The organism is Actinoplanes aureus, from assembly GCF_015704865.1.
Taxonomy (GTDB): domain Bacteria; phylum Actinomycetota; class Actinomycetes; order Mycobacteriales; family Micromonosporaceae; genus Actinoplanes; species Actinoplanes aureus.
Map to the genome: position 1 here is coordinate 1 of NZ_JADQTO010000030.1, position 57,671 is coordinate 57,671.

The 57,671-nt window shown below is 71.7% G+C and carries 26 protein-coding genes (1 of these 26 running past the window's edge); 16 read left to right on the top strand and 10 right to left on the bottom strand.

Translation table 11 applies throughout. From position 1 onward, the window contains the following. Positions 1–4,767, top strand: a 4,767-nt coding sequence (locus I4J89_RS40560) for an SDR family NAD(P)-dependent oxidoreductase (protein ID WP_196419534.1), incomplete at its 5' end; no start/stop codon positions are given. Then, positions 4,757–8,437, top strand: a complete 3,681-nt coding sequence (locus I4J89_RS40565) for a beta-ketoacyl synthase N-terminal-like domain-containing protein (RefSeq protein WP_196419535.1) — start codon at positions 4,757–4,759, stop codon at positions 8,435–8,437. The genes I4J89_RS40560 and I4J89_RS40565, both read left to right, overlap by 11 nt. Here the strand turns inward: I4J89_RS40565 and I4J89_RS40570 are convergent. Further along, positions 8,406–9,170: a thioesterase II family protein gene (locus I4J89_RS40570; RefSeq protein ID WP_196419536.1), complete on the bottom strand. Its 765-nt coding sequence runs from the start codon at positions 9,168–9,170 to the stop codon at positions 8,406–8,408. The genes I4J89_RS40565 and I4J89_RS40570 overlap by 32 nt on opposite strands. 125 nt (positions 9,171–9,295) lie before the next feature. On the opposite strand from I4J89_RS40570, the gene I4J89_RS40575 reads away from it, so the two are divergent. The 10 genes from I4J89_RS40575 to I4J89_RS40615 all read left to right on the top strand — a co-directional run bounded on the left by I4J89_RS40575 (position 9,296) and on the right by I4J89_RS40615 (position 20,204). Beyond that, positions 9,296–10,681 carry a phenylacetate--CoA ligase family protein gene (locus I4J89_RS40575; protein WP_230860442.1) on the top strand — a complete coding sequence of 462 codons (1,386 nt, stop codon included), beginning with the start codon at positions 9,296–9,298 and terminating at the stop codon, positions 10,679–10,681. A 126-nt stretch (positions 10,682–10,807) separates the two neighbouring features. After that, positions 10,808–10,930: a keywimysin-related RiPP gene (locus I4J89_RS50390; protein WP_230860443.1), complete on the top strand. Its 123-nt coding sequence runs from the start codon at positions 10,808–10,810 to the stop codon at positions 10,928–10,930. A gap of 14 nt (positions 10,931–10,944) precedes the next feature. Next, on the top strand, positions 10,945–12,783 hold the full coding sequence (locus I4J89_RS40580; protein ID WP_196419537.1) for an asparagine synthase-related protein: 1,839 nt from the start codon (positions 10,945–10,947) through the stop codon (positions 12,781–12,783). Beyond that, positions 12,780–13,034 (top strand): lasso peptide biosynthesis PqqD family chaperone, encoded by a 255-nt coding sequence (locus tag I4J89_RS40585; protein ID WP_196419538.1) that lies wholly within the window; start codon positions 12,780–12,782, stop codon positions 13,032–13,034. Before I4J89_RS40580 ends, I4J89_RS40585 begins: the two co-directional genes overlap by 4 nt. Further along, positions 13,031–13,450, top strand: a complete 420-nt coding sequence (locus I4J89_RS40590; protein WP_196419539.1) for a lasso peptide biosynthesis B2 protein — start codon at positions 13,031–13,033, stop codon at positions 13,448–13,450. Before I4J89_RS40585 ends, I4J89_RS40590 begins: the two co-directional genes overlap by 4 nt. 139 nt (positions 13,451–13,589) lie before the next feature. Beyond that, the gene (locus I4J89_RS40595; protein ID WP_196419540.1) at positions 13,590–15,002 is read left to right on the top strand and encodes an acyl-CoA carboxylase subunit beta; all 1,413 of its coding nucleotides are present in this window, start codon (positions 13,590–13,592) and stop codon (positions 15,000–15,002) included. A gap of 67 nt (positions 15,003–15,069) precedes the next feature. After that, positions 15,070–16,974 (top strand): 2-oxoacid:acceptor oxidoreductase subunit alpha, encoded by a 1,905-nt coding sequence (locus I4J89_RS40600; RefSeq protein ID WP_255521947.1) that lies wholly within the window; start codon positions 15,070–15,072, stop codon positions 16,972–16,974. Next, the gene (locus I4J89_RS40605; RefSeq protein ID WP_196419541.1) at positions 16,967–17,986 is read left to right on the top strand and encodes a 2-oxoacid:ferredoxin oxidoreductase subunit beta; all 1,020 of its coding nucleotides are present in this window, start codon (positions 16,967–16,969) and stop codon (positions 17,984–17,986) included. Before I4J89_RS40600 ends, I4J89_RS40605 begins: the two co-directional genes overlap by 8 nt. Positions 17,987–18,193: 207 nt before the next feature. Continuing rightward, positions 18,194–19,624 carry a class II 3-deoxy-7-phosphoheptulonate synthase gene (locus I4J89_RS40610; RefSeq protein WP_196419542.1) on the top strand — a complete coding sequence of 477 codons (1,431 nt, stop codon included), beginning with the start codon at positions 18,194–18,196 and terminating at the stop codon, positions 19,622–19,624. 73 nt (positions 19,625–19,697) lie between these two features. Continuing rightward, positions 19,698–20,204 carry a YbaK/EbsC family protein gene (locus tag I4J89_RS40615; RefSeq protein WP_230860444.1) on the top strand — a complete coding sequence of 169 codons (507 nt, stop codon included), beginning with the start codon at positions 19,698–19,700 and terminating at the stop codon, positions 20,202–20,204. A 74-nt stretch (positions 20,205–20,278) separates the two neighbouring features. On the opposite strand, the gene I4J89_RS40620 is transcribed toward I4J89_RS40615, so the two are convergent. Continuing rightward, positions 20,279–20,569 carry a LysR family transcriptional regulator gene (locus I4J89_RS40620; RefSeq protein ID WP_196419543.1) on the bottom strand — a complete coding sequence of 97 codons (291 nt, stop codon included), beginning with the start codon at positions 20,567–20,569 and terminating at the stop codon, positions 20,279–20,281. A gap of 325 nt (positions 20,570–20,894) precedes the next feature. On the opposite strand from I4J89_RS40620, the gene I4J89_RS40625 reads away from it, so the two are divergent. Continuing rightward, a complete protein-coding gene (locus tag I4J89_RS40625) occupies positions 20,895–22,112 on the top strand; it encodes a cytochrome P450 (RefSeq protein ID WP_196419544.1) in 1,218 nt (405 codons plus the stop codon). Here I4J89_RS40625 and I4J89_RS40630 read toward each other — a convergent pair. The 8 genes from I4J89_RS40630 to I4J89_RS40665 are packed head-to-tail and all read right to left on the bottom strand — an operon-like array spanning position 22,096 to position 26,567. Further along, the gene (locus tag I4J89_RS40630; RefSeq protein ID WP_196419545.1) at positions 22,096–22,602 is read right to left on the bottom strand and encodes a 3-hydroxyacyl-ACP dehydratase FabZ family protein; all 507 of its coding nucleotides are present in this window, start codon (positions 22,600–22,602) and stop codon (positions 22,096–22,098) included. The genes I4J89_RS40625 and I4J89_RS40630 overlap by 17 nt on opposite strands. Next, the gene (locus I4J89_RS40635) at positions 22,602–23,021 is read right to left on the bottom strand and encodes a hypothetical protein (protein WP_196419546.1); all 420 of its coding nucleotides are present in this window, start codon (positions 23,019–23,021) and stop codon (positions 22,602–22,604) included. The genes I4J89_RS40630 and I4J89_RS40635 overlap by 1 nt, the downstream gene beginning before the upstream one ends. Then, on the bottom strand, positions 23,009–23,392 hold the full coding sequence (locus I4J89_RS40640; protein ID WP_196419547.1) for a hypothetical protein: 384 nt from the start codon (positions 23,390–23,392) through the stop codon (positions 23,009–23,011). The genes I4J89_RS40635 and I4J89_RS40640 overlap by 13 nt, the downstream gene beginning before the upstream one ends. Before the next feature lie 2 nt (positions 23,393–23,394). Then, positions 23,395–23,817: an ADP-ribosylation factor GTPase-activating family protein gene (locus tag I4J89_RS40645; protein WP_196419548.1), complete on the bottom strand. Its 423-nt coding sequence runs from the start codon at positions 23,815–23,817 to the stop codon at positions 23,395–23,397. Further along, positions 23,808–24,149 carry a hypothetical protein gene (locus tag I4J89_RS40650; protein WP_196419549.1) on the bottom strand — a complete coding sequence of 114 codons (342 nt, stop codon included), beginning with the start codon at positions 24,147–24,149 and terminating at the stop codon, positions 23,808–23,810. The genes I4J89_RS40645 and I4J89_RS40650 overlap by 10 nt, the downstream gene beginning before the upstream one ends. Next, the gene (locus I4J89_RS40655) at positions 24,146–24,397 is read right to left on the bottom strand and encodes an acyl carrier protein (protein ID WP_196419550.1); all 252 of its coding nucleotides are present in this window, start codon (positions 24,395–24,397) and stop codon (positions 24,146–24,148) included. The genes I4J89_RS40650 and I4J89_RS40655 overlap by 4 nt, the downstream gene beginning before the upstream one ends. A gap of 41 nt (positions 24,398–24,438) precedes the next feature. Continuing rightward, positions 24,439–25,431, bottom strand: coding sequence for a beta-ketoacyl synthase N-terminal-like domain-containing protein (locus tag I4J89_RS40660; RefSeq protein WP_196419551.1), 993 nt, complete (start codon positions 25,429–25,431; stop codon positions 24,439–24,441). Next, a complete protein-coding gene (locus tag I4J89_RS40665; protein WP_196419552.1) occupies positions 25,428–26,567 on the bottom strand; it encodes a beta-ketoacyl synthase N-terminal-like domain-containing protein in 1,140 nt (379 codons plus the stop codon). Before I4J89_RS40665 ends, I4J89_RS40660 begins: the two co-directional genes overlap by 4 nt. A 254-nt stretch (positions 26,568–26,821) precedes the next feature. On the opposite strand from I4J89_RS40665, the gene I4J89_RS40670 reads away from it, so the two are divergent. From I4J89_RS40670 to I4J89_RS40680, 3 genes are all read left to right on the top strand, one after another. Then, a complete protein-coding gene (locus tag I4J89_RS40670; protein WP_196419553.1) occupies positions 26,822–28,057 on the top strand; it encodes a cytochrome P450 in 1,236 nt (411 codons plus the stop codon). 236 nt (positions 28,058–28,293) lie between these two features. Beyond that, complete coding sequence (locus I4J89_RS40675) at positions 28,294–43,887, top strand: non-ribosomal peptide synthetase (protein WP_196419554.1); 15,594 nt, start codon at positions 28,294–28,296, stop codon at positions 43,885–43,887. 209 nt (positions 43,888–44,096) lie between these two features. After that, positions 44,097–57,671: the 5' portion of a non-ribosomal peptide synthetase gene (locus I4J89_RS40680; RefSeq protein WP_196419555.1), read on the top strand. Its footprint extends 7,575 nt past the window's final position; the window shows 13,575 of its 21,150 coding nt (coding positions 1–13,575); its start codon is at positions 44,097–44,099; its stop codon lies beyond the right edge, outside the window.

A 57,671-nucleotide genomic window follows, 5' to 3' on the forward strand; every position in this document is an offset into this window, starting at 1 on the left:
CGCGACTGGACCCCACTCACCGGACCCGACGGCCGGCCCCTACCCCGCCGCGCCGCCATCTCCGGCTTCGGCTACGGCGGCGTCAACGCCCACCTCATCCTCGAAGAACCCCCACCCACCACACCCCAACCAACCACCAACGGCCCCCACGTCATCACCCTCTCCGCCAAAACCCCGGAAGCGCTCACCGAGCAGGCCACCCGGCTGCTCGCCTTCGTCGGCGGAGCGCCGCGCGAGGACGGCGACCAGCAGGACGTGGCGCCGGTCGTCGAGGAGGTGCGCTCGCTGGCGGCTGAGGTGACCGGCGTGTCCGCCGACGACCTGAACGTCGACGAGAACCTGGCCGAGTACGGCGTCGACCGGGTGACCCTGGCCCGCCTGACCGCTACCGTCAACGAGCGGTACGGAACGGCACTGGACCCGGCCGAGGGCAGCATCGCCGCCCTCGCCGACCGTGTGCTCGGCACCACCGGCGCGCCGGCCGGGCCGCCACCCGCCGCCGCTGACGTGGACCTGCGCCGGCTCGCGTACACCCTGCAGGTGGGCCGCGAACCGATGGCCGAGCGCGTCGCGCTGATCGCCGCGAGCGTGCCGGAGCTGCGCACGAGCCTCGCCGAGTTCCTGGGCGGCGAGGTACGCGCCGGCGCTGTGCAGGACACCGGACGGCTGCTCACCTCCCTGTTGGACGGCCCGGAGGGCGAGCGGTTCGTGCGGGACCTCGTCGCGGCTGGACGCCTGCCGAAGCTGGCTGACTTGTGGGTCGCGGGCGCAGGCATCGACTGGCGGCAGCTGTACGGCTCGGAGCCCCCCACCCGCATGTCCTTGCCCACCTACCCGTTCGAACGTCGCCGCTGCTGGGTGGGCGCACGCTCGGAACCCGAAATCGTGGAGGACGACACCGCGGATCCGGTCGAGCGCGTCCTGGCGTACCTCACCGGGGTTTTCGCCACCGCCCTCGGGTGGCGGCCTGAAGAGCTGGACCCGGATGCGGGCTTCGACGAGTACGGCCTCGACTCCCTGACGGCCCGGGAGCTGACCGCGCGGCTGAGGAACCGGTTCCCGGACCTCTCCGCCACGGCGATGTTCGCCGAGCACAGCTTGCGCGGCCTCGCCCGGCACCTCGCCGACCAATACCCGTCCGAACCGGAACGCCGGGCAACCGTCGCCCCCACCGCGGAGCCGATCGCGGTGATCGGCGTCAGCGGGCGCTACCCCGGCTCCCCCGACCTGGACACCTACTGGCAGAACCTGGCGAGTGGCCGGGACTGCGTCACCGAGATCCCGGCCGGCCGGTGGGACCATGGGCGCTTCGCCGCGCTGGCCGAGCGGATCTCCGGCAAGCCGTACTGCCGGTGGGGCGGCTTCCTGGACGACGTGGACGCGTTCGACCCGCAGTTGTTCTCGATCTCCCCGATCGAGGCGCGTTACCTGGACCCGCAGGAACGGCTCTTCATCCAGGCCGTCTGGGAATGCTTCGAGGACGCCGGCTACCCGCGCCGCCGGCGCGGCGCGAACGGCGGCGCCGGAGCGCCGATCGGCGTGTTCGCCGGGGTGACCTACAACAACTATCAGATGTACGCCGCCGAGGCCGGCGAGTGGACGCCGGTCAACTCGCAGACGTTCGGGATCGCCAACCGGGTGTCCTACCTGTTCGACCTGGGCGGTCCGAGCGCCGTCCTGGACACCGCCTGCTCCTCCTCGCTCTACGCCGTGCACTTGGCGGCGGAGAGCATCCGCCGCGGCGAGTGCGCGGCGGCGATCGCCGGCGGGGTCAACCTGACCCTGCACCCGAGCAAGTACGTGACCCTCACCGAGGGGCAGTTCACCGCCAGCGACGGCCGGTGCCATACGTTCGGCGCGGGCGGCGACGGGTACGTGCCGGCCGAGGGTGTCGGTGCCGTGCTGCTCAAACCGCTGTCGGCGGCGCTGGCCGACGGGGACCGGGTGGAGGCCGTGATCCTCGGCTCGGCGGTCAACCACGACGGGCGTACCTTCGGTTTCAGCGTGCCCAACCCGAAGGCGCAGGCGGCCCTGATCCGCACCGCCCTGGACCGGGCGGGGGTGTCTCCGGACACCATCAGCTACGTCGAGGCGCACGGTACCGGTACGAGCCTGGGCGACCCGATCGAGGTGCAGGGCCTGACCGAGGCGTTCCGGTACGGCACCGACCGGTCCGGGTACTGCGCCATCGGCTCCGCCAAGTCGGTCATCGGGCATGCCGAGGCGGCCGCCGGGATCGCCGCCCTCACCAAGGTGATCCTGCAATTGCGGCACGGCGGTCTCGCCCCCTCACCGACCCATTCTGATCAGCTCAACCCGGAGATCGACTTCGCCGCGACGCCGTTCGTCCCGCAGCGCGAGCCGGCTCCCTGGAGCCGTCCGGTCGTCGACGGCCGGACGGTGCCCCGGCGGGCCGGGATCAGCTCGTTCGGCGTGGGCGGCGTCAACGTCCACCTCGTCGTCGAGGAGCCGCCGGAACCGGCGGAGCGGCCCGCCGAGGAGCCCCGGCCGGAGTTGGTGTGCCTGTCCGCGCGTACCGAGGACAGCCTGCGCGAGTACGCCGCCGCCCTCGCCGCGTATCTGCGGGACGTTCGGCCGCGGTTGTCCGACGTGGCTCTCACGTTGCAGACCGGCCGGGAGGAGCTGGCCTGCCGGGCCGCGTTTGTGGCCGCGGACGTCGGTGCCGCCGTGCGGATGCTGGACGCGCTGCGTACCGGCGCCGGCGCTCCCGGCCTCGTGCGCGGCGAGGTACGCCGGGGCGGCGCCGCGGTGACCGCGCCGGCCGCCGACGGGGATCCGGACCGTCTGGCCGAGGCCTGGGTGGCCGGTGCCGAAGTGGACTGGGAGCGGCACCACGCGGGCCGGCCGGTGCGCCGGATCCCGCTACCCACCTATCGCTTCGCCCGCGAGCGCTACTGGATCGTGGAGCGGTCCGCGCCGGAGGTCCCGGTGTCGCAGGAGTTGCCGCCCGCCCCTCCCGAGCGGCTCCAGGACTACCTGCGCGACCTGGTCGGCGAGCTGCTCGGGTTCGACCGGGCCGCCCCACCCGACGTGCGGACCGGATTCTTCGACCTCGGCATGGACTCGGTGCTGGCGACCCGGATGACGAATCGTCTCGAGGAGGATCTGGCCGTCGAGCTCTATCCGAGCGTGCTGTTCGACCATCCCACGGTGACCGAGATGGCGGCGTACCTGGCCACCGTTCTTCCCGCCGGGACGCCGGCGGCGAGTGACGCGCCGCCTGAGCCGGAGGTCGAGACGGTGCGCTACCGCGTCGGCTGGGAGCCGTCCGAGCCGCTCCCGGAGACCGTGGCCACGGATCGGCTGCTGCTGTTCGACGTGGACGCCACCGTGCACGCCGCAGCGCCGGCCGGATCGGTCCTCGTGCGGCCGGGCGCCGGCTTCGCCCGGCTCGGCGACGGCCGGTACGAGGTGCGACCCGACTCCGTCGCCGATCACGAGCGGCTGGTCGCCGAACTCCGCGGAGCCGTGGGCGGTCTGCCGGAGCGGGTGATTCACCTCTGGTCCCGGTCGGGGGAGACCGGGGTCGACGCCGCGTTGCGTGACGGCCCGCTCGCCGTGCTGACGTTCGCCCGGGCGCTGGTGCGTACCGCCCCGGACGCCGCGCTCGGCCTGCTGCACGTCTACCGGTACGACCCGGAGCGCCCCGACCCGGCGGCCGAGTCCTCCGGCGGCCTGGCCCGCAGCATCCCGCATGAGAGCCCGCGGATCGGCTGCGCCACGGTCGGCGTTCCCGACGAACTGCTCGCGCGGCCCGCCGAACTGCTCGCCCTCTGCGCCGCGGAGTTCGCTGTCACCGACCACGATCAGCGGGAGGCGCGCTACAGCGCGAACCAACGCTGGGTGCGCCGGCTGCGGCAATTGCCGGACGCCACCCTGGCAACACCTGGGGTACGCCGGAACGGCGTCTACCTGATCAGCGGCGGCGGTGGCGGCTTGGGCCTGATCTTCGCCCGGCACCTGACCGAGAAGTACGGCGCGGCAGTCGTACTGATGTCGCGTTCCGCCCTCGGCGAGGCCCGCCGAGCCGAGCTGGGCGACCGGGTCTGCCATCTGCGCGGCGACGTGACGAACGCCGTGGACGTCGACCGGGTCGTCGCCGAGGTGCGCCGCCGCTTCGGCCGTCTCGACGGCGTGATCCACGCCGCGGGTGTGCTCCGGGACGCCCTGCTGGTGAACAAGACCGACCGGGACGTCGCCGAGGTGCTCGACGCGAAGGTGCACGGGGCGCTGCATCTGGACCGGGCGACGGCCGGCGACGACCTGGACTTCTTCGTGATGTTCTCGTCGCTGGCCGCGCTCGCCGGCAACGCCGGGCAGGCCGACTACGCGGTCGCCAACCGGTTCCTCAACGCGTTCGCCGGCTCCCGTGAGCAGCAGCGCCGAGCCGGCCGGCGCAGCGGGCGCTCGGTGGCCGTGGTGTGGCCGTTCTGGCGGGCCGGCGGCATGGGGGTGGACGAGGAGACCGCCCGGCTCGTCCGGCGCCGCCTGGGCCTGGCTCAGCTCGACACCGAGGTGGGTCTCGCCGCCTTCGACGCGGTGCTGGCCGGCGACCACACCGAGGGCGGGGTGCTCCAGGCCGAGCGGAGCCGGTTCGAACGGCTGCTGCCGGTGCTCCCGCCCGGTGACACCGGCGAGGAGATCCCGGCGGGCATCGCGGCGATGCCGCTGTCGGCCGTGGCCGACGAGCTGGAGCAGTTGCTGAGCGAGCTGACGACCGGAGGGGATCCCATCGATGTCTCATGACCTGCTGCTCCGGCGCTCGCTGCACGCCATCCGGGAGCTGCGCCAGGAACTGGACCGGCACCGCGCCGCCGAGCCGGTAGCGATCGTCGGGATGAGCTGCCGGTTCCCTGGCGGAGCGGACAGCCCCGAGGCGTTCTGGCGGCTGCTGGCCGACGGGCGGGACGCGGTCGTGCCGGTGCCGCCGGACCGGTGGGGCGGCCGCAGCTACCTCGATCCGGACCCCGACGTCCCCGGCACCACCTACACCGACCGGGCCGGTTTCCTGCGCGAGGACATCCACGAGTTCGACGCCGAGCTGTTCGGCATCCCGGCCGGCGAGGCGGCCGAGATGGACCCGCAGCAGCGCCTGCTGCTGGAGACCAGCTGGGCGGCCCTGGAGTCGGCCGGAACGCGGGGCGGCGATCGGACCGGGGTGTTCGTGGGCATCTCCGGGTCGGAGTTCGCGATGCTGCCGCGTCCGGCCGAGCGGATCGGGCCGTACACGGCGACCGGCGCCACGGTCAGCATCGCCGCCGGCCGGATCGCGCACGCGCTGAGCCTGCGCGGCCCCGCGCTGGCGGTCGACACGGCGTGCTCGTCGTCGCTGGTGGCCGTCCATCTGGCGGTGCAGAGCCTGCGCCGCGGTGAGTGCGACAGCGCGCTGGCCGGTGGGGTGAACGCGTTGCTGTCACCGGGCAACTTCATCGTGCTCAGCAAGATGCGCGCGCTCGCCCGGGACGGCCGGTGCAAGACGTTCGACGCGGCGGCCGACGGCTACGTCCGCGGCGAGGGATGCGGGATGGTGGTGCTGCGGCGCCTGGCCGACGCGCGGGCCGACGGTGACCCGGTGCTCGCCGTCATCCACGGGAGCGCGGTCAACCAGGACGGGCGCAGCAGCGGGCTGACCGTGCCGAACGGTTCGGCCCAGCGGGCGGTGGTGGAGCAGGCGCTGGGGCAGGCCGGGGTGGCGCCCGGCGAGGTCGGCTATCTGGAGGCGCACGGCACCGGGACCCCGCTCGGCGACCCGATCGAGATGCACGCGCTGACCGAGGTGCTCGGCCGTGGGCGTACGCCGGACCGGCCGTTGTGGATCGGAGCGGTCAAGCCGGCGATCGGGCACCTGGAGGCGGCGGCCGGCATCGCCGGCCTGATCAAGACCGTGCTGGTGCTCCAGCACGGTGAGATCCCGCCCAACCTGCACCTCACCCGGCTCAACCCACGCCTGTCGCCGGAGCGGATCCCGGCGCGTCTCCCGGCTGCGCTGACGCCCTGGGAGAGCGGCGGCGACCGCCGGGTGGCCGGTGTCAGCTCGTTCGGATTCAGCGGCACCAACGCGCACGTGGTCCTCGCCGAGGCGCCGGCGGCGGCCGAGCAGGACACCGGCGTACGGTCGCATCTCGCGGTCCTCTCCGCGCGCACCCCGGACGCACTGCGGCGGTACGCCGCGGACCTGGCCGCGCACCTCGAGAGCCGTCCCGGGCTCGCCCTCGCCGCGGTGTGCCACACCCTCGCGGTCCGGCGCACCCACTTCCCGCACCGCGCCGCGGCCGTCGTGTCCGGGATCGGCGAGCTGGTCGACTGGCTTCGGGACGTCAAGCCCGCCGAGCCGCCGCAGGGGGCAGACGAGCTCAGCGTTCTGGCGCGGCAGTTCCTGGCGGGCGGCGATCCCCGCTCGGACTGGACCGGCCAGGCTGTGACGCTGCCCAGCCGCCCGTTCTCCCGGGTGCGGCATGTCGCCGCGGCCCCGGGCAGGCCGGAGGCGGCGCTGCCCGGCCGCCGGGTGCCGTCGCCGTTGCGCACGGCCCAGTACGAGGCTCTCGTCGGCCCGGACACGCTGCCCGAGCTGCGGGACAACAACGAGGTGCTGCACATCGGCTACTACCACGCCATGGTCGCCGCCGCCGTCCGTGACCTGTCCGGCTCCCGCAGCTACCTGCTCCGCGACCTGGAGTTCGTCGAGGCCCTGCACTTCACCGGCGACGCGGAGCGGATCGTGCAGGTGGTGGTGGAGGAGGCCGACGGCGACGAGGAGCGGCCGTGCTCGGTGCACAGCCGGCCGGCCGCCGGCGACGATTGGAGCGTGCACCTGCGGGCCGCGCTGTATCCCCGGCCCACCACCACCCGCATGCTGACGACGCGGGCCGCCCTGACCGAGCGCTGTTCCCGTCCGATGAGCGCGGACGACTTCCACGCCGATCTGCGGTCCCGGGGATTCCGGATGGGACCGGCGGTGACCTGGGTGGAGCAGCTGTCGGTGGGGGAGGGCGAGGCATTGGCCCGGTTCCGGCCCGCCGAACCCGGCGAGAACCGCTGCGGGCTGGCCGTACATCCCGGTGTCCTGGACGCCGCCGTGCAGCTGTTCGCCGCGGCCGGCCGTGCCGAGCTGGGCGGCGACGCGTTCATCACCCGCCGCATCGCCGAGCTGCTTCTGGTGGACCGGCCGGCCGCCGGGCCGCTGTGGGGTCACGCGACCCTCCGGGAGGGTCTGCGCGGTGACATCGTGGTCTTCGCCGACTCGGGAGAGCTGGTCGCGAGGGCGACGGGCGTGGAGATCGTCCGCATCGACAACCGGCGCCGCGAGGAGTTGGTGCGCCAGGCGGCCGCCCGCCCGCCGGCCGCTCATGCCGGCGGGGACGTCACCGGTTACCTGACCGCGGCGGTCACCGAACTGCTCGCGGGGGAGACACCGCCGCCCGACCGGCCCCTGGCCGAGTACGGGATGGACTCGCTGGCCGTGCTCGAGTTGCGCCGGCGCATCGCGGCGGACCTGGGGATGGACGTCCCGGTCGAGTACCTGCTGCAGGGCCCGTCGATCGGCGACCTGGCCGCTCTGCTCACCTCGCCCGGGGACGGCGACGATGCCGTCGGCGCGTACCGCCGGGACTACGACCTGAACCCGGAGTCGTGGCTGGTCCACGGCAGCAAGCGGGCCGACGCGGACGTCCGGCTCTTCTGCGTGCCCTACGGCGTCAAGGGCGCGTCGCTCTACAGCCGCTGGGCGAAGCGGCTACCCTACTACGTCGACGTGTGCCCGATCCAGTTCCCCGGCAAGGAGCAGCGCATCCGGGAGCGCCCGATCGCGGACCTCACCGAGGCGGTCGACGCGCTCGAGCAGGTGCTCAGCAGCCGTCTCGACCGGCCGGTCGCCCTGTACGGGCACAGTGTGGGAGCGCTTGTCGCGTACCGGGTCGCGCAGCGGCTGAGCGGCACCGGGCGGGTCAGTCACCTGTTCGTCGGCGCGTACACGGCACCCACCGTGCAGCCGAATCCGGTGTACCGGCGGGTGATGGAGACCTTCCGGGTGTTCGGCTTCGACGACGTGCCGGCGCTGGAGGACCTGGCGGGCGCTTCCGCCGAGGACCACCGGCGGTACGAGGCGTTCATCCGGGAGAAGTTCGGCATCGACGTCGACGACGAGGTACGCGCGGCGGTCAAGCCGGTGGGGCTGGCGGACTTCCGGCTGGTGCACACGTACCGGCACGACCCGGACGAGCCGCCGTTGACGATCCCGGTCACGGCCTTCCACGGCGAACGGGACACCTTCGTCACCGAGGAGGAGATGCGGGCATGGGGCAAGCTGACCACCGGCCCCTTCACGTGCGAGGTGGTGCCCGGTGACCACTTCTTCCTGCACGGTGATCAGGCCGAGGACCGGGTCGTCACGACGATCGCGCGGCAGCTGGACCGGTGACCGCCCGGCAGATGGCCGCCGCGACAGCCGCCCGATGCTCGTGCAGGAAGAAGTGGCCGCCGTCGAACAGGTGCGTGCGCAGCGGCCGGGTGGTCACCTCCTGCCAGCCGGCCAGCTCCGGCTCGGTCGCGTCCGGGTCGCGCCGCCCGCCGAACACCTCGACCGGGCAGTCCAGGGGTGCTCCCGGCCGGTGCGTGTACCCGTCCATCGCCGCGATGTCCGAGCGCAGGATCCGCGCGTAGTGCGCCAGCAGCTCGGCGTCGGCCGCCACCTCGGCGGGAATCCCGCCGTACCGGCCGTTGAGGACCAGGGCGAGTTCGAAGTCGGGCAGCTCCAGCAGCGCGTCCGGGCGGCGGCGGAACTGCGGGGCGCGCCGGGCCGCCACGCCGAGCCAGACCGGAGCGGTGCCGTGCTGCCGCCGCCACTCGACAGCGGCCGCATAGGCGGACAGGCCACCCATGCTGTGACCGAACAGGGCGACCGGCGCAGGACCCAGCTCCGCCAGGGCGTTGACCGCGCCGGCGGCGTACTCCGCAAGGTTCGAACAGAGCGGCTCGTCGCTGCGGTTGTCCCGTCCCGGTGGCCGGACCACGCACACGTCGACGCGCGGATCGAACAGCTCCGACCAAGCTCGGAACACCCCGGCGCCGGCGCCGGCGTTGGGGAACATCAGCAGCCGGACCAGCGGATCCGGCTGCGGGCGGAGACGCAGGAGCCATCGATTCGACCGCATCGGAGTCACCCGCCGGAGCGTAGCAGCGGCCGGTCGCCCGCGAGCCGCTCCATTCATGACCTTGTATTCCCGTGGTATGACCACAACCGCCGGTCGGCCGGACCGTCCGGCAGTGAGGAGCAGTGATGGCCGAGAGCCTGATGTCCGTCGCCTGGGACCTGCGCCGCGTCCGTCGCGGCGGTCCGGAGCTCGTCGCCGAACGGCAGCGTGCCCGCCTGGCCGACATGGTGGCGTACGCCCGCGCCGGCTCGCCGTTCTACCAGCAGCTCTACCGCGACCTGCCGAACCGGGTCGCCGACGTGACGACCCTGCCGGTCACCACCAAGGCCGAGCTGATGAACCGCTACGACGAGTGGGCCACCGACCGTTCCGTGTCGCTGGCCGAGGTCCGTGACTTCATCGCCGACGCCGACCGCGCGGGCACCCTGTACCGCGACCGCTACCAGGTGGTCACCACCTCGGGCACCAGCGGCCACCGCGGCGTCTTCGTCCAGGACGAGCGGATGTACGCCGTGCTGTCCGCGATCACCGTGGCCCGGGCCAGCGGCTCCTGGCTGTCCGGGCGGGACTATCTGTCGATGCTGCGGCGGGGCAACAAGGTGGCCGCCATCTGGGCGGTCGGCGGCCACTTCGCCGGATACTCCACCGCCCAGCGGCTCATCCGGGAACGGCCGATCCGCAAGCGCAGCATCCGCATCTTCTCGGTGCACACCCCGCTGGACGAGCTGGTGAAGGGAGTCGGCGGCTTCCGGCCCACGATCCTCAACGGGTACGCGAGCGCGGTCTCGCTGCTGGCCCGTGAGCAGCGCGCCGGTCGGCTGAACATCCGACCGGTCCTGGTGATCACGTCGGCGGAGAGCCTGCCCGCGGAGGAACGCGCCCGCATCCGTGAGACGTGGCAGACGAAGGTCCGCGACCAGTACGCCTGCTCGGAGTTCATGGGGCTGGCGAACGGCTGCGAGCACGACTGGCTGCACGTCAACGCCGACTGGGCGATCCTGGAGCCGGTCGACGAGCAGTTCAAGCCGGTGCCGGCCGGCGAGCAGTCGTACACCGTACTGCTGACCAACCTGGCCAACCGGGTGCAGCCCATCCTCCGCTACGACCTGGGCGACAGCGTCCTGATGCGGCCCGACCCGTGCCCGTGCGGCAACCCGCTGCCGGCGATCCAGGTGCGCGGGCGTACGTCCGAGGTGATCTCCTTCCCCGGCCCGGACGGGCGGACGGTGGAGCTGCCCCCGCTGGCGCTCGGCACCCTGGTCGACCGCACCGCGGGCGTCCGCATGTTCCAGGTCGTCAAGGACGACCCGCGGCGGCTGTCGGTCCGGTTGATGACCGAGGACGGCACCGACGGCGACCGGGTCTGGGAGGAGGTGCACCGGGCACTGCGCGGCCTGCTCGACAGCCACGGCCTCACCGGCGTGACCGTGCAGCGCGACGCGCGTCCGCCCCAGCGCACCCCGGGCGGCAAATTCCGCACCGTCTTCTCCGAGTCTCCTCATTTTAATTGATGTATATGAATGTAAATTTCTGCTTTTGTCAAGCGTGTTTAGCAGTCTGCTATAGATCCTCGCTCCTGTCCTACCGCCTGTGTAGCTTTTTGGACACCGGCCGGCAACTTCGACAGGAGGAATGAAATGGACGCTAACAAGGAAACGTACGTGCGCCCGTCCTTCGTGAGGATGGGCAGCTTCCGTAAGCTGACCGGCTTCCTCAGCGCGCCGTACGTCGTCGAATGGCACATCGCCCGCTTCATCTGACCGAGGAGTGACCGATGTCGGGCTACGACGGACCGCCCTCTTTCCTGGTGCTGCCGGACAACGAGGCGTTGTCCGAAGTGGCCCGGCATCCGCTACTGACGGCGTCGGGAATCCGGACCCTTCGCCATCCGTCCGGCCGTCCGTGGATCATCGGCCGATGGTCCACGGACGAGTTGGTCGCCTCGACCGACGGGCCGGTCCGGGTCGCACTGTTCGGCCAGACCGGCGCGACGACCGACTCGCTGGCGTCGCACGTGACCGGCGCGGCGTCGGTCACCGCGCTCGACCCGGTGCACGACATCCCCGGCTCCTTCCACATCGTCGCCGCCGCCGGTGACACCCTGCGAGTTCAGGGCACCGCCTCGGGATGGCGGCGCGTCCACCACGCCCGGATCAACGGCTGCACGGTCGCCGCCAGCCGGGCGGACCTGCTCGCCGGTCTGGTCACCGCCACTCCCTCGCTGACCGCGCTGGCGGTCCGGCTGCTCGAACCGGTGCTGTATCCCTTCGGGGAGACCTCCATGTGGGACGGGGTCGACACCGTCGCGCCCCAGGATTACCTGCTCGTCACCGAGGCCGGACGGCAGGCCCGGCACCGGCGCTGGTGGTCGGTTCCCGAGCCGTCCCTGAGCCTGACCGAGGGAGCCCAGGCGGTACGAGCCGCGCTGGCCGCCGCGGTCGATGCGCGCCTGCGGCCCGGCGAGCGGTACAGCACGGACCTGTCCGGCGGGTACGACTCGACGGCCATGGCGTTCCTCGCCGCCGGCCACGGTGCCGATCTGACCGCCTGCACCTCCTACAGCGACGATCCGTCCTCGGACGAGCTGGGCTGGGCGCGGCGGGCGGCGGCCAGGCTTCCGCTGCGCGAGCACGTGCTGGTGCCGGCCTCGGAACTGACCCTGCCGTACGCGGACATGGCGGTCGGACAGGACCGGTTGGAGGCACCCTCCATCATCGCGGTCTTCCGCGGTCGCGCTCTGTCCACGATCCGGCGGATGGCCGAGACCGGGTCCACGCTGCATCTCACCGGCTTCGGCGGCGACAACCTCTTCACCGGCAATCCCGCCCATCTGCACGGGCTCATCACCCGGGCACCGGGGCGAGCCATTCACGACCTGCGCGGCTATCGTGCCCTGTTCTCATGGCGACGCCGGGAGCTGGTCCGCCAGGTGCTCGACCGCCGCTCGTGGCGTGCCGCCATGCGCGCGGTGAGCCTTGACGACCGCGATGTTCCGGACATCACCGTCCCCTGGCTGGGCTGGGTGTCGCAGCCGCGAGTGCCGCGATGGCTGACGCCCGCGGCCCGGGAGATCATCATTGAGGCGATCAGGGCCGCCGCCGGATCCGAGGCTCCGCTCGCCGCCGACCGCGGCCTGCACCACGAGCTCAACGGACTGCGTGCCAGCGCCCGTGACGTCAGCAGCCTGGACATGCTGGCGCGAACCACCGGCATCCCGCTGGCGGCACCCTTCTTCGACGACCACGTCGTGGACGCTGCGTTCGCCGTCCGCAGCGAGGAGCGCGTCACCCCGTACGCGTACAAGCCGTTGCTGGCCGAAGCCATGCGCGGCATCGTGCCCGACGAGTGCCTCGAGCGGCAGACCAAGGCGCAGGGCGCCACGGAGCTCGAGGAAGGGCTGCGCCACGAACATGCCGCAGTCGCGGGGCTCTGGGAGGACTCCCGCCTGGCCGAGCTGGGACTGGTCGATGCCGACGCGTTGCGCCGCCTGTGCGCGACACCGTCCGCCCCGGAACTCGTGGACGGCGCGCTGTTCAGCACGCTTGCCTGCGAGTCCTGGCTCCGCGCCTTGCCTTCACCCGTCCACTCGCCCGACAGCATGGGGGTCCGATGACCGTACAACTGCGTGATGACGTCGTCCTCAACGAGACCGAGTACGGCGCCATCCTGCTTGACCAGCGGCGCGGCACGTACTGGCAGCTCAACCCGACCGGCACGATGATCGTCAAGGCGCTGCTCGCGGAGGGCGACGTCGAGACGACCGCGCGGCGTCTGGTCGAGCGGTACGACATCGAGCTCGACTCCGCCCGGGAAGACGTCCGGGCGCTGGTGGCGGAGATGCGCACGGCGGGAGCGTTCCGATGACGTTCCACATGGCGGTCCAGCGTCAGCCCCGGGATCCGTCCCTGCGCCGCCGGCTGGCCACCCGGACCGCGATCATCGTCGCCCACCTGTTGCGCCCGCTGCCACCGGTCGTCCTCACCCGGGTCCTCGGCCGGCTGCGCCGGGGCGCCGGGGCGGCGACCTACGAGCAGGCCGAGTCGGCCCGCAACCGGGTGCTGGGCGCCAGCCTCGGCATGAACGCGCTTCAGGCGTGCCTGCAACGATCGCTGGCGGTGACGGTGCTCTGCCGGATGTCCGGTACCTGGCCGTCCTGGTGCGCCGGCGTCCGTAGAACCGCTCCGTTCACCGCCCACGCCTGGGTGGAGGCTGAAGGGCGCAGCGTGGGCGAGCCGGGGGTGGCCGAGACGCACGTGTGCATGCTCCGCGTAGATCCGTGAGCACCGCCGGACTCTGGCGCGCGTTTCCAATTATTTGTGCCGCCGTTGTCGTGATTCCGTTGGCTGTCTAACGTCGTCGGCAATGTCGGATCGGAGGATTCGTGGATCTGAATCGCCGTCTCGTTCCGGTCGGTGGCCGATGACCGTCACCATGAATCTGCCATCTTCGACCAATGCCGAATCCAGCGATCCGATTCATCGGATCGCGGCACTTCTGGACGCGTGTTCGCTGCGGCCGCTGCTGTTCTCCGGCGAGGGCGGCGTGATGGTCGCGCGCGGCACGGCCCGCGGCGTTCCCGTCATCGTTTTCGCCACCGACCCGCGGGTCATGGGCGGTGCGATCGGTGCTGCCGACTGCGACCGTATCGTGACGGCGATCGGCACGGCGTTGGCCGAACGCCTGCCCGTCGTGGGCATCTGGCAGTCCGGCGGCGCCCGGCTGAACGAGGGCCTTGCCGCGCTGGACGGCGTCAGCCGGGTCTTCGCGGCCAAGGTGCGTGCCTCCGGCCGGATTCCGCAAATCTCCGTGCTGGTGGGTCCGTCGGCCGGCGGCGCCGCTCACGGGCCGGCGCTGGACGACGTGGTGATCATGGCGAAGGCGGGGCGGATCTTGGTGACCGGGCCGGATGCGGTCCGCAGCGTCACCGGCGAGGACGTCAGCATGGAGTCCCTCGGCGGTCCCGACGTGCACGAACGCCGCTCCGGTGTGGCACACGTGGTGGCAGCCGACGCCGGTGCCGCGTTCCGGGAGGCCCGCGACCTGATAAGGCTGCTGGGTGCCCAGGGGATCTTCGAGCCGGAAGCGATCCGCCGGACGAGCGACCCGGGCGCATTCCTGCCGGAGCAGGCCCAGCGAGCCTACGACGTCAAACCGTTGATCAAGGCGATTCTCGACGACTCGGACTGGTCGGAGCTGCAACCACGCTGGGCCGCCAACGTGGTCACCGGCCTGGGCCGGCTCGCCGGCCGGACCATCGGTGTGGTGGCGAACAATCCGATCCGCGAGGGCGGCTGCCTGGACTCGCTCAGCGCGGAGAAGTCCGCCTGGTTCGTGCGGTTGTGCGACGCCATGGGCATCCCGTTGCTGGTCCTGGTCGACGTTCCGGGCTATCTGCCCGGTGCCGATCAGGAGGGGGAGGGCGTGGTGCGCCGTGCCGCGAAGCTGTTGCACGCCTTCGCGGACTGCAGCGTGCCCCGCGTGACGCTGGTGACCCGCAAGGCGTACGGCGATGCCTACGTGGCGATGAACTCGCGGGGCCTCGGCGCGTCGGCGGTCTTCGCCTGGCCGGGCGCGCGGGTGGCGGTCATGGGTGCAGCTCCTGCCGTGGAGCTCCCGCGTCGCGGGCGCGACACGGCGCGGCCCGACCATCCGGACGCATCCTGCGCGGAGCTCGTCGCCGAGCACGAACGGACAGCCGGCGGAGTCGCGCACGCGCTGGAGATCGGCGTGGTCGACGAAGTCATCGAGCCGGCCGGCACACCGGACCGGCTGGTGCGCGCGTTCGCCGAGGCTCCACTGATCCGCGGCGACCACACGAACATCCCGCTCTGACTCTTCCAGGCTGCCCACTACCTTGAGCGCGCCACCGAGGCCGCCGTACCCGCCCGGAGGGGAACTGATGCAGATATCAACGCTCGGACCGGAGCAACACCGTACGACCACGGTCGGCACCGCCGCTCCCGCGAAGCGGGTCGAGCAGCTGGACCGGGTAGTGATCAGATTCGCCGGTGATTCCGGCGATGGTATGCAGCTCACTGGTGACCGGTTCACCTCGGAGACCGCTCAGCTTGGCAACGACATCTCGACTCTGCCCAATTTTCCTGCGGAGATCCGTGCACCAGCCGGGACGCTGCCGGGTGTGTCCAGTTTTCAGGTGCATTTCGCTGACTATGACATTTTGACTCCGGGTGATGCGCCGAACGTGCTGGTGGCGATGAACCCGGCCGCGCTCAAGGCCAATCTGGCCGAGTTGCCGGCGGGTGCGGACATCATCGTGAACACCGACGAGTTCACTAAACGGAATCTGGCGAAGGTCGGATATGCGACCAGTCCGCTGGATGACGACTCGCTCAGTGAGTATGCGGTGCATCCGGTGGCGTTGACCTCGATGACGGTCGGTGCGCTGGCTGATGCCGGGGTTTCGAAGAAGGACGCCGAGCGGGCCAAGAACATGTTCGCGCTCGGCCTGCTGTCGTGGATGTACTCGCGGCCGTTCGAGTCCACGCTGCGGTTCTTGGAGCGTAAGTTCGCCAAACGACCGGAGTTGGTCGCGGCGAACAAGGCGGCGTTCCAGGCCGGCTGGAACTACGGCGAGACCACCGAGGCGTTCACGGTGCGCTACGAGGTGAAGCCGGCGAAGATGCGGCCGGGTACCTACCGCAACATCACCGGTAACCAGGCGCTGTCGCTCGGTCTGGTCGCCGCCGGCGTCCGTTCCCAGCTGCCGGTCTTCCTCGGCGCGTATCCGATCACCCCGGCCTCCGACATCCTGCACGAGCTGTCCAAGCACAAGCGGTTCGGTGTGACCACGATGCAGGCCGAGGACGAGATCGCCGCGATCGGCGCCGCGCTGGGCGCCGCCTACGGTGGTGCGCTGGGTGTGACGACCACGTCGGGTCCGGGGGTGGCGCTCAAAGGCGAGACGATTTCTTTGGCGATCGCGTTGGAGTTGCCGCTGGTGATCGTGGATGTGCAGCGGGCCGGCCCGTCGACCGGGATGCCGACCAAGACCGAGCAGGCCGATCTGAACATGGCCCTGTTCGGCCGCCACGGCGAGGCACCGTTGGCGGTGATCGCCCCGAAGTCGCCGTCGGACTGTTTCCACGCCGCGATCGAGGCGGCCCGGATCGCGGTCACCTACCGCACCCCGGTGATCCTGCTGTCGGACAACTATGTGGCCAACGGCTCCGAGCCGTGGCTGCTGCCCTCCGTCGACGAACTCCCCGACCTGCAGGTGCCGTTCGCCACCGAGCCGAACACGGCGGACGGCCGGTTCCTGCCGTATCTACGCGATCCGCAGACGATGGCCCGGCCCTGGGCGGTGCCCGGCACCCCCGGCCTGGAACACCGTATCGGCGGGTTGGAGAAGGCCGACAAGACCGGTGACATCTCCTACGACCCGGCCAACCACGAGTTCATGGTCCGCACCCGCCAGCAGCGCATCGACACGATCGCGGTGCCGGACGTGGACGTGGAAGACCCGGAGGAGAACGCCCGCGTCCTGGTGCTCGGCTGGGGATCGACCTACGGGCCGATCGGCGCGGCCTGCCGGGCGCTGCGCCAGCGCGGCCTGCCGATCGCGCAAGCCCACCTGCGGCACCTGGCGCCGCTGCCGGCCAACCTGGGTGAGGTACTGGCCGGCTACGACAAGGTGGTGATCCCGGAGATGAACCTGGGCCAGCTGGCCCAGCTGATCCGGGCCAAGTACCTGATCGACGCGGTGGCGTTCAACCAGATCAGCGGCCTGCCGTTCACCGCCGCGACGTTGGAGAACATGCTCGAGGACGTGGTCAAGAATGGCTAACCCGGTGGAACTGAAACTGACCGCCAAGGACTTCAAATCCGACCAGGAAGTCCGCTGGTGCCCGGGCTGCGGCGACTACTCGATCCTGGCCGCGATGCAACGGTTCATGCCCGAGCTGGGCATCCCCCGGCACAACATCGTGTTCGTCTCCGGGATCGGCTGCTCATCGCGGTTCCCGTATTACATGAACACCTACGGGATGCACTCCATCCACGGCCGGGCCCCAGCGATCGCCACCGGCCTGTCCGCATCCCGCCCGGATCTGAGCGTGTGGGTGGTCACCGGCGACGGGGACGCCCTGTCGATCGGCGGGAACCACCTGATCCACGCGCTGCGCCGCAACGTGAACCTGAAAATCCTGCTGTTCAACAACCGGATCTACGGACTCACCAAAGGCCAGTACTCACCCACCTCCGAAATCGGCAAAATCACCAAATCCACACCGGCCGGCTCCGCGGACTCCCCGTTCAACCCACTCTCCCTCGCGCTGGGCGCCGAAGCCACCTTCGTGGCCCGCACCATCGACTCCGACGCCAAACACCTGCAATCAGTACTCCGCGCCGCCGCCACCCATCAGGGCTCCGCGTTCGTCGAGATCTACCAAAACTGCAACATCTTCAACGACGGCGCCTTCGAACTGATCAAAGACCCGTCAACCCGCGACGAACACCTGATCCGCCTGGAACAAGGCCAACCCATCACCTTCGGCACCGACGCCCGCTACTCGGTCGTGCACCCCGAAGGCAGCTTCGGACTGAAAGTACAAGAAGGCGGCACCCCGCTGATACACGACGCCACCGTCGACGACCCCGCCTACGCCTTCGCCCTGTCCCGCCTGTCCGGCTCCGACCTGACCACCACCCCCATCGGCGTCTTCCGCAACGTCCACCGCCCCTCCTACGACGAAATCGTCCGCAAACAAGTCCACGACGCCAAAACCCAAGCCACCGGCACCCCCGAACAGATGCTCGGCGAACTCCTGAACACCGGCGACACCTGGACAATTCTCTAGGGCGGATCGGCCTCTTTTCATATACCTCGCGGATCCAACAATTGGAACCGCAGTTGTCGTCGCATGCGGCAACGCCGAGGATCGATTCCTGTCCGGCACGATTCGGTTTCCTTCGCCCGTCCAGAATCGAGCGTCAACGCATTTCGGTATTCGCGGAGGCGCTATCCGCCGGCCGGTCCGGCGACAACGGAACCCTGAAGGTGAGGCATGACCGTCGAAACCAGATCAGCTGTACGCCGTGAGTGGCACCGGCTCAGCCATCCCGTTCTGAGCGCCGAGGTTCTGCAGACCTCACGTCCGTCCACCGACTCGGTCGAGGACGAAGCGCTCGGCCTGGACGCGTGGCGGTCGCTGCCGCGCGTGCAGACGCCGCCGTGGCCGGACCTCGACGAGGTCGCCGCGGTGTGCGAAGTCCTGGAGAACGCACCGTCGATCGTCGTGCCGTACGAGGTGGACCAGCTGCGGGCCCGGCTCGCGGAGGTCTGTGAGGGCCGGGCGTTCCTCCTGCAGGGCGGCGACTGCGCCGAGACCTTCGTGGGCAACACCGAGAGCCACCTGCTCGCCAACGTTCGAACACTGCTGCAGATGGCGGTGGTGCTGACCTACGGCGCGTCCATGCCGGTCGTGAAGATCGCCAGGGTGGCCGGTCAGTACACCAAGCCCCGTTCCTCACCGACCGACGCGCTGGGCCTGCCGGCGTACCGCGGTGACATGATCAACTCGCTGGAGCCGACCGAGGCCGGGCGCGTCGCCGACCCGCAGCGCATGATCCGTGCGCACGCGAACTCGGCGGCGGCGATGAACATGCTGCGTGCCTACCTCTTCGGCGGCCTCGCCGACCTGCACGGCCTGCACGACTGGAACAAGGACTTCGTCCGTGCCTCGCCGGCCGGTGAGCGCTACGAGGCGATCGCCCGCGAGATCGACCGCGCCCTCAACTTCATTCGCGCCTGCGGCATGACGGAGAGCGAGGCCCTGCGTACGGCCAGCCTGTACTGCTCGCACGAGGCCCTCGCCCTGGAGTACGACCGGGCGCAGACCCGTGTGTCGGACGGGCGGGCGTACGGTCTGTCCGGTCATTTCCTCTGGGTGGGTGAGCGCACCCGGCAGCTGGATCACGCGCACATCGACTACGTGAGCCGCATCGCGAACCCGATCGGCGTCAAGCTCGGCCCGACCACCAGCCCGCAGACCGCCATCGAGCTGTGCGAGAGGCTGAACCCGGAGAACATCCCGGGCCGGCTGACGATGATCAGCCGGATGGGTAACGGCATGGTTCGCGACGCCCTCCCGGCGATCGTGGAGAAGGTGCACGCTTCCGGCGCCAAGGTGGTGTGGCAGTGCGACCCCATGCACGGCAACACGCACGAGTCGTCGAACGGCTACAAGACCCGCCATTTCGACCGGATCGTCGACGAGGTGCTCGGCTTCTTCGAGGTGCACCGCTCGCTCGGCACCCATCCCGGTGGCATCCACATAGAGTTGACGGGCGCCGACGTCACTGAGTGCCTGGGCGGCGCGCAGGGCATCGAGGATCTCCACCTGCCGGCCCGGTACGAGACCGCCTGCGACCCGAGACTCAACACCCAGCAGAGCCTGGAACTCGCCTTCCTGGTCGCGGAGATGCTGCGTGGCTGATGCGGGAAAGGGCGTAGGATAAACTCCTTTATACTGCGTGGAAGAATGCGCTTCTCGCTGATTCACTGAAGTCATGTCCATTGCTGGGTCCGGTATGGAATCGCACGTCCACGCCCGATTGTTCGAGATGCTGGACCAGAGCCGTGTCGAATACCGGTTGATACATCACAGCCCGGGATCGACCACTGAAGAGGCCAGCCATTTCCGTGGGCACCCGCCTGCCGACGCCGCGAAAAGTATCGTTCTGCGGGTGCGCGCGTCCAAGAAAGAGAGCCGATTCCTGCTCGCCGTGGTCCCCGGCGACCGCCGGGTGGATTTTCGACGCATCCGGACGCTGTTCTCCGCGGTGGACGTGAGCTTCGCGCCGCTGCCTGTCGCGGAGCAGCTGGCCGGAAGCCCGTCGGGCACTTTCATGCCTTTCACCTTCCATCCCGATCTGGACCTCGTCGTCGACGCGGGGCTCATGGACCGCAGCGAGATCTTCTTCAACGTCGGCCTCGCGGACCGGTCGATCGCTATGAAACCGGCGGCCTACCTGTCGCTCAGCACGCCCGAGATAGCCGAGATCGCCGCCGGGTGACAGGCGCCGGCACGGCGACAAGACGCCCATCGTCCGACCGTGTCAACGGCCGGACGATGGGCGTCACGTACTGGTCAGCCGCTGACGCGCAGACCCACCGGGTCCCGGATGTCGCGCGTGGCGACCTCCTTGATCCCGTCGAGAAGTGTCAGGACGGCGCGCGCCGCCGGAAGGACCATGGCGCCGTCCTTGGTTAGTTCCGTACCGTCCGGGTGGCGCAGGAACAGCCGGGTGCCCAGCTCCTGCTCCAAGCATTTGATCTGGTAGCTGACCGCTGGTTGTGAGTATCCGAGCGTCGTCGCGGCGCGATCCATCCGGCCCGCCTCGACAATGGCGACGAATGTTCGCAGCTCCCGTTCGTTCATCGGCTATCCCCGTGTTGTCGAATGCGTGGCAAAGTGATGGACAGGCCTTTCCGCACTCCTTCGCCGGTCACTGTATGAGCCGCCTTCCGTTTGGGCTCACGTTCAGATGTCAGCTTGGCCGCCGGCACCGCGCGAATCGCTATCGTCTTGCTATCGGCACCACATGTGCCGGCGGCCGGTCCCGCGGCGGAGGCGGCAGCGGCGGACCCGCGTAGAAATCTTCGATCACGAGACCGGGGCCGGCCGCCGGCGGAGCAGAATCGGCGTCGCGTGCTGCGTGCGGCGTCAGGGCGATGCAGCGTTCATGTGAAAGGGTGGCGATCGCATGAGTGATCTCCGGACGGTGCCGGACCTTTCCGATCCGGATCTCTACCAGAGGGGCGAGATCGAGCAGATGTGGGCGCGGCTGCGCGCCGATTCCCCGGTCTTCCACACGCGGCGTCCCGGTGCCCGGGACTTCTGGTCCGTGCTTAGCCACGGGGCAGCAGAGCAGGTGCTGCGTAACAACCGTGAATTCACGTCGACCAAGGGCATGCGGCTCGACGACGATCCCGCCGCCACCGCGAGCTCGGCCGGCAAGATGCTCATCGTCACCGACCCGCCGCGGCACGGGAAGATACGCGGAGTGATGAATTCGGCGTTCACCCCGCGAATGGTGCGCCGGCTGCAGGACAACATGCGGACCACGGTGGCCGCGTTGCTCTCCGACGCGCCCGAGGGTGAGCCGTTCGACTTCACCGAACTCGCCGCGCGGCTCCCGGTCTCGGTCATCTGTGACATGCTCGGCGTCCCACGGGCCGACTGGGATTACATGTTGCGGTTGACCATGACGGCGTTCGGCGCGGTGCCGCCGGACGGGGACACGACCGGGCCGGCCGAGGCGCACACCGAGATCCTTCTCTACTACGACGACCTCATGCGCCGCCGCCGTCGTGATCCTCAGGACGACATCGTCAGCGCGCTCGTGCACGCCGAGGTGGACGGCGCGCCGCTCACCGACGAGGAGGTCTTCCTCAACTGCGACGGCCTCATCTCCGGTGGCAACGAGACCACCCGGCACGCGTCCGTGGGTGGCCTCCTCGCCCTGGCCGACAACCCCGATCAGCTACGGCGGTTGCGCCACGAACCGGATGTGCTGCCCACGGCCGTCGCCGAGACTCTGCGCTGGACCAGCCCGGCACTGCATGTGCTCCGCACAGCCACCGCCGACTGCGAGATTGGGGAACAACGGATTGCCGCGGGCGACGCGGTAGCGGTCTGGCTGCCGTCGGCCAACCGGGACGAGACCGTGTTCCCCGACGGCGACCGGTTCGACGTCGGGCGTAAGCCGAACCGGCATCTCACCTTCGCCGCCGGCACACACTTCTGCCTGGGCGCCTCGCTGGCCACCACCGAGCTCTCCGTGCTCTTCGAGGAGATCGTGCGGAACTTCGAGGAGATCGAGATCGCGGGAGAAGCGCGGCGGATGCGGTCCAGCCTGATCTGGGGCTTCGAGTCGCTGCCGGTGCGCTGGACCCGGCGTACGGTCACGCCGGCGCCGTGATGCTGCCGCGCGGGCGGCGTACGGCGGTCAGCTGACCGACGCGGAACAGCGGCCGCCCGTCCGCGGTGGTCTCCCCGGACATGAACGCCGTGGCACCGTCGATCACCTCGTGCAGGCGCACGGTATGGCGGATCACCTCGCCGGGATAGGCGCTGCCGGAGAACTCGCACTGCCGGAGGCTTCCGGCCAGCGGGACCCAGTCCTGCCGGTCGGAAGCCGCTCCGGGCGTCTGCTGTTGCCGCAGGGCGGTGCTGCCCAGCCAGAGCAGGGCAGCCGACTGGCCGAACGACTCCACCACCAGCGAGCGCGGGAAGGCGTACCGCTCGGCGGGCAGGCCTTCGGCGAGACCCTGATAGCAGAGGTCGCCGCCGCTGACCGCCTTGGCGGTGACGATGTGCGAACCCGGCTCCAGGTGCTCGACCCGGTCCACCAGGACGATGGGGTGGCGGACCGGGATGAGGTCGAGAATCCAGCGATAGTCCGGCGTCATCAGATCGCTCCAGGCTCCAGGCGCAACGAGAGCTCGGCCACCGGCTGATCGCCGTGGCGTACGGTCACGGCCGCCGTGAGGGCCGGATCGCCCTCCCCGGCCGGCGTGAGGACCACCTCCAGATCGAGCAGGTGACCCTCGTGCATCGGGCGGCGCAGCCGGAGGCGACGGACGGTCGTGATCTCCCACCATCCGTCCGGCGCGGTCTCCACCGCCCGGCCGGCGGCCTGTCGCACGGTTTCCAGCAGGAACACGGCGGGATAGAGGATGAGACCGGGGAAGTGCCCGGACATGTAGGCGTCGGTACGCCGGACTGTCTTGGCGATGCGCAGGATCCAGCCCGTGTCCGTCCGGCTCACCGACATCTCGTCCACGGCGTCCAGCGGCCGGGCGTACGGCGTGCCGGTCACAGGAACCACACCTGCTCGTAGCCCGCCCACCGGACGGCGAGTTCCGTGGTGTCCAGCACCGCGCAGCCGGGCAGCACCGCCTCCGGGCCGAGGCCCAGATCCGCGAGGCTCCCGGCGTCCACATAGACGGTCGCACCGTTCCCGGTGAGGCCGCTGATCGCCGACCGCGGGTCCGCCGAGAGGGCGACGGGCTCGCTGCCCAGCGTGACCTGCGGGACGTCTCCGGTCGGCCGGAGCGCGGCGGTCACGGACGTGCCTCGCAGCAGCAGGTCGATGCCGCCGAGCTGGGCAGCGAACATTCGCACGCCGTACAGCGCGTCGAAGAACTGTGCCTCGAGGCTGCCGCGGTAGCCCCGGTCCACGATCGCCAGATAGCCCATCGTCAAGCTCCTCCGATGTAGAGGGTCCGGCTGGCGGCGCTGATCGTGGCCGCCAGCCGGGCGTCCGAGCGCAGTCGCACCTGCTCGATGTGGCGGCCGGCACCCCGCTCGGCGCTGCACGCGGTGCAGACGATCCAGCCGAAGCGCCCGCGATGGGTGTCGATCATGTCGCGGATCACGCCGGCGGCCGAGGGGTATGACCCCGTGGTGTCGAGCAGGTTGACCGGCTTCACCGGGGCGAGCGTCTCCTGGGTCAGCATCGTGTTGTAGCCGCACGCCCAGACCCGGACCGTCCGTCCGGTGTCGAGCATGGCCCGTGACAACCGCAGCACCGTGGTGAGCGAGTCGTCGACGTGCGGGGGAGCGGTGAGCACCAGCAGCAGGTCCCACATGCGGCGATCGGCGGCCACCGGCATCAGTGCCACACCGCCCGCACCCGTTCGTCGCCGAGCAACCGCGCGACCTCCTCCATGCTGACCACGGCCGCACCGGCGACCAGCGACGTCCGGGGAATGGCCCGTTGCGCCAGCGTGAAGTCATCGGCCCAGACTTCCCCGCCGCCGGCCAGCAAGTCGGTGATCACTTGCGGTGTGCGTCCCGCGGCGACGCCGACGCCGTCGCCGACGAGCAGCAGGCGGACCCGATGGCCCGCTCGCACCAGCGTCAGGGCGTCCCGCAGGAACAGCTCCACCGTGTCGCCCTGCCGTGTCTCCACCAGGAGGTAGTCCGCGGTCTCCACGGGCGTCCCGATGCTCATGCCGCGATCGTCAGCTTCCGGTCCAGAAGGGTGATCACGTCGCGCAGGGACTCCACATCGACGATCTCGGTCGACTCGATCTTGATCTGGCACCGGCGCTCCAGCGCGACCGCCAGCTCGAGCGCCAGTAGCGAGTCGACGCCCAGATCGTCGATGAAGTGCGCGTCGTCGGTGATCACCTCGGGGTTGAGGTCGAGCACGTCCGCGATCAGCGCGATGAGTTCCGTGCGGTCGAGTGCAACGGCCACGTCAGTCTCCTTCTCATCAATTCTTTGTTCGTTGGCGAGGGTCAGCGGTGGGCGTCGTGCCCCGCCGCCGTGAGCGCGCGTGAGGCCTGGCGAGGTGCCTCGACGAGGGTTCCGCAGTAGACGCCGTCGGCCGGGTCGCCACAGACCGCGAGGAGGGTCCCGGTGGCGCCGGCAGCGAAGCGGGCTGCCGCGTGCACGCACTGGAGCAGGCCCAGCACACTGGAGGGGGTACCCCAGTCGTGGCCGAGCTCGATCGGCCGGACCTGGCCGATCAGCCCGTGCTCGGCGGCTCCTCCGGGCCCGTACCAGCCGTCCACGGCGGTCAGGTCGACGCCGAGCCGGGGCAGAAGATCATCGATGGTGGCGGCGCGCTGAGTGGCGCTCAGCACGGCCTGTGGCGGCCGCTTGGTGTCGACCTCGTCACGTGCCGGTCCGAGCACCATCGCCACCGCGCCGTCCAGTGCGCGAGGCGTGCCGGCGAAGGAGCGGACCACGTCGTTGTCCGGCTCCACCGCTACGACGAGGACGTGCTCGGCCCGGCCGGCACGCAACAGCGAGCCCGCCCAGCGCAGCGCGTCCAACCCGCCGGTCGAGCCGTTGCAGACCGTCAGGTTCGGGCCACGTAGGCCGTACCGGATCGCGGCCTCTGACGCGATCACGTTGCTGGACAGGTTGGGCGTGTTGATCGGGCTGACCAACCGGGTGCTCCGGTCCTGCTGGATCGTGTCGATGGTCGCGGCGACCGAGTCGAGGTTGCCGTAGTTGGAGGCCGCGATCACCGCCACCGAGGAGGCGTCGACCGCGACGTGCGACTTGGCGTCGTCGGGATCGCTCAGCAGGCCGGCGTCGCGCAACGCCTCGTACGCTGCGACCAGCGCCAGCTGGGTCGCCCGGTCCTTGTAGCGCAGGCCTTTGCGGCCGATCCGGGCCGCCGGGTCGACCGGCTCCGGGACCTGCGGATCCAGCACGGCGTCGCGGTGGTCGGCACCGGGCAGAGCCACACCGATGCCGGTAACGAACAGCTGCTCGCTCATCGGTTGCCCTCCACGACGGTCACGGCGTTGATGCCTCCGAACCCGAAGGCGTTGATCTGTGCGAGCCGGGCGTCAACCGGGACCGCCTGCTCGCGAGCGAGGCGGAAGCCACTCATCTCGTCGATCGGCTTCTCCAGCGTCGGCACGGGCACCACCCGGCCGGCGTCCATGCTCTGTAGCGCGGTGATCAGACTGTGCAGGCCGGAAGCGCCCGAGGTGTGGCCGGTCATCGACTTCATCGCGGTGCACACCGGTCGAGCGAGGTCCTCGCCGTACACCTCGCGCATCGCCAGCGCCTCACCGAGGTCGTTGGCGATCGTCCCGGTTCCGTGCAGCATGACCAGATCGATGTCGGCGGGCGTGACACCCGCCCGCTGGTGGGCGGCTCGCATGGCACCGGCGATGCTCCCGGCCTCAGGGGCGGTGGGGTGGTGCGCGTCGCAGTTCACCTCGACGCCGCGCACCCAGCCGCGCGGAGACCCGCCCGTCCCGGGCTCGCGGCGCAGCACCACGGCGGCCGCTCCCTCGCCGAGGATGGTTCCCCGGCGCTCCCGGTCGAACGGCCGCACCGCGTCCGGCGGGATCGACTGCACCCGGTCGGCGACGCCGAACATGCTCTCGGTGATCGAGTCCGTGCCCGCGACCACGACGGTGTCGGCCTCGCCGGCCGAGAGCAGGTCGGTAGCCAGCGAGAGCGCGTAGAGCGAGGCGGAGCAGGCGTTGGAGAACGTGTGCGTGTCCCAGGCGCCGAACCGGCTTCGCACGGCGGCGCCGAAGTGCAGCTCGGCGGGAGTCACCGCGGCGCCGGACCCGCGCCACAGCTCGACCGAGCGCAGCTCCCGCAGGCCGGTGCCGACCAGCACCGGGACGTCCCCGAGATCATCGGACAGCCCGGCGTCGGTCAGGGCCTCGGCGATCACGCTCAGCAGGAAACCGGTGGCCCGTCCGGGGCGGTCCTTGGAGTCGTCCCGGTCGTCGATCTCGAAGAGCGAGTCGCTGGTGTACCAGTCCGTGGTGAAGCCGCGGATCGGGGCGAGACCGCTGCGACCGGCGCAGAGGGCGTCGAACGTCTCCCGAGCCGTCGACCCGAGGCTGCATATTGCTCCCATGCCGACGATCGGCCATCGTTCAACCATGCTCAACCCCTATCTGTGGGGCATCCGGTAGCCGGAGCCGGACCAATTCTCCGGTTGCTCGCCCGCCTTTTCCCAGGGCTTATCGATTTTTTCGATCGGTCGTCCGGTGGCCGCCGAATATGCGGTGCCGCTGACGCTCATCGAAATGTTCGAACCGTCTCTACCGGTCGCTGCGGAACTCGGGCAGCATCCCCGACAAATATGCTGACGCCAGAATTGGCCCCCGGCCGTCGCAAAGAAACCGAGGAGACTCAATGGATACCGCTTCTCGCGTGAACGCGGCGAAGTGCCCGGTATTTCCGATGCGGCGGGAGGATCCGCTGCGCATGCCCGACGGCTACCGTGCCATGCGCGCCGACAACCCGGTCATGCGGGTCAGGTTGGTCGACGGACGGCTGGCCTGGGTGATCACCAGTTACGAGCTCGCCCGCCAGTTCCTCACCGACCCGCGGATCAGCTCCGACCGCCTGCACCCGCAGTTCCCCCTGGTCAAGGTCGTCGACCGGGACGAGGTGGTGCACCAATCGCCGCGCAAGCAGGCGCTGATCGGCGAGGATCCGCCGGTGCACGGCATGCAGCGGAAGATGCTGGTGCGCGAGTTCACCATGCGGCGCATCGAGGCGATGCGACCGGTCATCCGCACGATCGTCGACGACTGCCTCGACGACATGACGGCCAGCGGTGCGCCCGCCGATCTGCTGGACAAGCTGGCACTGCCGGTCGCGGCGCTGACCATCTGCGAGATGCTCGGCGTGCCGCCGGAGGATCGGGAGTTCTTCCAGGAGAAGACCAAGGTCCACGCCGACAAGCGGACGCCGCCGATGGTCCGCAACGCGAATCTGCTCGAGCTCTACGGCTACATTGACGAGCTGATCGGCAAGCGGGAGAAGTCGCCCAGCGACGACCTGCTCGGGCGGCTCATCCTGCGTAACCGCGAGCTGGCCGAGCCGGTGTTCGACCACGACGGGCTGGTCGGCCTGGTCGCGCTCATGCTCGCGGCCGGCCACGAGACGACGGCCAGCATGATCGCGCTGGGCACGATAGGCCTGCTGGACCACCCCGACCAGTTGGAGCTGCTGCGAGCCGACTCGGGACTGGCGAGCAAGGCCACCGACGAGTTGCTGCGGTATTTCGCTGTCGGTGACGTCGCGGTGGTGCGGGTCGCGACCGACGATCTGGAGATCGGCGGCCAGCTGATCCGCAAGGACGAGGGCGTGATCGTCTCCATCGGCGGGGTCAACTGGGACGACCAGATCTACTCCAGCCCGTCCGACCTCGACATTCTCAGAGGCGACCAGCGCCACATGGCCTTCGGATTCGGCATCCATCAGTGCATCGGTCAGCATGTGGCGCGCATCGAGCTGGAGGAGACGTTCGTGGCGTTGTTCGGCCGCCTGCCCACGCTGCGCCTCGCGGAGCGGCCGAAGCCCGAGCACTTCAAGTTCGATTCCGACATCTACGGCGTCAGCGAGCTCATGGTCGCCTGGTAGCAATCTGCTCCAGTGTTGTCGCAATATCCATATAAGGTCTATTACCGCGCCTGCTCGCAGCGGCGCGGTAATGGCGTATTGCAGCGTTTCTGACGCCACCATTCAAGTCTTGAAAACCGGGCGGCGACCGGCCGTGGCCACCTCATAGGGTCGCCGCACAGCGCTTTCTGTCGCGCGGAAATTCGAATCCACCGGTCGCAGGTAATCCGGCCGGCCGAACAAGAGGGCGGAAGCCGATGGTTGAAGACCAGTTCGCCGTTTTGCCGTTGACTGCCGGACAGGCGGGTATCTGGTATGCACACCAGCTGAGCGGTCCGAACGCCACTCTCCACGCCGGCGCCTGCCTGGAGATTTCCGGTGAGCTGGACGCACAGTTGTTCGTCCGGGCCATGCGCCAGGTGGTCGGTGAGACCGAGGCGCTGCGGATCCGGCTCGTCGACAGCCCGTCCGGCCCGGGCCAGGTCGTCGTGCCGTACGCGGACCGCGCGGACTGGCCCGTCCACTTCGTCGATCTCGGTGACACGGACGACCCCGCGGCTGCCGCCGACGCCTGGATGTGGGACGACATGGACCGCCCGGTCGACCCGGCGAGCGGGCCCCTCTTCCGGCTCGCCCTGCTGCGGCTCGGACCGGGCCGCTTCCTGCACTACTACCGCTACCACCACCTGGTCATGGACGGTAAAGGCGCTCAGCTGGTGGTGAGCCGCCTGGCCGAGGTGTACGGCGCGCTGGTCGCCGGCCGCGATGCCGCCGAAGGCGCGTTCCGGCCGCTGTCCCTGCTGATCGCCGACGACGCCGAGTACCACACCTCCGCCGCGCACGAGGCCGACCGGGCGTACTGGACCGAGCGCTTCGCCGACCGGCCCGAGGTCCGTGGCATCGCCGGCACGCCCACCGGCCTGCCGACCAGCCTGATCCGTAGCACCCGCCGGCTGAGTGCGGCCGACGGAGCCGCACTGCGCGACTTCGCCGCCGCTGCCGGTACCGCCTGGCCCACGGTGATGCTCGCCGCCCTCGCGATCTACAACCAGCGGCTCGCCGCGACCCCGGACGTGGTGCTGTCGCTGTCGGTCGGCGCCCGGGGCAACGGTCCCGGACGTGACGTGCCGGGCATGACCTCCAACATGGTGGGCGTGCGGCTCGACGTCCGGCCGGAACTCACCGTGGCACAGCTGCTCCGGCAGGTGGCGGCCGAGCTGCGCCGGGCCACCCGGCACCAACGTTACCGATACGAGGAGCTACGCCGTGATCTGCGGCTGGTGGCCGACGAGCGGCGCCTCCTCGGCCCGAGGGTCAACCTCTCACTGATCCCCGGCGAACTGCGCTTCGGGGACTGTCCCGCGACGCCGCGTCCGCTCACCAGCGGCCACGACGACGACCTCTCCCTCATCGTCTTCGCCGAGGCCGACGGCGGCTACCGGATCGACCTGACCGCGAGCCCTCTGCTCTACGGCGCCGACGAGGCCGGCCGCCACCACGATCACCTGGTCGCGCTGATGACCGAGATGATCCGCGACGGTGACCGCCCGATCGGCCGTATCGACGTGGTACCGGCCGAGGAACGGGCGGCTCTGCTCGCCGGGCAGGTGGGCCGCGGTGCTTCGGACGATGCCGGCGCGGTGATTCCGGACCTCTTCCACGACAAGGCATCCCGGTACGCGCAACGGGTGGCTCTGATCGGCGAGAACAGCTCGATGACCTACGAAGAGCTGGACCGGCGCACCAACCAGCTGGCCCGTCTGCTTCTGCGGAACGGCGCCCGAACCGGCCAGTTCGTCGCGCTCGCGCTGCCGCGCTCACCCCAGCTCGTGGTCGCGCTGCTCGCCGTCCTCAAGGCGGGCCTCGCCTACGTGCCGCTCGACCCGGCGTACCCGGCCGACCGGCTCGCCTTCATGGTCGGTGACTCGCAACCCGCCATGGTGCTGACCAGCAGCGACGTCGACCTGCCGGCGGTGGGCGACGTTCCGGTGCTCGTGCTGGACGACGCGGGCGTGGACGCGCGGATGCGTGACTGCTCCGACGCTCCGATCACCGACCGCGACCGTACCTCTCCGTTGCATCCACGCCATCCCGCCTACGTCATCTACACCTCGGGCTCCACCGGGCGCCCGAAGGGCGTCGTGGTGAGCCACGCCAACGTGGCGCGCCTTTTCACCGCGACCGCCAGGGGGTTCGAGTTCGGACCGGAGGACGTCTGGACCCTGTTCCACTCGTACGCCTTCGACTTCTCCGTCTGGGAGATGTGGGGCGCGCTGCTCTTCGGCGGCAAGCTGATCGTCGTGCCGTTCGAGGTGAGCCGGACGCCCGAGGAGTTCCTCCGCTGGCTCGTCATCCACCGGGTCACCGTGCTCAACCAGACGCCTTCGGCGTTCTACCAGCTCATGGCCGCCGAGCGTGACCACCCCGATCTCAGCACCGGCCTCAAGCTGCGCTACGTCGTCTTCGGCGGCGAGGCGTTGGAGCCCAGCCGCCTCGCCGACTGGTACACGAGGCACGCGGCCGACAGCCCGGTTCTGGTCAACATGTACGGCATCACCGAGACGACCGTGCACGTCACCCACCTCGACCTGGACGAGGCGGCCGTCACGGTCCCGGGCAGCCGGATCGGCACCGGACTCGACGACCTGCGCGTCTACCTGCTCGACCCGGCCATGCGCCCGGTCCCGGCCGGTGTCGTGGGCGAGCTGTACGTCGGTGGTGGCGGCGTGGCTCAGGGCTACCTGCGCCGACCCGGACTGACCGCCGAGCGCTTCCCGGCCGACCCCTTCGGTCCTCCCAGCACGCGTATGTATCGCACCGGTGACCTCGCCCGGTGGTTGCCCGGTGAGTCCGGCTCCCTGGAGTACCTGGGCCGCAGCGACCAGCAGATCAAGATCCGCGGTTTCCGCATCGAGATCGGCGAGGTCGAGTCCGCCCTGGCTCAGCACCCCGACGTGGGCGAGGTCGCCGTCGTCATGCGGGAGACGGCCGCGACGCGAGGCACCGGCGACCAGCGCATGGTGGCGTACGTCGTGCCCACGTCGGCGGACGTCGAACTGGACGTCATGGTACTGCGCAAGCATGCCGAAGGACTGCTCGCCGACTACATGGTGCCGTCCGCGTTCGTCGTGCTCGACGCCTTGCCGCTGACGCCCAACGGCAAGCTGGAGCGCCGTGCGCTGCCCGAGCCCGACCTCGGCGCGAACGTTTCCCGCCGCGAGCCGGCGACCGCTGCCGAGCGAACCCTGGCCGGTCTCTTCGGCGAGATCCTGCACGTACCCGCGGTCGGCGCCGACGACAACTTCTTCCACCTCGGCGGCGACAGCATCCTCGCCCTGCAACTGGTCAGCCGGGCCCGTCAGGCGGGCCTGGCCATCACCACCCGCAACGTCTTCGAGTACCGGAGCGTGTCCGGGCTCGCCGAGGTGGCCCGCGCCACCGAGCCGGTCGCAGCCGAGACGGTGGTGGACGGCACCGGCGAGGTGCCGCTGCCGCCCGTCGCCTCGTGGCTACTGAGCAGGGGCGACGCCATCGACGGTTCCCACCAGTCGGCGGTGCTGCTCACGCCGGCCGGGCTGGACGAGGAGAAACTGGCCGGCACGCTGCAGGCCGTCGTGGACCACCACGACATGCTGCGGGCGCGGCTGGTCCGCCCGGCGGGCGCGGAGCCGCACCTGAGCGTCCCCGCCGCGGGTACGGTGCGGGTCCGCGACCATATCCGGCGCGTCGACGTCTCCGGGCTGTCCGCCGCTGAGCTGACCGCCGCGGTGGCCGACACGAAGGCCGCGGCCGCGCGTCGGCTCTCCGCGACCGGCGACTTCCTCGGCGAGGTGTGCTGGTTCGACGGCGGGCCGGATGCCGAGGGCCGCCTGCTGCTGGTGCTCCATCACCTCGTGATCGACGGCGTCTCCTGGCGCGTGCTGCTCGCGGACCTGGCGCACGCTGCCGACGCCGTCCTCGCCGGGCGGCCGGCGCTGCTGCCGCCGGTGCCCGGCTCGTACCGTGGCTGGGCCCTCGACGGGCAGGCCCGTGCGGCCGACCCCGAGCTCGTCGCTCAGCTTCCGGAGTGGTCGGCGGTGCTCGACGGCGCGTCGCCGGTGCTGTCCGGTCGTGCGCTGTCCGCGGCGGACACGGTGGCCACCGCACGCGAGCTCGAGATCGAGATCGGCCCGGACACCACCGCGGCACTCGTGTCGCAAGCACCGGCCGCCGTCCACGGCACGGTCGAGGACGTGTTGCTCACCGCCTTCGCCATCGCGGTCGCCGACCGGCGCCACCGCCACGGCGGCACCCGCGAGCCGGTCGTGCTGGACGTGGAGGGCCACGGTCGTGACGGTCTCGGCGAACACACCGACCTGTCCCGTACCGTGGGCTGGTTCACCAGTCTCTTCCCGGTCCGGCTCGACCCCGGCACCGACGGCCTGATCGCGGCGGTGAAGCGGGTCAAGGAGCAGCTGCGCGCCGTACCGGGCCGAGGCGCCGGCTTCGGCGTCCTGCGGCATCTCAATGCGCGGACCGGCGCGACGCTCGCGTCGCTGTCCACGCCGGAGATCGCGTTCAACTACCTCGGCCGGTTGCCGCTCGACGGAGGCGCCTGGCAGCCCGTCGGCGGTCCGGCGGCCTTCGGTGGCGGGGACGCTCCGGAACTGCCGCTGGCCCACGCCCTCGAGCTCAACGCCTTCATCGCGGACGGCCCGGACGGATCGCGCCTGACCGCCCGCTGGACATGGGCCTCCGGGCTGCTCGGCGACGACGATATCCGGGAGCTCGCCGAGTCCTGGTCGAAGGTCGTGTCCGACCTGGTCGCGGCGCTGGCGGCCGGGGGCGGGCGAACGCCGTCCGACCTGCCGCTGGCCGGACTCAGCCAGGGCGAGATCGAGCTGCTGGAGCGGCGCCTGCCGGACCTGTCCGACGTGCTTCCGCTGACGCCGCTGCAGGAGGGCCTGCTCTTCCACGCCCTCTACGACGAGCAGGCCCCGGACGTCTACACCGTCCAGTTCGTGCTGGAGCTCAGCGGCCGGCTCGACCCGGAGCGCCTGCACACGGCTGCCGAGGCTCTGCTGGCCCGTCATCCACAGCTGACCGCCGCGTTCCCGCACGAGGGCATCGCCTCTCCGGTCCAGGTGACGGCGGCGGGAGTCACGCTGCCGTGGGCCGAGGCGGACCTCTCCGGCATCCCGGCGGAGGAGCGTGCCGCCGCGCTCGAGGAACTGCTGGCCGAGGACCGGCAGCGCCGCTTCGACGTGGCGGTCGCGCCGCTGTTGCGGTTCTCCCTCGTCCGGTTCGCGGACGACGACCACCGCCTGGTGCTGACGAACCACCACCTGCTGCTCGACGGCTGGTCGACCGCCGTCCTGGTGAAGGACCTGCTGGACCTCTACGGCCCCGCCGCCGACCTCAGCCCGGCCGCGGATTATCGCGACTACCAGCGCTGGATGGCGGGCCGGGACCGGGACGCGGCCGCGCGGGCGTGGCGTACGGCGCTCGCCGGCCTCGACGCTCCGACACTCGTGGCTCCGGCGGGAGCGACCCGCTCCGCGGAGGTTCCCGAGCAGCTGAGCGTGTCGCTCGACGCGGCGCTGACGGCGTCGCTCGCCGGGGTGGCTCGGGCACACGGCCTGACCTTGAACACGGTTCTGCAGGGCGTCTGGGCGCTCCTGCTGGGCGCGCTCACCGGTCGCGACGACGTGGTCTTCGGCAGCACGGTCTCGGGCCGTCCCGCCGAACTGCCGGATGCGGACGGCCTGGTCGGCCTCTTCATCAACACGATGCCGGTACGGGCACAGCTGCGCCCGGGCACGCCGTTCACCACGCTGCTCGACGAGGTGAACGGCTTCCAGACCGGCATGCTGGACCACCATCACGTCAGCCTGCGTGAGGTGCAGCGCGAGGCCGGCGGAGAGCTGTTCGACACCCTCATGGTGTTCGAGAACTATCCCCGTGACCTCGCCACGATGCGGACTCCGGACGGTGAGGTGCGCGTGGCTTCGGCCGACGGCCGGGACACCACCAACTATCCGCTCGTGCTCACCGCGATCCCCGGTGACCAGCTCCGGCTGCGGCTGGCCCACCAGCCGTCGGTGATCGGCGGCGAGCGCGCCGCGCGGATGATGGCCCGCTTCCAGGCGTTGCTCGAGACCGTCGCCCGGGCACCGGGGACGCCGGTCGGCCGATTCGACGTGTTGACGCCCGCCGAGCGCGAAACCCTTGTCGTACGGCGCAACGCGACCGGTCACGAGATCCCGCTGGCCGGTGTCGTCGAGGCGTTCCAGGCGCAGGTGGCGCGCACCCCGGACGCCCCCGCCGTGCTGGACGGTCCGGTCGCCCTCTCGTACGCCGAGCTCAACCGGCGCGCCAACGGGCTGGCGCGGGACCTGATCGGCCGGGGGATCGGCCCGGAGCAACGGGTCGTCGTCGCGCTGCCGCGCTGTGCCGAGTTGATGGTCGCTCTGCTCGGAACGCTCAAGGCCGGTGCCGCGTACGTTCCGGTGGACGTCGACTACCCGGCGGAGCGCATCCGGTACATGGTCGCTGACGCCGGGCCGGAACTGGTCATCACCGACACCACGTCGGCAGGGCGCCTGGATCTGGCCGATCTCGCGCCCACCCTGACGCTGGACCAGGTCGACGGTTCCGACGCCGACGTCGTGGACGGCGACCGGGTGTCCGCCCTGCTGCCGTCGTCGCCCGCGTACCTCATCTACACCTCGGGTTCAACCGGTCGGCCCAAGGGCGTGGTGGTGGAGCACCGTTCCCTGATCGACTACCTGTGCTGGGCCCAGGACGCTTTTCCCAGCGCCGCCGGCACCGCGCTGCTGCACTCGCCGACCGCCTTCGACCTCACGGTCACCACGCTCTTCCTGCCGCTGATCTCGGGCGGCTGCGTGCAGGTCGCGGACCTCGCACAGTCCCAGGCGGTGGTGCTGCGCGCGGCCGGCCGGGAGAACACCATGCTCAAGGCCACGCCGAGCCACCTCGCGCTGCTGGACCTGCTCGGTGACGAGTTCTCGCCCTCCGGCGACCTGATCATCGGCGGCGAGGCGCTCTCCGGGTCCACGTTGCGGCAGTGGCGCGACCGTCACCCGGGCGCCACGGTGAGCAACGAGTACGGTCCCACGGAGGCGACCGTGGGCTGCGTCGAGTACCGGGTACGCCCGGGTGACGTCGTCGCGGACGGCGACGTGCCGATCGGCCGGCCCACCTGGAACACCCAGGTGTACGTGCTGGACTCGGCGCTGCGGCCGGTTCCGGAGGGCACGGCCGGCGAGCTGTACGTGGCCGGCGCCGGTCTGGCCCGGGGCTATTTCCGCCGGGCCGGGCTGACCGCCGAGCGGTTCGTGGCCAATCCGCTCGGTGCGGCCGGTGCCCGCATGTACCGCACCGGCGACCTGGTGCGCTGGGGCGCCGACGAGCAGCTGGAGTACCTCGGCCGGGTGGACGAGCAGATCAAGATCCGTGGCCACCGCGTCGAGCGCGGCGAGGTGGAGTCGGTGGTCGCCCGCCACCCGATGGTCGCCCGGGTGGCGGTGGTGCCGTGGCAGGTGCGGGCCGGTGACACCCGGCTCGTCGGCTACGTCGTGCCGGTGACCGGAACCGTGCCGGACTCCGCGAACCTGCGCGCCTTCGCCGCGGCCGAGCTGCCGGAATACATGGTGCCGGCGGTCTTCACGACCCTGGCCGAGCTGCCGCTGAGCCCGAACGGCAAGCTCGACCGCCGGGCCCTGCCGGCGCCCGACTTCGGGGTGGCCGCCGGGGACCACGCGCCGCGGAATCCGCGCGAGGCGATGCTCCGGACGCTCTTCGCGGAGCTGCTCGGCGCGTCCCGCGTCGGTGTCCACGACAGCTTCTTCGAACTCGGCGGAGACAGCATCATCTCGATCCAGCTGAGCGCACGAGCCCGGGCCGCCGGTCTGGCGATCTCGCCGAGGCAGGTCTTCGAGCTGCGGACCGTGGCGGCGCTCGCCGCCGCGGCGGGCACCTTGACCGGCGAGGACGCGGATGACACCGGCAGCGGACGGGTGTCGCTGACTCCGATCGTGCACTGGCTGCGCGAACGCGGCGGCACGATGGACTCCTTCGGGCAGTCGATGCTGCTGCCCGTCCCGCGCGGCACCACGCATGAAGAGGTCACCGCGGTCGTGGACGCGCTGGTTACCCAGCACGACATGCTGCGCCTGCGTCTCGGCGTCGCCGACGACGACTGGGACCTGGTGGTGGCGGAGCCGGATGCCGGGCGTCCGGGCACCGGAGTGCGTCGCGTCGCGGTCACGGCGGACACGCTCGCGGACCCGCAGGCGCTTCGCGCGCTGGTCGCCGCGGAACGGTCGAACGCGCAGCGCGAGCTGAACCCCGGCGCGGGACTGGTGCTCGTACCGGTCTGGTTCGACGCCGGCCCAGAGACGGCCGGGCGTCTGCTGCTGGTGGCTCACCACCTGGTCGTCGACGGCGTGTCATGGGGCATCATCGCCGACGACGTCGCCGCGGCGTGGACCGGCGCGGCGGCGGATCTCCGGCTGCCCGCCGTGCCCACCTCCTTCCGTACCTGGGCGGCCCGGCTCACGGCCGCCGCCGCCGATCCGGACCGGGTCACCGAGGCCGCGTTCTGGCAGCGGGCCACCAGCGAGCCCGCACCGCTGGTCGACGGTGCCGTGCTCGACCCGGCTCTGGACGTCGCGGCCACCGCCGGGCGTCTGGAGCTGCGGCTGCCGGCGCCGGTCACCGACGCCCTCCGCACGGCCGCGGCCAATTCGCTGCACAGCGGCCTCGACCAGGTGTTGCTGGCGATGCTGGCCGTAGCCGCCCGCCAATGGCGCAAGGAACGGGGTGCGGCCAAGCGGTCCACGCTGCTCGTCGACGTCGAGGGACACGGCCGTGAGCAGCACCTCGTCCCGGGCGCCGACCTGACGCGCACGGTCGGCTGGTTCACCAGCGTCTATCCGGTACGCCTCGACGCGGGTGCCGGCGACCGGTCCGACGCCCTCGCCCTGGGCCGCGCGGTCAAGCTCGTCAAGGAGCAGCTGCGCGCCGTACCGGACCACGGTATCGGCTACGGCATGCTGCGCCACCTCAATCCCGAGACCGGCGCCGAGTTGGCCGCAAGCCCTTCCGCGCAGGTCGGCTTCAACTACCTCGGCCGCTTCAGCCCGGTGCGCGACGGATCGGCATGGAGTGCGGCCGACGCCGACGGTCCGGCCGGCCTCGCCGACCCGGGCCTGCCGCTGGCCCACCTGGCCGAGGTGGACGTGCTGGTCGAGGAGGGCGCCGACGGGCCCCACCTGGTCACCACGTGGACCTGGGCCTCCCGCCACCTGTCCGAGCAGGACGTGCGCAGCCTCGGCGAATCCTGGCTCGGGCTGCTGGAAACCCTCTCGCTGCACGCGGCTGACCCGGGCGTCGGCGGGCGGACACCGTCCGACCTGCCTCTGGTCGAGTTGTCACAGGCCGAGGTGGAGCGGTTGGAAGGCATGCTGCCGGGCCTGAGCGACGTGTGGCCGCTCAACCCGCTGCAACACGGCCTGCTCTTCGACACGCTGTTTGACGAGGACAGTCACAACGTCTACACCCGGCCGCTGACGCTGGACATCGAGGGTCCGCTGGACGTGGACGCGCTGCATGCCGCGGCCCGTACGCTGCTGGCCCGTTATCCGAACCTCCGGGCGGAGTTCCACCAGGACGACGTCCGCCAACCGGTGCAGGTGATCCGGGACGACCTCGACGTGCCGTGGACCGTCGTCGACCTCACCGAGCTGCCGTCCGAACGGCGGGCCCCCGAGCTGGAGCGCGTGCTCGACCGGGAGCGGACCTGGCAGTTCGACCCGGCCGAGGCTCCGCTGCTGCGGTTCACCGTGATCCGTACCGAGGAACGGTCCTGGCGCATCGTCTTCACCCACCACCACCTGCTGATGGACGGCTGGTCGACGCCGGCGCTGGTCGAGGAGCTGTTCGAGCTCTACGGCCGGCATGGGGACGACTCCGGCCTGCAGGCGCGCGCACCGTACCGCGACTATCTGGCGTGGCTGAGCCGGCAGGACCCGGCGGCGGCGGAGGAGAGCTGGCGGCGCGCGCTGGCCGGGTTCGACGAGCCCAGCCTGCTCGCGGGTGCCTCGCGTCCGCACACCGTGGCCGAGGAACGCCGCCTGATCTCGTTCCTTCCGGAGGAGGTCACGACCGCTCTGCAGCGGGAGGCCCGCTCGCACGGCCTGACCCTCAACACGGTCGTACAGGGCGCCCTCGGCCTGCTGCTCGGTGCACTGACCGGCCGGGAGGAGGTGGTCTTCGGCGCCACGGTGTCCGGCCGTCCGTCCGAGGTGCCGGGCATCGAGGACATGATCGGCATGTTCATCAACACGGTGCCCGTCCGAGTCGCCGCGCCTCCCCACCAGCCGGTGGCGGAGCTGCTCAGCGATCTCCAGCAGCGGCAGGCCGCACTCACCGACGCGCACCACGTCGGACTCGGCGACATCCAGCGGGTGTCGGGTCACCGCGACATGTTCGACACGGTGGTGTCGTTCCAGAACTTCCCGCTCCAGCGTGCTCTGCCCGACCTGGAACGCTTCGGCCTGAAGATCCTCGGCGGGGACACCACCGACTCCAGTCACTTCCCGTTCGTCTTCCACGCGTTCCCGGGTGAGCGCATGGAGCTGCGCCTGACGTACCACACCGACCTGCTCGATCCCGAGGCCGGCGAGGTGCTGCTCGGCCGGCTGGAAGGCGTGCTGGGACAGTTCGCCGCGGGCATCTCCCGGCCGGTGGCCGAGATCGCCGTGCTGCTCGAGGAAGAGCGGTCGGCCATCCTGCGCGACGGCACGGGAGTGCGGTCCGACGCCGGACCGGCAACCTTCGCCGAGCAGTTCGAGGCTCAGGTCGCTCTCGTGCCGGACGCTCCCGCTCTGCGGACCGGCGACGGGGAGATCTCCTTCGCCGAGCTCAACGCGCGCGCCAACCGGCTCGCGCACCACCTGGTCGAGCGGGGCGTCGGAGCGGAGCGGTTCGTGGCGGTGCTACAGCGCCGCTCCGCCGACCTGATCACCTCAGTGCTGGCGATCGCCAAGGCGGGTGCGGCATACGTACCGGTCGACCCGGAGTATCCGGCCGAGCGGATCGCGTACATGCTCGATGACGCCGCGCCGGTCCTCACCATCTCGGACTCGGCCACTGCCGGCCGGGTCGCGCTGGGTGACGCCCCGGTGCTGCTCCTGGACGACCCGGGCCTGCGCGAGCGGCTGTCCGAGCTGTCCGGGGAGAACCTGGGCGGACCGAGGGCCGCTCTCGCCAACCCGGCGTACATGATCTACACGTCGGGGTCGACGGGCCGTCCGAAGGGTGTCGTCGTCACCCACCGCGGCATCGTGAATCTGGTGTCGACCCACCTGCGGCGCCTGGCGACCGGTCCCGGCAGCCGGGTGCTCCAGTTCGCCTCACCTAGCTTCGACGCCGCGTTCTGGGATGTATGCATGTCGCTGCTCTCCGGTGCGTGCCTCGTGATCGCCGAGCCGGACCGCCTGCTTCCCGGTGACGCGCTGGCGGCTCTCGCCGACGAGCACGGCGTGACGCATCTGACGATCCCGCCGACGCCGCTGTCGGCCATGCCGCCCGGCTCGCTCTCCAGCGTCCGGACACTCGTCGTGGCGAGTGAGGCCTGCCCGGCGGAGATCGTGGACCGCTGGGCGGGTGGGCGCCTGATGGTCAACGCGTACGGCCCGACCGAGACGACGGTGTGCGCGACGATGAGCGAGGCGCTCGAGGCCGGCGGGGGCACTCCGCCGATCGGACGGCCCATCGCCGGGGCGCGGCTGTACGTACTCGACAGTGCGCTGCGGCCGGTCCCGGCCGGGGTGCCCGGCGAGCTGTACGTCGCCGGTTCCGGCCTGGCTCGCGGCTACAACAACCGTTTCGGGCTGTCCGCGGAACGCTTCGTCGCCTGCCCGTTCGGCGCGCCTGGGGAGCGGATGTACCGCACGGGTGACGAGGTGCGCTGGACCGCCGCCGGCGAGCTGGAGTTCCGCCGCCGCGTCGACGACCAGGTGAAGGTGCGTGGCTTCCGGGTCGAGCTGGGCGAGGTTCAGGCGGCGATCCTTCGCCAGCCGGGCGTCGGCCAGGCCGCCGTACGCCTGAGCGCCGAGGATTCGGGCGACCCGCGCCTGGTCGCGTTCGTGGTGCCCGCACCGGGCGCGACCGTCGAAACGGCCACGCTGCGCGACGCGCTCGGCGGCAGCCTGCCCGACTACATGGTCCCGTCGCTCTTCGTCGTCCTCGACGCCCTGCCGGTCACCGTGAACGGCAAGCTGGACGGCAAGGCGCTCGCCGAGGCGGAGCGCGGCGCGATCGAGGCGCAGAGCTTCCTCGCCCCGCGCACGCCGACCGAGGAGATCGTGGCTGGTCTCTTCGCCGACGTGCTCGGCCTCGACCGGGTCGGCCTCGACCAGAGCTTCTTGGAGCTGGGCGGCCACTCGCTGCTCGCGACGCGGCTGATCGGCCGGATCCGGACCACGTTCGGGGTCGACTTCGCGGTGCGGGCGCTGTTCGAGGGACCGACCGTGCTGGGCGTGGTGGAGCGGCTCGGCCGGCAGGAGCGCACGCGCAAGGCCTTGGTGCCGATGCCGCGTCCCGACCGGGTGCCGCTCTCCTCGGCCCAGCGCCGGCTGTGGTTCATCAACCAGCTCGAGGGCCGGTCGGCGACCTTCAACATGCCCCTGGCGCTGCAGATCCAGGGCGTACTCGACCACGACGCGCTGGCGGCCGCGCTCAAGGACGTCGTGACCCGGCACGAGCCGCTGCGCACGATCTTCCCGGAGGACGACGGCGTCGCCTGGCAGGAGGTGCTCACGCCGGAGGCGGGAGGAGAGCTGCTGATCCGCGACATCGAGCGGGACGATCTGTCGGCGGCCCTGCTCGACGCCAGCCGGGACGGCTTCGACGTGGCCGTGGAGCCGCCGCTGCGGACCCTGCTGTTCCGGGTGTCCAGCGACGAGCATGTGCTGCTTCTGGTGCTGCACCACATCGCCGGCGACGGTTGGTCGCTCCGCCCGCTGCTGGACGACCTCACCGAGGCCTACCGGGCCCGGTTGCAAGGCAAGGCGCCGAGCTGGAAGCCGCTGCCGGTGCAGTACGCCGACTACGCGCTCTGGCAACTCGAAAACCTGGAGGAAGGTGACGAGGGTCCGACCGGCCGGGACATCGCGTTCTGGAAGGAGACGCTCGCGGGGCTGCCGGCCGAGCTCACGCTGCCGACCGACCGGCCACGCCCGGTCCGGGCGTCCAACCGCGGCGACGACATCGAGTTCCACGTCGATGCCGACCTGCACCAGGGCCTGCTCGACCTGGCCCGGGGCACCGGCACCACGTTGTTCATGGTGCTGCAGGCCGGCCTCGCGGGCCTGCTGTCCCGGCTCGGCGCGGGCACCGACATCCCGATCGGCACCCCCTCGTCGGGCCGGTCCGACGAGGCCCTCGACAACCTGGTCGGCATGTTCATCAACGCCTTGGTGCTGCGGACCGACGTCTCCGGGGAACCCACGTTCCGCGACCTGCTCGACCGGGTGCGCGCGACGGACCTGGCCGCCTACGCCCACCAGGAGGTGCCGTTCGAGCTGCTGGTCGACGCGCTCAAGCCGGAGCGGTCGAGCGCGCGGCACCCGCTCTTCCAGGTCAACCTGAACCTGCAGAACGGTGCCACGCCGGTGCTGCGGGCGCCGGGGTTGTCCGTGCACCACCGCTACAACCCGACCTCGATCGCACAGTTCGACCAGGAGTGGGGCTTCAACGAGCTGTACACCCCGGACGGTGCCGCCGCCGGCATGGCTTCGTCGCTCGCGTTCGCTACCGACCTGTACGACCGGGAGACGGCGCAGGCCATGGTCGAGCGACTGATGTTGATGCTGCGCGCCATGGTGGCCGACCCCGACGGCCGGCTGGCCGAGGTGGACGTGTTCTGCGACGGCGAGCGGGAGCAGGTTCTCGCCGGCTGGAACGACACGGATCACGCGTACGATCCGGCCACGGTGAGCGACCTCTTCCAGGCGCAGGCGGCCCGCACCCCGCAGGCGCTGGCCGTGGAGTCGGGCGGCGTCCGGCTCACCTACGCCGAGCTGGAGCGGCGGACCAGCGAACTGGCCGGTCGCCTCACGGCGCTCGGTGCCGGCCCGGAGCGACTGGTCGCGGTCGCCCTGCCGCGCTCGGCGGACCTGCTGGTCGCGCTGCTCGCGGTGGCCCGTTCGGGCGCCGCGATGCTGCCGCTCGACCTGGCCTATCCGCGCGAGCGGGTGGCGTTCGTGCTCGACGACGCGCGACCGTCGCTGATCATCACGACCGCGGAGTTCGCGCCGGCCCTGCCGGAGCGCGAGGACCTGGCCCGGCTCGTCCTCGACCGGCCCGCGGACACTCCGGCCGGCGCGCCCGTCACGCCGGCGCGGCCGTCGCCCGCGAGCCCGGCTTACGTGATCTACACGTCGGGCTCGACCGGACGGCCGAAGGGCGTCGTCGTGCCGCACCGGGCGATGACGAACTTCGTCCAGGCGATGGCCAGCCACTTCCGGATCACGGCCGCGGACAGGGTGCTGGCGCTCGCCACGGTCGCGTTCGACATCGCGGTCTTCGAGCTGTACGTCCCCCTGATCCGGGGCGCCGCGACCCTGCTCGCCACCCGCGAGCACCTGCTCGACCCGGCGGCGCTGACCGAGCTGGTCCGCACCAGCGGGGCGACGTTCGTGCAGGGCACGCCCTCGTTTTATCAGGTGCTGCTCGCCGGCAACCCCGAGATCGTGCGGGGTCTGCGGATGCTCTCCGGTGGCGAGGCGCTGCCGGCCACGCTGGCGGCGGAGCTGCGGGCGAAGGGCAAGGAGCTCACCAACCTCTACGGGCCGACCGAGACGACGGTCTACTCGACGGCGACGAAGGTGACCGGGGACAACGACGGCCGTCCGATCTGGAACATCGGCCGTCCGATCTGGAACAACCGGGTGTACGTCCTCGACGAGCGGCTGCGCCCGGTGCCGCCGGGAGTCCGGGGCGAGCTGTACATCGCCGGTGACTGCCTGGCCCGCGGCTACCTCAACCGGCCCGGGCTCACCGCGGAACGCTTCGTCGCGTCGCCGTTCGGCGCGCCGGGGGAGCTGATGTACCGCTCCGGTGACCTGGCCCGGTGGCTGCGCGACGGCAGCCTGGACTTCCAGGGCCGCTCCGACCACCAGGTCAAGGTGCGCGGCTTCCGGATCGAGCTGGGCGAGATCGAGACGGCCCTGAGCCGGCACCCGGAGGTGGCGGCGGCCGCGGTCGCCGTCCGCGACCGCGACAACGGTGGCGACAAGCTGCTGGTCGCGTACGTGGTGGGCGCCGGCGGTGCCACCCCGGAGCCCGCGGACCTGCGGCGGCACCTGGCCGAGACCCTGCCGGACTACATGGTCCCGGGGGTGTTCGTCGCGCTCGACGCGATGCCGAGCACCGCCAACGGCAAGCTCGACCGCAAGGCGCTTCCGGCGCCGGAGCTCTCGGCACCGGCCGCGGGCCGGGAGTCGGCGACGGAGCAGGAGCGCATCCTCGCGCGCCTCTTCGGCGAGGTGCTGGGCGTGCCGGAGGTCGACGCCGACGGCAACTTCTTCGAGCTGGGCGGCGACAGCATCGTCTCCGTGCAGCTGGTGGCCCGGGCCCGCAAGGCGGGGCTGGCGATCACCCCGCAGGAGATCTTCGGGCTGCAGACCGTGGCGGCGCTCGCCGCGGTGGCCCGGCCGGTCTCCGCGGAGCAGGAGGCCGCGCCCGCGGCGCCGCCGGTGCCGGAGGGTGGCGTCGACACGTCGCTGCTGTCCTTGTCGGATGCCGACCTGGAGTCGCTCAAGGGCGGCCTGGGACTGAACTAGTACGCACCGGGCCGGCGGCGTTCTTGCAGATCTTCGATGTGCGAGAGCCCGCCGCCAGCCCGGAATCTACGGTGAGATCCAGACGACGCCAGGCGTCACCACCACACCGGGACCATTCCGGACGGTGGTGCAGCGCCGGCTGAGATGCGCGTCGCGCGATTTCCGTCCGGGCACGGCGTTGCCGTTACGAAGGCGAGTGAGAAGTCCAAATGAACGGATCCAAGCTCGAAGCTGTGCTGCCGCTCTCCCCGCTGCAGGAGGGCATGCTGTTCCAGGCCCGTTACTCCGAAGACGGACCCGACCTGTACACCCAGCAGTTCAGCGTCGATCTCGCCGGCCCTCTCGAACCGGCCCGGCTGCGCGCGGCGGTTCAGACCATGCTGGGCCGGCACGCCAACCTGCGTGCCTGCATCCGCCAGCTGGACTCGGCCCAGCCGGTTCAGGCGATCCTGTCCGGCGTCGAGGTCCCCTGGACGGAGCTCGACCTCGGCGCGACTCCCGCCGGGGAGCTGGAGGCGGAGCTCGCGCGGCTGCTCGAGCAGGACCGGACCGCCCGCTTCGACCTCGCCACGGCGCCGCTGATCCGCTGCACGCTCGTGCGGATCGGACCCGAGCTGCACCGCTTCATCTTCACCAACCACCACATCCTGCTCGACGGCTGGTCGACGCCGCTGGTGCTGGACGAGATCTTCACCCTCTACGCCCGTGACGGCGACACCTCGGGGCTGCGCCCGGTCACGCCGTACCGCAACTATCTGGCCTGGCTCGCGCAGCAGGACGCGGACGCGGCGCAGGCGGCCTGGCGGGAGGCGCTGGCCGGCATCCCCGGACCGACCCGGCTCGCCCCGGCCGGGCGCGTGGCCGAGACCGCGCTGCCGAGCCGCCGGATGGCCGACCTGTCCGAGGACCTGACCGAGGGGCTGGCCCGCCTCGCGGCGCGCGAACGGGTCACCGTCAGCACGATCGTGCAGACCCTGTGGGGTGTCGCCCTCGGTGCCGTCACCGGCAGCCAGGACGTCGTCTTCGGAGTCACCATGTCGGGACGCCCGGCCGAGCTGCCCGGTGTCGAGACCATGGTCGGCCTCTTCCTCAACACGCTGCCGATGCGGGTGCGCACCGGTCCGTCCGAGCGCCTGATCGACGTGATCACCCGGGTGCAGCGCGAGCAGAACCTGGTTCGGGGCCACCAGCACCTGGCGCTGAGCACGATCCAGCGCCTGGCGGGCGAGGGCGAGCTCTTCGACGTGATCAGCATCTTCGAGAACGTGCCGATGGAGGCTCGCTCGACGGCGCTGGACGAGGCGGGACTCGAAGCGCGCTCGGTGGACAGCACCGACTACAGCCACTACCCGATGGAGCTCCTCGCCGTACCCGGCAAGCGGCTGCACATGCGGATCACGTACCAGACCGCGCTCTTCGACGAGTTCATGGTGGAGGGGCTGCTGGGCCGCCTGGTCCGTCTGATCGAGACGGTCGTCGCGGAGCCGGGTGCGATCGTCGGGCGCCTCGACCTGATCCCGGGCGACGAGCGGGACCGCGTGCTGCGGACGTGGAACGACACCCCCCGCCCGCTGCCCGCCCGCTCGGTCGTCGAGCAGTTCGAGGCACGGGCCAGCGCGAACCCGTCCGCCGTCGCCCTGCGCTGCGGCGGTGAGACCGTGACGTACGGCGAGCTGAACGCCGCGGCGAACCGCCTCGCCCACCACCTGATCGCCCACGGGGTCCGTACGGACGCGATCGTGGCGATCGGCGTCGAACGCTCGCCACGGATGGTGGCGGCGCTGCTCGCGGTGCACAAGGTCGGTGCCGCGTACCTGCCGGTGGATCCGGCGTACCCGGCCGACCGGATCGCGTTCATGGTCGGGGACGCCCGTCCCGCGCTGGTCCTGACCGACGCGGCCACCGCCGCTCTGTTCCCCGAGTCGGGCCCGCTGCGGCTCGTGCTCGACGACGACGCCACCGCCGCCGCACTCGCGGGACGGCCGGAACACGATCCGGTCGCCGCCGACCGGCTCGGAGCGGTGACGCCGGACACAGGGGCCTTCGTCATCTACACGTCGGGCTCGACCGGCCGGCCCAAGGGCGTCATCGTCACCCGGGAGAACCTGACCAACCTCATCGCCGCGATGGGCGAGTGGTTCCCCCTGACGCCGGACGACCGCATGCTCGCGGCCACCACGATCGCGTTCGACATCGCGGAGCTGGAGGTGTACCTGCCGCTCGTCTCGGGCGCCGCGATCGTGCTCACGCACCGCCACCAGGTCACCGAGCCGGACGTGCTGGCCGAGCTGATCGCGGCGGAGGGCGTCTCGGTGATGCAGGCCACCCCGTCGTTGTGGCGCCTGCTGCTCGACGACCGCCCGGACGCCCTCGCCGGCCTGCGCGTCCTCTCCGGCGGCGAGGCGATGTCGGTGCAGGTCGCCGACGGCCTGCTCGCCGCGGCGGATCAGGTGACGAACCTGTACGGCCCCACCGAGACCACGATCTATTCGACGGCGTCGCGCGTGCACAGCGGCGGCGTGCTGCCCGACATCGGCGGGCCGATCGACAACACGCAGTTGTACGTCCTCGACAGCGCGCTGCGTCCGGTGCCCGCCGGCGTGGCGGGAGAGCTGTACCTCGGCGGCGCCGGGCTGGCCCGGGGCTACCTGTCCCGTCCGGGTCTGACCGCCGAGCGCTTCATCGCGAACCCGTTCGGCCCCGCAGGCGCCCGCATGTACCGCTCGGGCGACCTGGTCCGCTGGCGCGAGAACGGCACGATCGACTTCATCGCCCGGGTGGATCACCAGGTCAAACTGCACGGCTACCGGATCGAGCTGGGCGAGATCGAGGCCGTCCTGTCCCGGCACCCGGACGTCGCCGCCGCCGTCGTCATCGTGCGCGAGGACCGGCCCGGCGACCAGCGGCTCGTCGCCTATGTCGTGCCGGCCGCGGAACACGCCGGCGAGCAGGCCCTGCGCGAGCACGTCGGCACCGCTGTGCCCGACTACATGGTGCCCCACATCGTCGTCGAGCTGCCGGCGCTGCCGCGCACGCCGAACGGCAAACTGGACCGTAAGGCGTTGCCGGTGCCGCAGGCCGGCTCCGGCGGTGGCCGCGCGCCCCGGACCCCGACCGAGGAGCGGCTCGTCGAGTTCTTCGCCGACCTGGTCGGCGCCCGCGACGCCTCGATCGACGAGGACTTCTTCGTCCTGGGCGGCGACTCGCTCAAGGTCATCCGCCTGATGAACCGGATCCGTACCGAGTTCGGCGTGGACCTGCCGATGCAGGTGGCGTTCACCGCCCGGACCGTGGCCATGCTCGCCGAGCGGATCGACCAGGAGCTCGGGACCGAGCCGGCGCCGGCTGACGGTGTCGAGCACGCCCTCGACGACTACCAGCGCCGTCTCTGGTTCATCTCCCGCTTCGAGAAGGGCGCGAGCCCGACCCACAACGTCACCTTCGGCGTACGCCTCACCGGTGCGCTCGACCTTCCGGCGCTGCGGCACGCCGTCGCCGACGTCCTGGCCCGGCACGATGCGTTGCGTACCGTCTTCCCGGAGCGCGACGGCGAACCGTACGCCCTGGTCCGGCCGGCCGCCGGCGCCGAGGCCGAAGTGCCCGTGAGCGACGTGACCCCGGACGGGCTCGCGGCCGCGCTCGCCGCCGTGGACCGGGACGGCTTCGAGCTCACGACCGCCCCACCGGTCCGCTTCGGCCTGCTGCGGCTCTCCGCGGACGAACACGTGCTCGCCGTCGTCGTGCACCCGGTCGCGGGCGCCGGCTGGGCCGAGGGGCGGTTCACGGCCGACCTCCTCGCCGCGTACGCGAGCCGCCGCGACGGACAAGAGCCCCGCTGGACCGCCGCGCCCGAGCCGTACGCCGACGCCGACGGCGACCGGGATTTCTGGGAGCGGACCCTGGACGGCCTCGCCGACGAGGTCGCCCTCCCCGCGGACCGCCCGCGCCCCTCGGCCCTGACCTACCGCAGTGCCCGGATTCCGGTGCGAGTCGGCGCCGCGGACCACGCGGCCCTGCTCGGCCTCGCTCGCGACACCGGCGCCACGGCCGCGGACGTCCTGCGCGCCACGTTCGCCGCCGTGCTCGGCGGCATGGGCGCCGGCACCGACCTGCTGCTTGGCACCGCCCGGTTCGGGCTGCGCGACGGCGTGCCCGCCACCGGCGCGCTGGTCGTGCGGGTCGACACGGCCGGTCACCCGAGCCTGCGCACGCTGGTGCGGCGGACCGCCGTCGCCGCGCAGGCCGCCGAGGTCCACCAGGGGCTGCCGTTCGAACGCCTCGTCGAGGTGCTGGCGCCCGAGCTGACCACCGTGCGGCACCCGGTCTTCCAGGTCGGTACGACGCTGCGGCCCGCGCTCGCCGAGCCGGCCACGGCCGGCGGCCTCACCGTGCGGGCCGAGCCGTACGACGCCCGCCTGGACCGGCTCGACCTGGGCCTGGAGCTGACCGAGGCCGCGGACGGGCTCGCCGGCGAACTCGCCTACAGCGCCCACCTCTTCGACGAAGGCACGGCCGGTGAGCTGGCCGCCCGGTGGGGCCGCCTGCTCACGGCCGCCCTCGCCGAGCCCGACCGCCCGATCGCCCACCTGGCCGTCGACGATGCCGAGCAGACCCGGCGGCTGCTCGCCCCGGGCATCGGCGCCGTGCGCGACGACCCCGCGCTCGCCCTGTCCGTGCCGGACGCGTTCGCCGCGAGCGTCCGCCGGATGCCGGGCGCGGCCGCTGTGCGCTCGGGCGACACCGTGCTGACGTACGAGGAGCTGGACAAGCGCGCCAACCAGCTGGCATACCGGCTGATCGCGCTCGGCGTGCAGCCCGAGACCCGGGTCGCCGTGCTCCAGCGGCGCAGCGCCGACCTGCTCGTGTCCCTGCTCGCTGTGCTCAAGGCGGGCGGCGCGTACCTGCCGCTGGACGCGCGGGCGCCCCGGTCCCGCTGGGACTCGCTCTGCCGGGAGACCGACGTCGCGGTTCTGCTGACCGACAGCGCGTCCCGGGACCCCCTGTTCCGCCGCGGCGCCGTCGAGATCGTCGTCGACGCCGACCCGCTGCTCGCCGAGGAGCCCGACACCGACCCGGGCGTGCGGCCCCACCCGGAGCAGCTCGCCTACGTCATGTACACCTCCGGCTCGACCGGGCGCCCCAAGGGCGTCGCGATCACCCACCGCGACCTCGTCGGCTACTGCCTCGACGAGTGCTTCCACCCCGCCGCGCACCGGCGGGTCCTGGCGCACGCCCCGTACGCGTTCGACGCGGCGAACTACGAGCTGTGGATGCCGCTGCTCACCGGCGGCGAGGTCGTGGTGGCGCCGCCCGGTGACCTGGACGTGGCCACGCTGCGCCGCCTGCTCACCGACCACGAGATCACCGGGCTGCACCTGACGGCCGGCCTGTTCCGGGTCGTCGTCGAGGAGGATCCGGACTGCCTCGCCGGCGTCCGCGAGCTGCTCGCCGGCGGCGACGTCGTGCCCGCTCCGGCCGTGCGCGCGGTGCTGGAGCGTTTCCCCGGGCTGGTCGTCAAGGACACCTACGGCCCGACCGAGGCCACCACGTTCGCCACGTTCCACCGGATGGCCGACGCGGCCACGGTCCCGGACGTCGTCCCGATCGGCCGGCCGATGGACGACATGCGGGCGTACGTCCTCGACGACGCGCTGCATCCGGTGCCCGCCGGCGTCGTGGGCGAGCTCTACGTCGCCGGCACCGGCCTGGCCCGCGGTTACTTCCAGCGGCCGGGGCTGACCGCGGACCGGTTCGTGGCGGACCCGTACGGCGAACCGGGCGAGCGGATGTACCGGGTGGGCGACCTGGCGCGCTGGACCGGCGACGGCACGCTGGTCTTCGTCGGCCGGGCCGACGACCAGGTGAAGATCCGCGGCTTCCGGGTCGAGCTCGGCGAGGTCGAGGCCGCCGTGGCCCGCCAGCCGGGCGTGGCCGACGCCGCCGTGCTGGCCCGCGAGGACCAGCCGGGCGACAAGCGGCTCGTGGCCTACGTGGTGGGCGGCGACGACCTCGACACCGGCGCGATCGGCCGGCGGCTGGCGCAGTCGCTGCCCGAGTACATGGTGCCGTCGGCGTTCGTCGTGCTCGACCGCCTGCCGCTGACCGACAACGCGAAGGTGGACCGCAAGGCGCTGCCCGCGCCGAGCCTCACGGCCGCGGTGGCGGGCCGGGCACCGCGCAACGAGACCGAGGAGCGGATGTGCGCGCTCTTCGGCGACCTGCTCGGCGTGCCGACGGTCACCATCGACGACGACTTCTTCCAGCTCGGCGGCCACTCCATCCTCGCCACCCGGCTGGTCAGCCGGATCCGGACCACGTTCCGGGCCGAGATCCCGATTCCCGCCGTCTTCGAGGCGCCGACGGTGGCCGCGCTCTGCGCCGTCGTCGAGGCCGCCGAGAGCGCCCGCTCCGGCCTGCGGCCGATGCCGCGGGAGGGACGCATCCCGCTGTCGTACGCGCAGCACCGGATGTGGTTCATCAACCAGCTGGACGAGGGCCAGCGGGCCACCTACAACATGCCGTTCGCGCTGCGGATCGTCGGCCCGCTCAACGCGGCCGCGCTCGAGGCCGCGATGAACGACGTCATGGCCCGGCACGAGGGTCTGCGCACGGTCTACCCCGACGTCGACGGCGTGCCGTGGCAGAACATCCTGCCGGCCGACGAGGTCCGGGTCCCGTTCACGATCGTGCCGGTCGACGCGTCCGAGCTGGACGACGCGCTGCAGGCCGCCGTCCGTACGGGCATCAACCTCAAGACCGACCTGCCGATGCACATCTACCTGTTCGAACTCGGGCCGGAAGACCACGTGCAGCTCCTGGTCCTGCACCACATCGCGGCCGACGGCTGGTCGCTGGGCCCGATGGCCCGGGACATGGCCACGTCGTACGCCGCGCGGGCCGCGGGCCGCGCGCCGGTGTTCGAGCCGCTGGCGGTGCAGTGCGCCGACGTCGCCCTCTGGCAGCGGGAAGTGCTCGGCAGCGAGGACGACCCGCAGAGCCCGATCTCGCGGCAGCTGTCGTACTGGCGCAAGCACCTGGCCGGCATCGCCGACGAGCTGGCGCTGCCGTACGACCGTCCGCGACCGGTGGCCGGCACGGGTCGCGGCAGCATCCTGCAGTACCGCGTCGGCACGGAGCTGCACACCCGGCTGCGCGACCTCTCCGTGCGCGAGCAGGCCAGCGTCTACATGGTGCTGCAGGCCGCGCTCGCCACGCTGCTGGGCCGGCTCGGCGCCGGCGACGACATCTTCGTCGGCAGCCTCATCGCCAACCGCAAGGACGAGGCGATGGACGACGTGGTGGGCTTCTTCACCAACACCGTCGTCTTCCGCACCGACATCTCCGGCAACCCGACGTTCTCGGAGCTGGTGCGCCGGGTACGGGCGGTCGACCTGGACGCGTACGCGAATCAGGACGTCTCGTTCGAGCGACTGGTCGAGGTCGTCAACCCGACCCGCTCGCTGGCCCGGCACCCGCTGTTCCAGGTGCTGCTGAACGTCGCGAACCTGCCCAGCTACGTCTCGGTGATCCCCGGCGCCCACATCACCCCGCACCCGTTCGAGCACGAGTCGTCCCGGTTCGACCTGGCTTTCGGCTTCGCCGAGGAGTTCGATGGCGACGGGCAACCCGCGGGCATGCCGGCCGACCTGAAGTTCAGCTCCGACCTGTTCGACCGCGCCACGGCCGAGATGATGGTGGAGCGGCTGAACCGGGTGCTGGAGGAGGCTGCCCGGGACAGCGAGACCCGGGTCTGGGACTTCGACCTGCTCGGCACGGACGAGCGCGCCCGGATCCTGGACGGCTGGAACGACACCGCGACCGGCGGCACGCTCACCGCGCTGCCCGGGCTCTTCGGCGCCCAGGTGGCCCGCACCCCGGACGCACCGGCGCTGAGCTGGGCCGGCGGGGTGCTCACCTACCGGGAGCTGGACGAGCGGGCCAACCGGCTGGCCCGTCACCTGATCGCCGAGGGCGCGGGCCCGGAGACGTTCGTCGGCCTGCTCATGGACCGCTCGCCCGAGGCCGTCGTGGCGCTGCTGGCGGTCGTCAAGGCCGGTGCGGCGTACGTGCCGCTGGACCCGGCGCACCCGGCCGAGCGGATCGAGTACGTCCTCGACGACGCCGGTGTCGAGCTGGTGCTCGTGGACACCGCCACGCTGGCGGGCACGAGCGTTCCCGGTCGCGTACGCACCCTCGTGGTCGACGACCCGGAGACCGTGGCCGCGCTGAGCCGGCTGCGGGCCGATGCGCCGTCCGCCGCGGACCTGCGCTCGCCGCTGTCGCTGCGCAACCCGGCGTACATGATCTACACCTCGGGCTCGACGGGCCGTCCCAAGGGCGTCGTCGTCGAGCACCGGTCGGTGGCGGACTACCTGGCGTTCACCGCGAAGGCCTATCCGGCGGCGCACGGCACCGCCGTGCTGCACTCGCCGATCGCCTTCGACCTGACCGTGACGGCCCTGCTCACCCCGCTGGTGACCGGCGGCTGCGTGCACCTGTCGGAGATCGGCGACGACGACCCGGCGGGCCTCGCGCGGCTGCGGGAGAACCCGTGCACGTTCCTCAAGGCGACGCCGAGCCACCTGCCGCTGCTGGAGGCCGCCGACGCGGCGTACTCGCCCACCGGTGCCCTGCTGCTCGGCGGTGAGGCGCTGGTCGGCAGCGCGCTGACCCGGTGGCGCGAGGCCCACCCGGACGTCACCGTCTACAACGTCTACGGTCCCACCGAGGCGACCGTGAACTGCGCCGAGTACCGGATCGACCCCGGGACGGCGGTACCGGACGGCCCGGTGCCGATCGGCCGGCCCCAGGCCAACGCCCGCCTGTACGTGCTCGACCCCTTCCTGCAGCCGGTGCCGCCGGGCGTGCCGGGCGAGCTGTACCTGGCCGGCGCCGGCCTGGCCCGCGGCTACTGGCGCAGGCCCGGCCTGACGGCGGAGCGCTTCGTGGCCTGCCCGTTCGGCGCGCCCGGCGAGGTCATGTACCGCTCGGGCGACCTGGCCCGGTGGAACGCCGACGGCGACCTGGTCTACCTCGGACGCTCCGACAGCCAGGTGAAGCTGCGCGGCTTCCGGATCGAGCTGGCCGAGATCGAGGCCGCGCTGCGCGCCGGCGAGGGCGTGGCCGAGGCCGCCGTGATCGTCCGCGAGGACCGGCCCGGCGACCAGCGTCTGACCGGCTACGTCGTGGCCCGCGGCGACGACCTGTCGCTCGACCGGCTGCGCGCGGCGCTCGCCCGTGAGCTGCCCGAGTACATGGTGCCGGCCGCCCTCGTCGTCCTGCCCGAGCTGCCCCTGACCAGCAACGGCAAGCTCGACCGGCGGGCCCTGCCGGCGCCGGAAATCGTCGTCGACACGCTCGCCGGCGAGCCCCGTACGGTCGAGGAGCGGATCCTGGCGGGGCTCTTCGCCGACATGCTGGGCCTGGACCGGGTCGGCGTCGACGACGGGTTCTTCGACCTGGGCGGCCACTCGCTGCTGGCGACCCGCCTGATCAGCCGGGTGCGTTCGGTCTTCGACGTGGAGCTGCCGATCCGTGCCGTCTTCGAGGCGCCGACGGTCCGCCAGCTGATCGAGGAGATCGCGGGCGCGGGCCGGGCCCGCCGGGCCCTGGTGCGGATGGAGCGGCCCGAGGTGATCCCGCTCTCCTTCGCCCAGCGTCGGCTCTGGTTCCTCAACCGGTTCGCCGAGGGCGAGCCGGCCGCGTACAACCTGCGCTTCGCGCTGCGTTTCTCCGGCGACCTCGACGAGGCCGCGCTGCTGGCGGCGCTGACCGACGTGACCGGCCGCCACGAGAGCCTGCGGACCCTCTTCGCCGAGGTCGACGGCGTGCCGCGGCAGGTCATCGTGCCGGAGCGGGAGGCCCGGCCGTACCTCGCCACCCGCAGCGCCCACGAGCGGGACCTGCTGGAGCTGATCGAGGCGGAGTCCGCCCGCGACTTCGACCTCGCCACCGAGCTGCCGCTGCGCGCCACCCTGGTCACGCTCGGACCGGGTGAGTACGCGCTGATCATGGTGCTGCACCACATCGCCGCCGACGGCTGGTCGATGCGCCCGCTGCTGGCCGACTTCGCCGCCGCCTACACCGCCCGGGTGGCGGGCGCGGCCCCGCGCTGGGAGCCGCTGCCGGTGCAGCCGGCCGACCTGGCGCTCTGGCAGCAGGAGGTGCTCGGCTCCGACGCCGACCCGGACAGCCCGATCGCGCAGCAGATCCGTTACTGGCGTACGGCGCTGCACGGGCTCCCGGCCGGGCTGGAGCTGCCCACCGACCGTCCCCGGCCGCCCGTCGCGGGCACCCGCGGCGGTCAGGTGCGGCGGTGGGTCGAGCCCGACGTGCACGCCGCCCTGGCCAAGCTGGCCCGGCGCGCCAACGCGAGCATGTACATGGTGCTGCAGGCGGCCCTCGCCGCGCTGCTCACCCGCCTCGGCGCCGGCACCGACATCCCGATCGGCAGCCCGGTCGCCGGTCGTACGGACGAGGCGCTCGAGGACCTCATCGGCTTCTTCGTCAACTCGCTCGTGCTGCGCACCGACACCTCCGGCGACCCCACGTTCACCGAGCTGGTGGAGCGGGTCCGCGGCGTGGACCTGGGCGCCTACGCCCACCAGGACCTGCCGTTCGAACGCCTGGTCGAGCTGCTCAACCCGGAGCGCTCGCTCGCCCGGCACCCGCTGTTCCAGGTCGCGCTGAACCTGCAGAACACCGAGCAGACCGACTGGCGCCCGCAGCTGCCCGGCATCGAGGTCGGCAACGTCGACCTCGGTCCGGACCCGGAGAAGTTCGACCTCTCCGTCACGTTCGCCGAGATCTTCGGCGACGCCGCGACGCCGGCCGGCGCGGTCTGCGTGCTCAGCTACCGGGCGGATCTGTTCGACGAGACCACAGCCGAGGCTCTGGCGGACCGGCTCACCGCCCTGCTTGCGCAGGCCGCGGCCGACCCGGACCGGCGGATCGGCGCGCTCGAGGTGCTCCTGCCCGCCGAGCGCGAGCGCCTGCTTGTCGACTGGAACGAGAGCGGCGACCCGGGGACGCCGGCCCGCTCGCCCCTCGACCTGTTCGAGGAGCGGGCCCGGACCGCGCCGCAGGCCCCGGCGGTCACCAAGGACGATGTCACCATCAGCTACGACGAGCTGGACGCGCGCGCCGAACAACTGGCGTCCCGGCTCCGCGGCCTGGGCGTCGACGCCGAGTCGCGGGTCGGGCTGGTGCTGCCGCGTTCGATCGGCATGGTCGTGGCCATCCTCGGCGTGCTGAAGGCCGGCGGAGCCTACGTACCGGTGGACCCGGCCTCACCGGCCGACCGCATCGCCTACATCGTCGAGGACAGCTCCGCCAGCGTCGTCATCACGCACGAGGACGTCGTGGGCGTCCGGGCGACGAGCCCGAACACCCGACGCGTGATCCTCGACGACCAGGGCGCCGTGCGCCCGGAAGCCGCCGGGACGGCGGCGGTGGGCGTTCGGCCGAGGCGGGCCCGCGACGCGGCCAGCGCGGCCTACATCATCTACACCTCCGGGTCGACCGGCCGGCCCAAGGGCGTGGTCGTCACCCACGGCAACGTCGCCGAGCTGCTCGCGGCGGCCGAGGCCGACTACGCCTTCGGCGCGGATGACGTGTGGACGATGTTCCACTCGTACGCCTTCGACTTCTCCGTCTGGGAACTGTGGGGCGCGCTCGCGTATGGCGGCCGCGTGGTCGTGGTCGGCCTCGAGGTGGCCCGCTCGCCGAGCGACTTCGCCCGCCTGCTCGAACGTGAACGGGTCACCGTGCTCAACCAGACGCCGTCCGCGTTCTACCGGCTGGCCGAGGAGATCGACCGGGCCGGCGACGGGCTGCGCGAGCGGCTGTCGCTGCACACTGTCGTCTTCGGGGGCGAGGCGCTCGACTGGGCCCGCATCGCCGACTGGGTGGCGCGATCCGGCTCCGGCGGACCGTCCATGGTGAACATGTACGGCATCACCGAGACGACCGTTCACGTGACGATCCGGCGAGCCGACGGCCGTCAGGGGCACGGCAGCGTCATCGGCCGGGCCATGCCGCACCTCAGCGCGTACGTCCTCGACACCGCGCTACGTCCGGTGCCGACGGGCGTGCGCGGCGAGTTGTACATCGCCGGCGGCGGGCTGGCCCGCGGTTACCTGCAGCGGCCCGGCCTGAGCTCGACCCGGTTCGTCGCCGACGCCTTCGGGGCGCCCGGCGCCCGGATGTACCGCACCGGGGACACCGCACGCTGGAACGCGCAGGGAATGCTCGAGTATCTCGGGCGCAGCGACGACCAGGTGAAGATCCGCGGATTCCGCATCGAGCCCGGTGAGATCGAAGCCCAGGTCGTCGCACGACCCGAGGTGTCCCTGGGAGCCGTCGTGGTCCGGGAGGACCGTCCCGGCGATCTGAGGCTGGTCGCCTACGTGGTTCCGGCCGCAGGCGATCCGGCGCAGTTCGACACCGACGCGCTCCGCGGCGAGCTGGCCACGTCGCTGCCCGACTACATGGTCCCGGCCGCCGTCGTGGCGCTGTCCGGCCTGCCGATGACCGTGAACGGCAAGCTCGACCGCGCCGCCCTGCCCGCGCCGGTGTTCGTCGCGGGCAAGACGCAGCGGGCGCCCCGCACCCCGCTTGAGGAGATCCTCTGTGGTCTCTTCGCCGACGTGCTTGGACTGCCCACCGTCGGCGTGCTCGACAGCTTCTTCGATCTCGGCGGCCACTCGCTGCTCGCCACCCGCCTGGTCAGCCGGATCCGGACCGCCCTCGAGGTGGAGGTCCCCATCCGGGCGATCTTCGAGGCACCGACCGTGGCGGCGCTGGCCGAGCGGCTCGGCGAGGCCCGCGGCGCGCGCGCCAGGGTGCGCCGGATGCCGCGGCCGGACCTGCTGCCGCTGTCGTTCGCGCAGCGCCGGCTCTGGTTCGTCAACCGGTTCGAGCAGGAACTGAGCTCGACCTACAACGTGCCCGCCGCCGTCCGGCTCAGCGGCGAGCTCAACCGTGACGCGCTGCACGCCGCGCTGCGCGACGTGGTGGCCCGCCACGAGGTCCTGCGGACCATCTACCCCGACGGCGACGGGCTGCCCCGGCAGGAGATCCTCGCGCCCGCGGCCTTCGACCCCGGCCTGCCGCTCGCCGAGGCGACCGAGGCGAGCCTGCCCGACCTCGTCGCCGAGGCCAGCATGCGCACCTGGGACCTCGCCACGGACCCGCCGCTGCGGGCGTTCCTGTTCGTGCTCGGCCCCACCGAGCACGTCCTGCTCGTCGTGCTGCACCACATCGCGTCCGACGGCTGGTCGATGGGACCGCTCTCGCGGGACCTGGCGAGGGCGTACGAGGCCCGCAGCACGGGCGCGGCGCCGGACTGGGCCCCCCTGCCCGTGCAGTACGCCGACTACGCGCTCTGGCAGCGCGAGACGCTCGGCAGCGAGGACGACCCGGACAGCGAGCTCGCCGGGCAGCTCGGCTACTGGCGCGACCAGCTGGCCGACGTCCCCGACGAACTGGAGCTGCCGCTGGACCACCCGCGTCCGGCGGCGCCGAGCTACCGCGGCGACGCCGTGCGGATCGAGCTTCCGGCCGAGGTGCACCAGGACCTGACGGCCGTGGCCCGGGCGAACCGCGCGAGCCTCTACATGGTGCTGCAGGCGGCCGTCGCCGTGCTGCTCACCCGGACCGGGTCGGGCACCGACATCCCGATCGGCTGCGCGGTGGCGGGCCGCACCGACGAAGCCCTCGACGACCTGATCGGCTTCTTCGTCAACACGCTCGTGCTGCGGACCGACACCTCCGGCAACCCGACG

Excerpts from the sequence above, each read along its gene's own strand:
- I4J89_RS40590 (WP_196419539.1), top strand. The coding sequence starts at position 13,031 with ATGACGTTCCACATGGCGGTCCAGCGTCAGCCCCGGGATCCGTCCCTG.
- I4J89_RS40605 (WP_196419541.1), top strand. The coding sequence starts at position 16,967 with ATGGCTAACCCGGTGGAACTGAAACTGACCGCCAAGGACTTCAAATCC.
- I4J89_RS50390 (WP_230860443.1), top strand. The coding sequence starts at position 10,808 with ATGGACGCTAACAAGGAAACGTACGTGCGCCCGTCCTTCGTGAGGATG.
- I4J89_RS40580 (WP_196419537.1), top strand. The coding sequence starts at position 10,945 with ATGTCGGGCTACGACGGACCGCCCTCTTTCCTGGTGCTGCCGGACAAC.
- I4J89_RS40650 (WP_196419549.1), bottom strand. The coding sequence starts at position 24,149 with ATGAGCATCGGGACGCCCGTGGAGACCGCGGACTACCTCCTGGTGGAG.
- I4J89_RS40660 (WP_196419551.1), bottom strand. The coding sequence starts at position 25,431 with ATGAGCGAGCAGCTGTTCGTTACCGGCATCGGTGTGGCTCTGCCCGGT.
- I4J89_RS40570 (WP_196419536.1), bottom strand. The coding sequence starts at position 9,170 with ATGCGGTCGAATCGATGGCTCCTGCGTCTCCGCCCGCAGCCGGATCCG.
- I4J89_RS40665 (WP_196419552.1), bottom strand. The coding sequence starts at position 26,567 with ATGGTTGAACGATGGCCGATCGTCGGCATGGGAGCAATATGCAGCCTC.
- I4J89_RS40595 (WP_196419540.1), top strand. The coding sequence starts at position 13,590 with ATGACCGTCACCATGAATCTGCCATCTTCGACCAATGCCGAATCCAGC.
- I4J89_RS40565 (WP_196419535.1), top strand. The coding sequence starts at position 4,757 with ATGTCTCATGACCTGCTGCTCCGGCGCTCGCTGCACGCCATCCGGGAG.
- I4J89_RS40620 (WP_196419543.1), bottom strand. The coding sequence starts at position 20,569 with ATGAACGAACGGGAGCTGCGAACATTCGTCGCCATTGTCGAGGCGGGC.
- I4J89_RS40625 (WP_196419544.1), top strand. The coding sequence starts at position 20,895 with ATGAGTGATCTCCGGACGGTGCCGGACCTTTCCGATCCGGATCTCTAC.
- I4J89_RS40675 (WP_196419554.1), top strand. The coding sequence starts at position 28,294 with ATGGTTGAAGACCAGTTCGCCGTTTTGCCGTTGACTGCCGGACAGGCG.
- I4J89_RS40600 (WP_255521947.1), top strand. The coding sequence starts at position 15,070 with ATGCAGATATCAACGCTCGGACCGGAGCAACACCGTACGACCACGGTC.
- I4J89_RS40630 (WP_196419545.1), bottom strand. The coding sequence starts at position 22,602 with ATGACGCCGGACTATCGCTGGATTCTCGACCTCATCCCGGTCCGCCAC.
- I4J89_RS40585 (WP_196419538.1), top strand. The coding sequence starts at position 12,780 with ATGACCGTACAACTGCGTGATGACGTCGTCCTCAACGAGACCGAGTAC.
- I4J89_RS40575 (WP_230860442.1), top strand. The coding sequence starts at position 9,296 with ATGGCCGAGAGCCTGATGTCCGTCGCCTGGGACCTGCGCCGCGTCCGT.
- I4J89_RS40615 (WP_230860444.1), top strand. The coding sequence starts at position 19,698 with ATGTCCATTGCTGGGTCCGGTATGGAATCGCACGTCCACGCCCGATTG.
- I4J89_RS40640 (WP_196419547.1), bottom strand. The coding sequence starts at position 23,392 with ATGGGCTATCTGGCGATCGTGGACCGGGGCTACCGCGGCAGCCTCGAG.
- I4J89_RS40670 (WP_196419553.1), top strand. The coding sequence starts at position 26,822 with ATGGATACCGCTTCTCGCGTGAACGCGGCGAAGTGCCCGGTATTTCCG.
- I4J89_RS40610 (WP_196419542.1), top strand. The coding sequence starts at position 18,194 with ATGACCGTCGAAACCAGATCAGCTGTACGCCGTGAGTGGCACCGGCTC.